This window comes from Leifsonia sp. NCR5, from assembly GCF_002105485.1.
In the GTDB taxonomy this organism is placed as follows: Bacteria; Actinomycetota; Actinomycetes; order Actinomycetales; family Microbacteriaceae; genus Leifsonia.
On sequence record NZ_NCSR01000024.1, the window covers coordinates 1 to 55,498 of the forward strand.

The following is a 55,498-nucleotide window of genomic DNA, read 5'->3' on the forward strand; positions in this document are numbered from 1 at the left end:
CGCCCGGAGCGCAGCCGCTCCCGGAACACCCACACCAGCGCCAGCCCCACGAGCACGAGCGGGAGCAGCTCGGGCGCGAGGATGAAGGCTCCGAAGACGATGTCGAGCGTCTCGAAGCCGATGAGGGATGCGGCGGCCACCCAGGTCCAGCCGCTGAAGAGGGTGGCGCGCGTGTGGAGGCGTCGCCAGAGGGAGTCGTCGTTCATGGGTCCGTCCGTCGTCGGTGGGTGATCGGTCGTCGTGCCGATCGCACCGCGCGGACGGGGATGTCAGAGCGCGCGCAGCGGTCGGCCGATGGCGCGACCGGGCGCGCGGGGCGCCGGGAGGCCGATGAGCGGAGCGCGTCGGACGGCGGGTGGCGGTGCTGCGCCGAGGGGTGAGACGCGGCGACGCTCGCCCGGAACGGCCGTGCCCGCCGAGGCCGTGCGCACCACTGCCCGCGCCGCACTCGCGATCACGACCGCGGCAAGAGCGAAGGCCACCAGCACCGTCGCCACCATCACCAGGGCGGACAGCCGGGCGGCGGGGTCGGTCGAGACGAGCAGTTCGAGCAGCGCCCATTCGATGACGGACATGCGCTCCCCTCCCCGGTGCAGCGTCCGGAGCCCCGTGCAGCATCCGGATGTGGTCGAGCCTAGCCTGCCGTCCGACGCGCCCGATACTCTGGTGCTGCGCATTCAGCGGCAGGCCGTCCGGCCCGTGGATGCGAGAACCCCCTTGCGAAACGGAGACGCTCGATGACCATCCGGAGCGGTCCGTTGGCGCGGCGGCTCGGCCTCGGCGACGCGGTCGTCATCGGGTTCGGGTCGATGATCGGGGCCGGGATCTTCGCCGCGTTCGCTCCCGCGGCCGCCGCAGCGGGGGCCGGTTTGCTGATCGGTCTGGCGATCGCTGCGGTGGTCGCATACTGCAACGCGTCGTCGTCGGCGCAGCTGGCCGCGCAGTACCCGACCTCGGGCGGCACGTACGTCTACGGGAGGGAACGGCTCGGCGAGTGGGCCGGGTTCCTCGCCGGGTGGGCGTTCGTGATCGGCAAGACGGCCAGCTGCGCGGCGATGGCCCTGACGTTCGCCGCATATGCGGCCCCTGCCGGATGGGAGAAACCCGTTGCGGTCGCCGCGATCCTCGCCCTGGCGGCCGTGAACTATTTCGGCGTCTCCCGCACCGCCGGGCTCACCAGGATCATCGTGGTGTTCGTGCTCGCCGTCCTCGCGCTGGTCGTCATCGCGGGGCTCACCGCCACCGGCACACCGCACACCGACCTGGGGCTCGGGATGTTCGACCACGGCTGGTACGGCATCCTGCAGGCGGCCGGGCTGCTGTTCTTCGCGTTCGCCGGGTACGCCCGCATCGCCACGATGGGCGAAGAGGTGAAGGATCCTGCACGCACCATCCCGCGCGCGATCCTCGGCGCGCTGGCGCTCGCGCTCGTCGTGTACATCCTGGTCGCGGTCACGCTGCTGCTCGTCCTCGGGCCGGAGCGGCTCGCCGCATCCTCTGCTCCCCTGGCCGATGTCGTCGCGGCCACCGACTGGACCTGGGCGGCGCCCGTCGTCAGGATCGGCGCGGCGGCCGCCGCGCTCGGGGCGCTGCTCGCGCTGATCGCCGGGATCGGGCGCACCAGCCTCGCGATGGCGAGGAACCGGGACCTCCCAGCCTGGCTGTCTGCCGTGCATCCGGTGCACAAGGTGCCGCATCACGCCGAGATCGCGCTGGCGCTCGTTGTCAGCGTGCTCGTGGTGACCGTCGACCTGCGCGCCGCCATCGGGTTCTCGTCGTTCGGCGTGCTGCTCTACTACTTCGTCGCCAACGTCGCCGCGTTCACCCAGGACAGGCAGCACCGCCGGTATCCGAAGCCGGTGCAGGTGCTGGGCGCGCTCGGCTGCATCGTGCTCGTCGCGACGCTCCCGCTGGTGTCCATCGGGGTGGGGATCGGCGTGCTCGTCGTCGGGGCGGTCGGGCGACTCGTGGTGCTGCGCCGCCGCAGAGCGCGCGCGTGACGCTCCCCCGAGTGCGCCGGCGGCGTCACTGGCCGGCGACTGCGCTGCCGGTGAGTTCGTGCCGGGAGAACGTGTAGACGATGCAGTAATACGTGCGGTCGCCGGTCGCCCACTTCTCGCTGGTGTCCGGGTAGCGGAGGTCGAGCTGGACGTCCTCGTTCCAGCGGGCGACCCAGTCCCAGTTCAGGGACGGTTCGCAGAGGCTGCTGACCTGGGTGTCCAGGGCATCCTTGCCCGGGAACGCCGCGTCGGCGGGCTGCGGGAGCGAGCCCGTGGTCAGCAACTGCGCGATGTGCCGCTCGGCACAGTCGACCACCGGGTACGCGTCCGCCCACTTCGAGTCGTAGGTCTGCAGGCAATCGCCGGGCTTCAGTGTGCCGACCGGCTGCGACGGCACGGTGGCGACGTGGGTCGCGGTCGGGCGCGGCGGGAGGCCGAGCGGAGTCGGAGCAGGCGGCGGCAACGGTGGATGCGGTGCGGCGGCCGGCGAGGAGGATGAGGCAGCGGCCCGCGCCCCTCCGGCGGGAAGCCCGACGGTGGCGATCCCGACCACCAGGACGGCGACGCCGATCGCGGCCGTGACGGCGACCAGGATCAGCCAGCCACGCCGCGACAGCCCGTCGCCGGTGGGCGTGACCCTCACAGGCCGTTCCATCGCAGCCTCCTCCGGTCGGCACAGCACGGGAGATCTCAGACTATGAGCCGAAACGTCGTCGGGCAATCGCGGCTACTCTGACCTCATGCCGCGCATCGGATTCTCCGCCGACCTCCTGCGGCCGGCGACCGGGGACGCCTCGCACCGCGTCACGTACATCGAGCTGTTCTTCGACCTCGTGTTCGTGTTCGCCATCACGCAGGTGTCGCACATCCTGATCCACGAGCAGAGCGGCCTCGAACTCGTGCACACCCTGGTCCTGGGATGCATGGTGTGGTGGATGTGGGTGTACACGACCTGGGCGTCGAGCTGGCTCAACCCCGAGACCGGCGCCGTGCGGGCGCTGTTCATCGTGATGATGTTCTTCGGGATGCTCGTGTCGATCGCGATCCCGGAGGCGTTCGGCGACCGTGCGCTCCTGTTCGCGGTGAGCATGGTGGCGTTGCAGCTGAGCCGCAGCCTGTTCACGATCTTCGCGTTCGCGCGCACCCAGCCCGACCACGCCGTGAACTTCGTCCGCATCAGCGTGTGGCACGCCGCGGCGGGAGCCGTCTGGATCGCGGGGGCCTTCGTGCCGGAGGACGCACGCCTCTGGGTCTGGCTCGCGGCCCTCGTGATCGACCTGATCGGGCCGAGAGCCCGGTTCTGGACACCCGGCCTCGGCACATCGGACCTGCAGACCTGGAACGTCTCCGGCGAGCACATGTCCGAGCGGGTCAGCCTGTTCGTGATCATCGCGCTCGGCGAATCCATCGTCGTCACCGGGTCCACCTTCGGCACCGGCAGGATCGACGCGGCGACGTTCGGCGCGTTCGTCGCCGCGTTCGCCGGGACCGTGCTGATGTGGCTGCTCTACTTCACCCACAACCAACGTCGCGGCAGCGAGTTCCTCGAACAGGCGGACGAGCGCGGGATGATCGCGCAGACGGCGTTCACGTACATCCCGATCCTGTTCGTGTTCGGCATCGTGCTGACGGCGGTCGCCGACGGTCTGGTGCTGCACGACCCCACCGGGGACACCGAGCTCTGGGCGGCCGGGCTGCTCACCGGCGCTGCGGCGCTCTACCTCGTCGCAAACGCGCTCTTCCGCCGCGCGGTCGGCGGATCGTGGCTGGTCGCGCAGCTGATCGGCGCGGCGGTGGTGCTCGCGCTGTTCGCCCTCACCCCGGTGCTCACCCCGCTCGGGCTCAGCTGGGCTGTGAACCTGGTGCTGCTCGTGGTCGTGCTGTCGGATGCGCTGAACCGGCGTCGGCGGCGTCCGGCACCGGATGCGTCATCCGCCCACGTCTGAACCGTCGGGAACCTTCACCAGGTCGTCCGGCCGCCAGATCTGGTCGTAGAACTCGGTGGTCGTGCCGTAGAGCCGGAAGGCGACGATGAAGTCGCGCCCCGGAACGGTCTGCACGAACGCGGCGTCCGTGACATCCTGCGGCTTGGCCGGCCCGAACCAGAGGTCGATGGAACCGTCGTCGTTCTGCGGGATGTCGTAGTAGCCGTTCGTCGACGGAAGCAGCTGCTTTGTCTCCGGCATCGTGCCGTCGATGACGTTGTACGCCGTCGCCGCCCAGAACAGCCCGGCCGGGATGTTCGCCGGCAGGTGCAGCCGGTAGGTGGACGAACCGGTGAGGAAGTCGCCGTCCGCATCCCGGTAGGTGAACGGGTACTTGGATCCCGCGCCGGTCGAGTGGATGTTCATGGCCGGCGCAGACGAGTACGCGTACTGGAAGAAGCGCGCACGGGTGTTGACGTCGAGGTAGCTCTCCTGCATCCACTCCGCGGTGCCGCCCGCCCACGCCTGCTCCCACTGCCGGTCGTGGTAGTAGCGATTGCGCTGGTCGTCCCTGCCGAGCTGGGCGAGGGCGAGGATCATCTTCGGCGCCGTCTCGACCGCGCGCTGCAACTGCTCGCTCTGCCAGCCGGTCGGCTCGAAGGGCTGACCTTTGACGATCCCGATCGAGGCGAGGACGCCCCGCAGTTCGGGGTCGATCGCCGAGACGGGCTCGACGTCGACGAATTCCTTGAGCTTCGTCCAGTACGTGGCATCGGTCGGGTACATCATGTCGAGCCGGATGCCGCTGGCGTTCGGGAACTCCATCGGCAGGGCGTCCTTCTCCTCCGTCCACAGCGGGAAGATCCTGGTGCGCTCGGCGACGGCCACGCCGGCCGCGGGATCGGGCTCGCCGTCCCCCTGGCCCATGATCGTGCGGAAGAACAGGAAGACGTTGAACGTCGACGAGTGGAAGGTGAAGTACCCGCCGGGGACGTGCCCGTCGTAGCCGGGCGGCAGCAGAAGGTAGAGCCCGCCGCGGGCCCGGTCGGGACCGATGGCGCCGACGTCGGTGATGGTGCGCTGGAAGAAGTCGGTGAACATCCCGATCACGTTCGCCGGTGCGTTCACCACCAACGGCCCGGTCTCCCGCAGGTCGAGGTAGCTCATCGCGTAGATCACGTCCGCGTTGGGGGTGGGCACCCAGGTGCGGCTGTCCATCCTGTCCTTCCAGATCGGCAGGACGTTGTATCCGCTGCCGAACTGCGCTTCCGAGCCGTCGCGCATCCCGATCACGTTCAGCGCCGGCTGCATCGTGAAGTACGTGTGGATCGCGCGCTGGTAGTACAACTCGGCCCGCAACGCCTCGGCCTCCACCTGGGGCAGCCAGTTGCCGTCGTTGATCTGCCGGACGAGCGGAGAGGCGTGCTGGTCGCTCATGTTTGTTCCTTTCACTGGGGTGGGTACTCGGTTGTGACGTAGAACGGGTAGACGGCGGCCACCTGGCCGTCCAGTTCGATCTGCCAGCGATAGCCGGCGCCTGCAGCGAAGTGCAGGCCGGAACTGAAGTTGGCGGCGATGACATGGGTGGCGGGCAGCACACCGGCCGGCACGTCGATCCCGGGCGACGCGCCAGCGGTGAACCGCACCGTCCTGGCGATCCGCACCTCGATGCTGCCGCCGTCCCCGTCAGCGATCCGGACGCTGTCGCCGTTCGCGGCAGCCAGTGTCAGCTCGACGATCACCGGATGCGCGGGGCGGGTGGGCAGCGCGACCGTCGCCCACACCGCGAACGGCACGGACGCGGTTCCGGCCGGCGTGACGGTCAGGATGCGCAGCCCGGCCCCGACCATGTTCGCCTTGCCGGTGTCGTCCACGTTGACGAAGTCGGCGAGCGTCATCGACACCGTCGCCGGGAGTTCCGGCGACAGCGGTTCAGGTCGCGCGTGCATGAGGGGAACGGCTCACAGGGCGAACAACGCCCACTCCGGTCGGCAGAGGCGACGCTCCTGACCGGACTGGTCGACCACCCACTCGTCGTGCGTGCTCGACACATAGGTGGCGAGCAGCGTCTCTGCCGCCCACCCGTCGGCGCTCCTGGTCCACCGCACCAGGTGGATGTTCTCGCCGCAGCGGGGCGCATTCCCCAGCGGGATCTCGTATTCCGTCATCGTTCCTCCCGAGCGTCACGGTCGTGTCTTCTGCGGATCAGTAGCCCGGCACCGAGCAGCGCGAGCGCCAGGATGGCGACCGGGAGCGTGTCGGAACCGGTGTCGGAGAGCGCCGGAGCGGCGGGGTCGAACGTGTTGGTGACAGTGATGTCCACGGGCACGGCGTCGCCGACGGTGACCACCCCGACCGAGCCGTCACCGTCGTTCGGGGTGATCGTGGTGCGGTCCGCTCCGCCGTCGGAGCTCTCGGTGACCCGGCAGGTCGCTCCCGCCGGAAGGTCCGTGTACTCGGCCGTCAGCGATGTGGAGCGCGAGAGCGTGCGGTCGGGGCCGCCGGGGATCGCGACCGGCGCCGGCATCCCGTCGATGGCGGCGGTGCAGCTCAGATGGACGACGAAGGAGCCACCGCCGCGTTCCCCCGCCCCGTCGCCGGCGATGACCTTGTGCACGGTCAGCGAGCCGACGTCGAACGTGTTGACGACGTTCAGCGTCACCGTCTCCCCCGCCACGACCAGGGTCGGGCCGGCGGGTTCGCCGTTCTCGTCGAGCACCTGGGAGGACGTCGCCCCCGCTGCTCCTGTCTCGCGCAGTAGACAGACGGCGTCGGCGGGAAGCAGCTCGTAGTCCGCGGAGTACGCGGTGTCCGCGCTGAGCGTCCTCGTCGCCCCGCCCGGCACGACCACGGGCGTCGGCACCCCGTCCACCGGATGCACGCAGGCCAGCGCCACGGTGAACGGTCCGGCGCCGTACAGGTCGGCCCCGTCTCCCGTGCGCACCTTGTCGACGTGGATCGCGCCGGTGAGGAACGTGTTGGTGGCGGTCACGGTGACCGTGTCGCCCGAGCCGACGGTGACCTCGCCCGGTGAGACGACGGACGCGTTCGCTCCCCCGGCGCCCGGCTCTGTCACGGCGCACACGGAGCCGGTCGCGATCCCGGCGACGACCTTCTGGAGCGGCTGCGTGCCGCCGAGGGTGACGTCTCCGTCCCAGGTGCTCCGCGATCCGGATGCGTCGTCGAGCGTGCACGACACGTGCAGCACGAAGGGGCCGGCGCCGAACGCCGCTCCTCCCGCGCCGTCGACCACCTTGACGAGGCGAATCGCGCCGGCGCCGAACGTGTTCGTGACGGTCACCGTCGAGGTCGGGTCCGTCCCGGCATCCGGAGTCAGCACGACCGTCGTGCTGTCGCCAGCGGTCGGGCCGGTGGTTCCTCCGGAGGTGACCGTGGTCGTCGTGGTCGAGGCAGCGCCCTTGGCGTCGGTCTCCGTCACCACGCAGGAGGCGCCTGCCGGGAGCCCGGTGAGCGTGAGGGCTTCCCCGTCGGTCAGGTCGGCCGTCATCGGCCGCAGCGGTCCGTAGCCGTCGGCGTACACGGCGGCGCCGAGGAAGGTGCAGTCGACCGTGACCGTGAACGGGCCGTATGCGATGGGGGTGCCGTCCTGATCGACCGCGCTCGAATCGACGCTCTTGACCACGACCAGACCGGCGAGGTCGTACACGTTCGTCACCGAGATCACCGGGACGGGGTCGGTGTCTGTGCCGACGACGACCTGGGTCGCGGTGCCGGAGGTCTGACCGGCGTCGTCCTCGACGACGGTGCACTCGGCCCCCCAAGGCAGATCGTCGACGGTCACAGGGGTGCCGGGCGTGAGGGTGACGGGGATCGGGTCGAGAGCGACGCCCGCCGACACGCAGCGGAGCTCGCCGGTGAAGGTGGCCGGCGCGTAGCCTGCGCCGGCGCCGGTCACCTGCTTGATCACGGAGACCGGGCCGGTCGCGAGGGCGACGCCCACCTTGTTGCCCTCCGTCTGCGCGGTCACGGTCGGGGTGGCGCCGACGAGCACCCGGCCTGCGACGCCGACGGTGTTCCAGGCGATCGGGTCGTCGAGCCCTGTCGGAGGCACGGCGGGGGTCCTGGTCGTGACGTCGATCGCGATGGCGCCGCCCGGCGCGATGGTCGGATCGAACGTGACGACGAACTTCAGCCCGGTCACGGTCGTCGGGTCGACCGCCGCATCCCAGGGCGTCCACGCTCCGGGCGGGCACGCGACGCCCGTCGTCGACAGGTCGTCGGTGCACGGAGCGGCGTCCGTCGTGTAGTACTGCGCGAGGGTCGCGCCGGGCGGTGCAGAGGCGAGCACCGCACTGCCGGTGTATGTCGGCCGGAACTCCGAGCCGCGGGGCAGCGGGGTCAGCACCCCGGTGTCTCCCGGCGTCGGCAGCTTGTCGATCGCCACCATCCTGTCCATCGGAAGCGTGCCGGTGTTGATCAGGTTGAGCCGCCACACCTCGGTGCCGCCCGGCTTGGTGATCGGGACGCACGGTCCGGCGTAGAAGCCGTCGGCGTCGGGAACGCAGGTGACGGCCGGGTTGGTGGACTCCACGCCCAGCTCGGTGTCCGTGGCGCGGACGCCCTTGATGCCGCGGAGCGCGCCGGCGGTCTCGACGGTGACGGTGGTGTCGGTCGAGCAGGCCCCGGTGGCGGGGTCCAGGGTGCCGCCGCAGCTGTCGAACGGACGGTCGCCGGTGACGCTCAGCGTGTTCGTCACGTTCGTACCGGCCGCGAGCCCTGTGCGGAACATCAGCGCGATCGTGATCGTGTACGTCTGACCGACTTCGAGCACCGTCCCCGGCGGGAAGGTGAACTGGATGCGCGCCCCGGCCTGGCTGACGGTCGCATCCACGTCGGCGGGATCGGTGGGCATCGGAGGTCCGCTCGGGGGTGCGGGTGCCGCCCCGGCCAGGGCGTAGCTGTACGGGCTCGTCCCCGGGTCGGCGAACGGGTCGAAGACGAGGAGCGGTCCAACGGCGTCGGTGGGCAGCTGGTCGGTGATCACCGGGTCGGTGACGGCGATGGCGCCGGTGTTTGTCACGGTGAGGGTGTACGGGATGACCGTGCCCGGTTGCTGCACCCCGGCGGGCGACTTGGACACCTGGACCGCGCTGGTGGCGTGCAGGTACTGCACGATCGCGGTGCTCGAGTCCGTGGCGGTGTACGGAGGGCCTCCCGTTTCGAAGGTGCCCTCCGCCAGGGCGTCGACCGTGTTCGTGAAGGTGCCCGCCGCGCTCTCCCCGGGCGCCGGGGCGTTCGTGGAGAGATCGCTCGGCACCTGTCCGCCCGAGCGGAGATCGGCGCGGCGTTGCGCGCTGATGGCGACGGTCTGCAGCGGAGACGGCTGCAGGAGGTCGCCGTTCAGCTGGGTGAAGACGAAGCGGATGCCCTCCACCTGGTCTGCGGTCACCCCGGCGGGGAGCGGTGACGCGTTGGCGTCTGCTTCCGTCTGGCGCACACCGAGGATCCAGGTGCCCCCGTCCGCCTCGCAGTCCGCCGTGGGGTCGCCGAAGCTGCGGCCGGTGCACACGTCGATCTGGACCCGGTCGATCGGGGCCGTGAGAGCGAGCGGGGTGGAGAAGCCCAGGAAGTCGAACGCGTTCCAGAACGTGCCGGAGGCGTCGGACAGGGTGATGCGCCTCGCCCGGACCGTGCCCCCTGGCTGACCGGACATCGTGACGGTGACCGGAGAGTCGTCCGGCTCCGTCTGCTGAGCGGGGACGATGGTCTTCGAGGTGGCGACGGTCAGGACGCCGTCGGCGAGTTCGATCGACCCGGAGGCGTTGGTGGTCGGGCTGCCGCCGGCGGCGCCGCCCTCGTCGCTCACGCCCGCCTGGGCGACGTTCTCGACCGGCGAGAACTCCGCGGCGGTCACCGGATCCCCCGACGTGCGCGCCGTCGCGCGCAACCGCGTGTCGAAGACGACCGTCGACGCCTCGCCGGCTTGGATGCGCCCGGTGTGGACGACCCGCAGCGACACCACGTCCGCGAGCTGGGCCGGTGTCAACGCGAGCGCGTCGGCGATCGAGTATCCGGTGGTCACTCCCCCGGCCGTCGTCAGCTCCACGGTCGAGGCGGTGGCCCCGGCGGGGACTCCGACGCTCTCGAACTTCACGAGGTCGAAGACCTCGAACGGGGTGGATGCGCTGCCGGGCGCCGGATCGCTGATGGTCAGGTTGTCGACGCTGGCCGCCGTGGTGTTGGTGGCGACCAGGGTGATCCGGCCGGACGGGTACAGGGCGGGGTCGACGCCGGCCTGCGGCACACCGAGCGGACCGCCCTCCCACGTCTTGCTCAGGGTGACGTTGAGGGGGACGTCCAGGAGCCGCACGATGTCGGCGGCGGTGTCCGTGACCGTCGAGCCGTCGACCGACGACGTGCCGGTGGCCCTGGCGGTGTTCTCGATCTCCCCCGCTGTGCCCGTGTTGTAGAGGCGCGTCGCGATGACGGGGTCCGGCGTGGTGACGGGCGCCCTGACCTCGTCGCGCAGCTGGAAGGTGAGCACGATGGCGCGGTCGTTGCCCGTGGAGCGGGCGACGCCGGAGCCGACCGGTGGCGCCGTCGGGTCGCCGGCCGATGCGCTGGCGCGATCGGGGCTCTCGGCGTACGTCATCCGCATCCCGACCGTCGACGCCTGTTCGGCGGCGGTGAGGGTCAGGCCGGGGAAGGTGCCGATGCAGGCGGCGGGGCAGGGGTCGTTCGCCGCGTCGACCCAGGCCGTGCCGTTGTAGAGCTGAACGGAGGTGACCTGGTCGTAGATCAGATGCGGGTCCTGCGCTGCGGTGATCGCGGGGATCCCGACGAGGTCGAAGGCATTGAACACCGAGTCGGACAGTGCGGTGGTCGCCGGGTCGGCTGGGTCGGAGATCACCATCGTGCCCAGGTTCGCCCTGCCGCCGGTCGACCAGTCGAGGGTGGCCGTCGTCTGCGCCTCGCTCCTCGCCGTGAGCACCTTCGGGGCCGCCCAGCTCTTGGTGAGGAAGTCGTCGCCTCCAGGAAGTCCGCCGGCGATCAGGTCGACCACGGGGCACGGCGACGGGATCACGGCCGATGCCGATTCGCCGCCGACCCCTGTCGCCGAGGACGCCGCGCAGTTCTCGATCGTCTCGTCCGTGCCGGTCGCGGGACCGCTGCCATCGCGGAGCTGGTCGCGCAACGACATCGTCACGTTGGGCTGAACCGTGGTGCCAGGGGGGAATCCATCCGGTGCGGTGTAGACGAAGCGCAGGCCCTGGATGTCGTCCTGCAGGTCGGCCGGGATGTCCATCGAGAACACGGTCGGCCCCGCGATGCCGACCGCACCGGGCAGGTCGACCCACTGTGTCCCGTCCCAGTACTGGATGGTCAGCGTCGAGCCGGCCGGAACGGCCGTCTGGGTGATCGCCGTCGCGTCGAAGTGGTTCCACCAGTCGGTGAGCGCCGGCGGGTCGCCGGGAGGGTCCTGCACGACGATGGTGGTCGCATCCACGGTCGATTGCGGGAACGGGCTGGTGGAGGCGGGCAGCTGCACCGTCACGAACTCTCCGGCGGAGGACGCGATCTCGTTCGGGCTGATCACCTTGCCGATCGTCGTGTCGAGCCGCGAGGTGTAGACCGTGAGATCGGCGGTGGCCGTCGCCGTCCCGGTCGTGCCGGACGCCGACGTGCCGTCGACCGTCTGGCTGTTGCTGATCGTGGTCGAATCCGTGGTGATCCCCGCGTCGGTGTCGAGGGTGAACGGGATGCTCGCACTCGCGCCGGGAGGGATGGTGCCCGTGAACGTGACGGAGAACCGCGCGACGGATTTCGCCGGGTCCGGGGCCGGGATGCTGTCCGGCGTCGTCGAGGTGAGCACCTCGTCCGTGCCGTCCGCGTAGTAATAGTGGACGCTCACACCGGTGGCGCCGTCCGGCCACTCCACGCCGCTCGTGAACCCGGCGAACGACGTCCCGGCGGGGAAACCGTCTGCGAAAGGATCGGCGCCGGTCAGTGTCGGCTCGGTGAAGCTCAGCTCCGTCAGCGGGACGGCGCTCTGGTTGGTGCCGCCGATCGTGACCGTCGTCGGGTCTCCGGCGACGATCGGGTTCGGATTGAACGACTTCGTCGCGGCGACCGTGACGACGCTGGACTGGATCGTGTAGTCGGCGGTGGCGGTGCCGGTCGCGGTGTCCGTGCCGTGCGTCACCTCGCTCTGCACGGTGTTGTCGACCACGAACGCAGCGGTGAGGTCGGCGACGTCCGGCCGCTGCACCAGGTTCACCTCCACGGACCCGCTGGCATCTGCGGGGATCGGCTCGCCCGCCGAGTTGCTGAACGTGATCCTCACCCCGGAGACGCCGTCGGCCGGGACGCCGCCCGCAAGCACGGCGGTCGGTCCCGGGGTGCCGAGCACCCACTGCGTGCCGTCCCAGACATCGACCTGCACCTGATCGGCGGGAGCAGGGAACGTCACGGTGCCGAGCGAGTCCAGCGCGAGGTGGTCGAACGGATTGGGAGTCGCCGTCGGGTCCGGCGGATCGGTCAGCACGATGCTGTCGACGCCGGCATTGGAGGTGTTCGTGCCGGTGAGCGTCAGCGTCGTCGGGGTGCCGGGGTCGGCGGGAGCGCCGGTCGGATCGAACGATTTACTCGCCGTCGTCGCGAGGTCGAGGGGCACGATCGGGGTGACGCTCGCGGTCGAATCAGCCGGTGCCAGCTGGTTGGTCGCCGTGAGCTCCGCGGAGTTCGGGACCGGGATGCCACTCGCCTCGAACGGCAGGTCGTCCCGCGCCCGGACGGTGATGGTCACGACGCCGGTGGCCGACGCCGGCAGCCCGATGGCGCCGGGCGGATCGTCCAGCGGCGAATTAAAGACCACCGTGACGTCCTGACCGGACACCTGCGGGGTCTCGGCGGACAGCCCGGTGCCGACGGACACGCTGACGACCTCGAACGCGCCGGGGACCGAATCCGTGAGGGTCGCGTTCGTGCATCCGGTGCCGATGTCCACGGCCGAGCAGCCGACTTCGAGGGTGTAGGTGAACGTCTCCCCCGGCGCGACGGTCGTCGCCGACGCCGTCTTGGTGAGCGTGACCTCACTCGGCCCTTCCGCGGCGGCGGGGGCCGCGGCGACGGGGATCATCGCGAGAACGAGGAGCGTAGCAAGCGCACCTCCAGCCAGCCGACCTGCCCCTGATCGTCTCGCCGAGCGCATCATGACACCGAATCCCCATTCGCTTCGTCACGCGCTCCGAACTATACGAGGATGTACAGAAACCCTCTAGACCCCTCTTTCCACCCCAGCGGATTCGGGACCGGTCAGATCCGGATCGGGAAGGTGGCGAGAAGCACGACGCCGAACAGGGCGAAGGCGATGGCCGTGCTGATCAGGACCAGGCGCCCCGTGCGCGGGATGGCGCGCTGCGACATGGCGGCGAGGAAGAGCACCAGCGCGAACATGACCGTGAGCAGCGAGTAGTTGTCTCCGCGCGCGTTGTCCGTCAGTGCGGCGTTGTAGCGCTCGTCGGCGCGGTCGTTGAGCTTCTTGGCCTCCGCCGTGCCGGGAGGAACGTAGTCGGACCGGACGAACGGCCCACGATCGACGCGTCCCTCAGCGGTCCAGGCGTCGAAGGCGACGGCGAACTCCGGCGAGAACCGCGCCTCGATGTACTCGACCAGCTGGGTGTCGCCGCGGGCGTCGGCGAGCACCCACTGTTCGAAGACGCCCTGGTCGAGCGCCCGCGCATCCCGTGCCTGGCTGGCATAGTCGCCGGCCTGCACCCTGGCGCTCGACGCCTGGCTGAACGCGATGGACATCTCCCCGCCCCACTTCGAGGACTCGAAACCGCACCACGCCGTGAGCACGGCGACCGTGGAGAGAACGATGACGGCGATGGTGTCGACGGTCGGCCGGCGCCTCCTCCCCACCCGCTGCGGCGGTGCCTCCCCGGTCACGGCGCCGCTCGGCTCCTCCATCGTGCTCCCCCTTCTCGAGTGTTCGAGATCGAACAGGTCCTGGATGCGCTCAGCGCGTGAAGGTCACGTGGATGACAGCGTACGGTCAAACGGTTTCCGCGGTCCAGGGTGCTGGTGTGAGCCATAACGGCGGAGTCGTAGGGCGACACGCCGCTGTACTCTCCGCACAAGCGGAGTCCGGACCGCCGCGCGACCGCGTGTCCGCTGGAACGGAGACGGCGGCGTCCGCTGCCGCGCCTTGGTGAGGACGGATGAACGGCCCGGTTGCTCGCGGTTCTCCGTTCGGGCGGAGAAACGGGGGGCGCGTCGCGCGCGTTCTCCGCGTGAACTACTCGCGGCCGGACGCGCCAGCGGCCGGTGTGAAAGGGTGGCGGTATGCCGTCGCCGCAGTCGCTGAGTGAAGAGGACCGCCGCATCGTCGCGGTGTGGGCCGCGGACTGCGCGGAGCGGGTGCTGCCGCTGTTCGAGGCGGAGGCGCCCGACGACGACCGGGCCCGGGATGCGATCGCACGAACCAGGGCGTTCGCGCGCGGCGAGCTCGGGGCCGCCGAGGAGATCCGTCGCCGGTTCGTGGCTGGTCGCGCGGCGAAGGCGGTCAGCTCGCCCGCCGCGGTCGCCGCCGCGCGGGCGGCAGCGCAGGCGGCCGGGGTCGCGCACATGGGCGCGCACGCTCTCGGCGCCGCGGCGTACGCGGCCACGGCGGCCGCGCTCGCCGCACCGGAACGACCGGATGCGCTCGACGCCGAGATCGCCTGGCAGCTCGCGCGGCTGAGCGCGGAGGCGAGGGCCGCCCTCGCGACCCTGCCCCCGCTCGGCCACGACTCCGCCGGGCCGCTCGGGCCCGGGCTGCTCGCCTCCGGCCTGCGCGGTGAGGTCATCCGGCGGCTGCAGGCTGCGGTGGCGGTGGGCGCCGGGGACTGATCTCCACTCACCGCCACCTCAGCCCGCGGCCACCTCCACCCGCCGCAGCTCCCCTGCCGCGCCCAGCTCCAGCACCTCCGTCAACCCGAGCCGCGCCAGGAACCGGTCGTCGTGACTCACCACCAGCACCGCGCCGCGGTAGGCGGTGAGCGCCGCCACCAGCTGGTCGACGCTCACCAGGTCGAGGTTGTTCGTCGGCTCGTCCAGCACCAGCAACTGAGCGGGAGGGTCGGCGAACAGCAGCCGGGCGAGCGACACCCGGAACCGCTCGCCGCCGGAGAGCGTGCCGACCGCACGGTTCACGTCGCTGCCGGAGACCAGCAGGCGGCCGAGCTGGTTGCGAAGCTGCGCATCCGGAACCTGGGGCGCCACCGCACGCAGGGTGTCGAGCACGCTGCGCGACTCGTCGAGTCCGGTGAGCCGCTGGCTGAGATAACCGACCCTGTCGGTGTGCAGCACCCCGCCGGCCCGGCCGGACTCAGACGCGCGTCCGGCGACCAGGTTCTCGAGCAGCGTCGTCTTTCCAACACCGTTCGCGCCGACGATCGCGATGCGCTCCGGACCCTGCACGATGATCGTGCGGTCTGTGCCGTGCAGTTCACCGATGCGTCGGCCGGAGGGCACATCCGGGTCGGGCAGCTGCAGGCTGATCTTCTGGTCGGGCCGGATACGCGCCGCCGCCGCCTCTCTGTTCGCCTTCGCGGCGTCCAGCTTGTCGTCGAGCCCGGCGCGCAGTTTGCCCGCGGAGTTCTCCGCCCGGGACGCCAGCCCGTTCATCAGGATCTTCGACCCCTTCTTGTTCTCGTTCGCGGTCTTCGCCGTTCGCGCCCGCTTGGCGAGCTTGCTCTCCGCCTCTGCGCGCTGGCGGCGTTCCGCCTTGACGGCGTGCTCGGCCGCCTGGGCCGCGGCAACGGCCGCCGCCTGCAGCCGGTCGAGGTTCTCCTTCCACTGGCTGTACGGGCCGCCGAACACGGTGAGCCTGCCGTCGTAGAGCTCGGCCGTCTGATCCATCCGGTCGAGCAGGTCGAGGTCGTGGCTGACGACCACGAGGGTGCCCGGCCAGGTGTCGAGCAGGTCGGCGAGCATCCGTTTGGCGTCGCGGTCGAGGTTGTTGCTCGGCTCGTCGAGCAGCGTGATCGGCAGGCGCCGCACGCGGAGGCCGGCGATGGCGATGAGCATGACCTCTCCGCCGGAGAGCGTGCCGACGCTGCGGTCGAGGTCGGCGGAGCTGAAGCCGAGGCGGCGCAGCTGCTCGTCGGCGCGGGACTCGATGTCCCAGTCGTCGCCGACGGTGTCGAAGTGCCGCTCGTCGACGTCACCGCTTTCGATGGCGCGCAGGGCGCTGACGATGGGCGCGATGCCGAGCAGGTCGGCCAGCGTCGTCGCGTCCCGCCAGGTGACGGACTGCGCGAGATAGCCGACGTCTCCGGTGGTGCTGATGCTGCCGCTCGTGGGTGTGAGCTCGCCGGCGATGAGCCGCAGGAGCGTGGACTTGCCCGCTCCGTTGTCGCCGACGAGGCCGGTGCGGCCGGAGCCGAAACTGCCGGTGACGCCGGCGATGGCCGGCTCGCCGTCCGGCCAGGAGAACGAGAGGGTGGACAGGACGATGGATGCGTTGGACATGGATCCCCTAGAAGTGCGCGCTCGACGGGATACGGGAGCGGAATGATCAGAAACCTGCCCGCGTCCCGGCGGATCGCCGGTGTGCGGGTTCGACGGCGTCGCACGTCGGCGCTGCCCTGCAGAGGACTCCCCTGCCGAGGGCTGCGCGCTGACGCTGCTGCGGGGCCGCCACCGAGAAGTCGGTGGCTAGGCTCTGTCGATTTCGGGGATCAGCACAGCGTCCACTGTAACGGTATCTCTGCCCATGGCAGGCACCTTGTATGGTGGGCCGATGAGCGTTCAGGAGACCTGGATCGAGCACCGCCGCTCCGACGGCGAACTGCTCGGCTGGATGGACCAGGACGGCGACGGCTTCGTCGCCGTCGACCTGCTCGGCCGCCGGGTGACCGGCGTTGTCGACTGGCTTGACGCCGAGGAGCACCTGGATGCGCTCGGCATCGGCTACCTGGCCGACCCGTTCGAATTGCGCCTCGACGACGGCCGCTGGCTGCGCGTGCGCATCACCGAGGTGTCGACCGACGCCATCCGGGTGAAGAAGGACGACTGGGGCGACATGAACGCCCCGCTGGTCGAGTACACGGTCGGGTTCCCGCTGCCGGACGGCCTCCGTCCGATGGGGCCGGACCGCACGGTGTCGTTCCCCGACGGCTTCACCTCCGCCACGCCGTGAAGCACGATCTCCGGAAGGAGCTCGCCAGCTACAGCGCCCCACGCGAACGGTTCGACGTCGTCACCGTTCCCCCGCTGCGCTATCTGATGGTCGACGGCCACGGGGACCCGAACACGGCCCCCGCATACCAGGCGGCACTCGCTGCGCTCTACCCGTTCGCGTACAAGCTCAAGTTCTTCAGCAAGAACGAGCTCGGCGAGGACTACACGGTGATGCCGCTCGAAGGTCTCTGGTGGGCCGACGATCCTGCAGCGTTCACCACCGGCAGGGACAAGTCCCTCTGGTCGTGGACGCTCCTGAACCTCATCCCGGCCTGGATCACCGACGAGCATCTCGACGTCGCGCGCTCCGCAGCGGCCCGCTCGGTGGGCGACGCGGCGATCGACGCGGTGCGGGCCGGGTGGCTGGACGAAGGGCTCTGCGTCCAGACGCTGCACGTCGGCTCGTACGACGACGAAGCGCCCGTGCTGGATGCGCTGCACACGGAGTTCGTGCCGGCGAACGGGATGCGCATGGTCGGCCTCCACCACGAGATCTACCTGAGCGACGCGCGGCGGACGGCGCCGGAGAAGCTGCGGACCATCCTGCGGCAGCCGGTGGCGCGCATCCCGAGCATCCCGAGCCCGAGCTGAGGCGGTCAGCGGCCGGGTGGCCTTGCGTCGCCTCCGGTTCCCGCATACCGTTCGAGCCGACTCCCCCACCCATCGACCAGAGGAGAGACCCATGCCTGCAGACCCGGCGGACGAGCTGTCGCCAGCGGAGAAGCGCGAGGACCAGCTGACCACGGCCCCGAAGTCCACCGAGGAGGACGCGAAGCCGCGCATCAGCACCGAGGAGCCGGAGCCCGGCGTCACCAGGATCGACATCAGGGACGACGCGAACGCGCGACCGGGGAAGCCCGACACAGAACGGGGCTGACGCGGGCGTAGGCTCGAAGTCCCGTCTGGAAGGCCCCACGCATGACCATCAGCACCATCGACACCCGCACCGCACTCATCGTGGTCGACCTGCAGAACGCGATCCGCGCATACCACGTCGCCCACCCGGTCGAGGAGGTCTTCGCCAACGCGGGGGCGCTCGCCGACGCGTTCCGCGCTTACGGACTTCCGGTGGTGCTGGTGAACGTGGCGGGGCGCGCTCCCGGCCGCATCGAGGCGCAGCCCGGCGCCCAGGCCCAGAGCCCGATGGGCGAGCGCCCGGCCGACGCGCTCGAATTCGTGTCGGAGCTGCACCGCACCGAGAGCGACCACGTGGTCACCAAGCGCACCTGGGGTGCGTTCACCGCCACCGATCTGGATGCGTACCTGCGCTCCGAGGGCGTGACGCAGGTGGTGATCGCCGGGATCGCGACCAGCGCGGGCGTCGAATCCACCGCGCGGCAGGCGCACGAGTTCGGCTACAACGTCACCCTCGCCACCGACGCGATGTCGGACAGGAGCGCGGAGGCGCACGACCACGTGGTGAGCAGCGTGTTCCCACGAATCGGCGAGACGGGCACGACGGCGGAGGTCATCGAGCTGCTCGCGAGCACGCGGGCGTAGCCGCCGGCAGGGGCGGATGCGCGGCGCCGCTACTCCCCCACCCTGTCCTCCACCGCCGCCAGTTCCCGCGGCAGCTGTTCCACGATCTCGCTTGCGAGGAACCCGAGCGCCGCCACCTCCCGCGCCAGCGACTCCCCTGCCGCCGCGTGCAGGTACGTGCCCCACGCCGCCGCCTGCAGCGGACCGCATCCCCGGGCCGCGAGCCCGGCGATCGCGCCGGCCAGCGCATCCCCGCTGCCCGACGTGCCGAGCCCCGGTCCGCCGTCGCGGACGTGCAGGAGCGTGCCGTCGGGGTCGGCGATCCAGCCGTGGCAGGTGACCACCGCGTGGTAGCGCCGAGCGATGCGGAGCAGGTCGGCCGGCTGGTCGTCCAGCGGACGTCCGAGCAGGAGCGCGGCCTCGTCGAGGTTGGGCGTCAGGATGCGCGCGCCGCGGCCGAACCCGCGAAGGACCTTGCGTCCGGCCACCGCCAGGGCGCCGAGCGCGTACGCGTCGAGCACCAGCGTCGCGTCGCGGGAGACGACACCGGCGAGTGTCGTCAGCATCCGCTTCGTTTCGCCGATGTCGTCGAGGCCGGGTCCCACGAGCACGGCGTCCGCACCGCCCAGGTCTGCTGCGGCCGCCGTGACCGACCTGCCGCGCACTGAGCCGTCCGCGTTCTCGGAGAGCGGCACGATCCCGCACTCCGGCAGGGCGACAGCCACCGCCGTGGCCGAGGACTTCCCGACCGCGAGCGTCAGGCGTCCGGCGCCGACCCGCAGGGATGCACGCCCGGCGAGCAGCGCAGCGCCAGGGGAGCGTTCGGCACCGCCGACCACCACCACGTCTCCGCGGGACTGCTTCGACGCGCCGGGGGCAGGGAGCTCCCAGCGGCGCAGGTACACCGCATCCACTTCGGCGGCCGTGCCCGCCATGCCGCCTTGCTCAGTCGTCGACACGGGCCGCTCCCGGGTGCGCCGTCGCCGGAAGCCCGGCGTCGTGGAGGTGCGCGTCGTCGGCGAACGCGTCCAGCCGCCAGCCGGCGCCGTCGCGTTCCAGCGTCGTCAGGGAGGCGTTGCCCACGATGCGGGAGACCAGGAAGTCGTCCAGCTGCTGCTCCGTCCACCCGCACAGCACGTACAGGAACACACTCACCACCGCGTCGTGCGTGAACAGCACCACCGGCCGTCCGTCCGCCGTGTCCAGGTCGCGGAGGAACGAGCGGAGCCGGAGGGCCACGTCCGTCCACGCCTCGCCGCCCGGCGGGCGGTAGTAGAGCTTCCCCAGCCAGCGCCGCCTGGCCGCCTCCATCGGGAGCCGCGCGTCGACGCCCCGGGTGGTCAGCGCGTCCAGGATGCCCAGCTCGCGGTCGCGCAGACGCTCGTCGATGGTGAACGGCAGGGCGCCGCCCAGCGCGAGCTCGGCCGTGCGAACGGCGCGACGGTACGGAGAGCTCCAGAACAGCGCGCGCTCCGGGTGCCCGTCCAGCGCGTCGACCAGCCGCGGCCCGACGGCGGTGGCCTGCTGCTCGCCGAGCGGGGTCAGCGGAACGTCGGGGTCGCGCGCCTCCACGGCGATAGTCTCCGCACCGGCCAGCTCGGCGGCGGTGGCCGCCACGTTCGCTGTGCTCTCGCCGTGACGGATGAAGATCAGCTTTCCGGCAGTCATGGCGCGGAGTGTACGCCTCACCCGGACCGGACGGCGGGGGCTTGCCGAACAGCGGATTCGGTGTTCGATGACGGTCATGACAGACCGACGAGACGACAGAGAAACCGGCTTCGACCAGACCAACGGACTGGCAGACGGCCTCGAGGGAGACGACGGAGGCGCCGTCGACCCCACCCCGGACAAGAACGTCATCGGAGACGTGATCGGCGCGCTCGCCGACCCGGACGACGACCTCGGCACCCGGCGCGACGGCGACGCCGAACGGGAGGCCGACGACCCGGGCGACGGCGCAGAGGGCGAGACGCCGTACAGTGAGGAAGGGAAGCCGTAACGAGCATGCCCGACCAGGACTTCACCCCACGCACAGCGATCGTCACCGGCTCGGATTCCGGCATCGGCAGGGCGACGGCCGTCGCGCTCGCCGAGGCCGGTCTCGACGTCGGCATCACCTGGCACTCCGACGAGGACGGCGCCGAGGAGACCGCCCGGCTCGTGCGCGACGCCGGCCGCCAGGCGTTCACGACCAGGCTGGACACCACGGACGCCCCCGCCTGCGGCGACGTGGTCGACGCGCTCGCCGACCGGCTCGGCGGCTGCGATGTGTTCGTCAACAACGCGGGCGTCAACGGCGGCCCCGCGTTCTTCGACACCGACTGGGACACCTGGCGCACCACCGTCGCCGCCGACCTCGACGGGCCGTTCGTGTGCATCCAGCGCGTCGCCAGGCGGATGGTGGATGCGGGACGCGGCGGACGCATCATCGCCGTCACGAGCGTGCACGAGCACCAGCCGCGGGTCGGGTCCGCCGCATACGATGCCGCCAAACACGGCCTCGGCGGGCTGATCAAGACGCTCGCCCTCGAACTCGGCGAGTACGGCATCACCTGCAACTCCGTCGCGCCCGGCGAGATCTCCACCCCGATGAACGACGCGGACGACGAGGATCCACGCCGGGTGCACCGGCCGGGCATCCCCCTCGGCCGCCCCGGCGACGCCCGCGAGGTCGCCGCCGTGATCGCGTTCCTCGCCTCCCCGCAGGCGTCGTACGTCACCGGCGCATCCTGGACCGTCGACGGCGGGATGCTGCAGATGGGTCCGCAGGCCGGCTCGCACCTCACCAGTGACGAGTGGCGGAGGGCGTGACCGATCACCCGCCCGGACGGTCGGACAGGAACCCGGCCAGCGCCGCGCTCAGCTCGACCGGACGCTCCTCGGCGACATGGTGACCGGAGTCGATCGCCCAGCCGCGCACGTCGGTCGCCCAGTCGCGCCAGATCGCGAGCGGGTCTCCGAACAGTTGCTCCAGGTCGTCGCGCCCCGACCACAGCACGAGCAGCGGCTGCTCGATCTTCCTTCCCGCCGCTCGGTCGGCCGTCTCGTCGGCGCGGTCGACGGTGAGGCCGGCGCGGTAGTCCTCCAGCATCGCGCGCACCACGCTCGGCTTGCGCACCGCCTCCCGCCACTCGGCGTGGTTCTCCGCCCCCATCGCCTCTGGATCGCCGTGGTACCAGCGGTCGGGATCGGCCAGGATGACCCGCTCCGGCGTGCCGGGCTGAGCGAAGAAGAACCAGTGCCACCAGGCGGTCGCGAACTCCGGGGTGATCCGCTCCAGATGCTCGACGATCGGGATGCAGTCCAGCAGCGCCACCCTGGTGACCCGCTCCGGGTGGTCCATCGCCATCCGGAACGCCACGTAGCTGCCCCGGTCGTGACCGACCACCGCGAAGCGTTCGTGCCCGAGCGCATCCATCGCCGCCAGCAGGCGCTCGGCCGTCGCCCGCTTCGCGTGCGGGGCGTGGTCGGGCTGAGGGTCGGGGGCCGTGGATGCGCCGTAGCCCGGCAGATCGGGGACCACCACGGTTAAGCCGGCCTCCACCAGGCGGGGCGCCACCCGATACCAGGTCGAGCCGGTGCGCGGGTGGCCGTGCAGGAGCAGGACCGGCGGGCCCGTGCCCGCGTGGCGTACGTGCACGACGGTGGGGCCGTCATCGACGCCGTCGGGGTCGACCAGGATGTCGTCGACCTCGAAACCCGGGAACATCCGGCTCAGAGCTGGTCGTCGTCGAGCGGCTCGGCGGCGATGTCGTCGGTGCCTGCGTCGAGGTCGTCGGCCCCCGCGCCGTCCCTGCGCGGTTCGAACACGCCGTGCGCGTCGTACGGCTCCCGCGGGTCGAGCAGTTCGTCGGCGTCCTCGGTCTCTCCGGTCTCGGTGGGTGCCGTGTCGAGGGGCTCCCCCGACGGGCTCTCCGGTGCTGTCTCGCGTGCGTCGCTCATGATCGTGCTCCTTCGCCTGTCGATCCTGCTCACTACTTGTCTGCGGACTCTTTGCGGTCGATGCCGCCGAGCAATTCCTTCAACGCCTTCTCGATGCTGGCGTGGTCGTACTGCCCTGCCCTGCTCTCGCCGGAGATCACGGCGCAGCGGTGCAGTTTCCTGAAGTCGCCGTACGGGAACGAGTACCTGCCCTTCGTGCCCTCGTTCTTGGAAGTGTCCTCGCCCAGATGCCACTGGGCGTACTCGGCGATCCCGTGCTTCTCGATGAACGCGTTCTCCTCGTCGGCGGACGGGGCGTGCTCGCTCCAGTCGTCCCGCTCGTCGGCCACCAGTTCGCCGCGGCGCAGCAGGCCGCGCGCGTGCGTGAGCGCCTTCTCGTTGAGCTGAATCGTCACTGCGTTCTCCCTCGTCTCTCGCCCGGCCGCCGACGTGCGGTGCAACGGCGACCGTGCGGTCGGGGCACGGTCGCCGCCGGAGCCGGGGGTGCGGTATCGTCGGCCGCCCCTGTCGTCGGATCGACCCGCCATCCGGCTCGCCGATCACCGTGCCCCCAGGACGACGCGCCGTCAATCCCCTGGCGAGGCCGATCCACGGGTGCCTTGTGCGGCCCCGTCCCACCAGTCCAGCACGCGCGTCGCGTGGAACGTCAGCCATTTCGACGGTTCGCCCGGAGCCGCGTCGATCTCGAACCACACCCTGCCAGGGTGCCGGTACCCCTGCAGCCAGGTCCCGTCCGGGGTGCGGGATGCGCGGATCAGCTCCACGGCCTCGGCCAGCCGCGGGTCGGGCGGGGTGTCGTCGTGCAGGGCGGCGGCGCGGAAGTAGTCCGCGGCGTGCAGGGCGCTGTACTTCCAGCGGAACGGGTACGCGAACCTGGCCACCCACGGAGCGACCAGCTCGCCCGTCGACTGCTTCCGCAGAAGACGGCGTTCGAGCAGGTACTCCTCTCCGGCGTGCCTGGCCTCGCGGAGGGCGTCGCTGCCTCCGGTCGCGCCTTCGTAATAGAGGAGCCCGTCGAGCGTGTTGAGGGTCGAGTGGAACGAGGACCGCGTCGAGCCTTCCACCCAGTCGCAGTTCCACCCGCCGTCGGCCATCCGGTGCTCGAGGATCCACTGCGCGATCCCCGAGACATCGGCGCCCAGCCAGGCCCCGTTTGCGAGGGTGAACGCGTTGATGCAGCAGTCGACCTCGCCTCCCCAGTAGGGCAGGTCCTCGTACTCCCACCGGCTGTTCGCGGCCAGCAGCTCGGCGGTACCCGCCAGGGCGCCGGCGTCGACACCCCACTCCCGCAGCGCGTTCAGACTCCAGGTGGTGGCGGTGTACGGCTGGCCGCCCTCGTCACGCTCATCGGGATGGTCGAACTCGGCGTCCCCGGGGAAGTACGCGCCACCTGCCCACTGCCCGTCGGCGTCCTGTTCGGCCAGCAGCCGCGCGCCGAACCCCGCGGTGGCGACCCTGGCCCGCGTGGCGGCCCACACCTCCGGCGGGGCGCCGAGAAGATCGCGTTCGACCCGCCAGCGCAACGCAGGATCGGAGTCGAGCATCCAGTCGAGAACAGCGGTGTCCGTGCTCATGCCCAGCAAGGTACACCTGCGGCGGTCACTCTTCTTCGTCGAGCTCGGCGCCGTCGTCCTCGTTCGCCGTCTCCTCGATCCAGTCCACGTCGTCGTCGGCGAGGTAACTGCCCGGAGGAACGTCCTCGGCCACATCCTCGGCCCCGACCACCTGCACCACGCCGCCCGCCTCCACGATCGACGCGACCAGCGCATCCGGGAGCGCGTCGCCGTTGTTGTCGATGAGCCACTGCCGCTCGGCGGGGCCCAGTCTCCCCCACCACTCCTCGATACCCATGCCCGCAGTCTGCCACCGTCGCCCGAGCGGCGGGAGGGGCGGGAGGGTCAGAGCGCGTCCCCGCCGAGCATCCGTTCGAGCAGCGAACGCACCTGCTGCTGCTCGTCGGCCGCGAGCGTCGAGGTGTACGGCGTCAGCTCGGTCCTCAGCTCGGCCGTCAGGCGGGAGGACAGCTCGTGCCCGCTGGCCGTGAGGAGCACGTCCACGGCGCGCCGGTCGGTGGCGGACGGGGCGCGCTTGACCAGCCCGCGCTTCTCCGCGCGGTCGACCAGTCCGGACAGCGTGGACTTCTCCAGGCCCAGATAGTCGGCGATGGCGGTGATGCGCAGCCGGCGGTCGCGCAGGATGCCGAGCACCCGCAGCTGCGTCAGCGACAGGTCGTTCTCGGCGGCCAGTCTGCTGAGCACCCCCATCGTCCGATAGGAGAACTGCACGAGGGCGTCGACCAGCGCATCCTGGTCGCCAACGCCGCCACCATCGCCGCCGCTCTCCCGTTCCGTCGCCGTCATCGCGCCTCCTTGACATAGGTGGTAATACGAACTAATAATACTTCGTGTTACCAACTATACGACGGAGGTCCCCATGAAAGCAGCACTCGTCTCATCGTTCGACGCACGACCCAGCTACGCCGACGTCCCCGATCCCTCGGCATCCGAGCCCGACGAACTGCTGGTCGACGTCATCGCCGCCGGACTGCACCCCCGCGTGCGGTCGCAGGCGGACGGCAGCCACTACACCAGCACCGACGAACTCCCGCTGATCCCCGGCATCGACGGAGTGGGCCGCGACGCGTCCGGAGCGCTCCACTACTTCGTCCTGGCAGACACTACCGCCGGCTCGATGGCCGAACGCACGGTGATCGATCGCCGCCGCAGCATCGTCCTCGCCCCGGACGCCGACCCGATCGCCGTCGCCGCCGCCATGAACCCCGCGATGTCGTCGTGGCTCGCCCTCCGCAGCCGGATGCGGTTCGAGCCAGGCCAGAGCGTCCTGGTGCTCGGCGCCACCGGAAGCGCGGGCGGACTGGCCGTGCAGCTCGCGAAGCGTCTGGGCGCATCCCGGATCGTCGCGGCCGGACGCGACGCCGGGAAACTGGCGGCGCTCCCCGCCCTCGGCGCCACCGAGGTCGTCTCCCTCGATGGCGACCCCGCCGCTATCGCCGACGCCATCGGACGGTCGGCCGCCGAGGTCGACGTGGTCCTCGACTATCTCTGGGGAGAGCCCGCCGCCGCTGCGCTCACGGGCCTGATCACCGCCCGGCCGGACAGAGGCCGCGCCATCACCTGGATCCAGATCGGCTCGGTCGCCGGCGGCACCGCCCCGATCCCGTCCGCCGCCCTGCGTGCGGCGGACCTGCGGATCATCGGCAGCGGCCAAGGCTCCGTCCCGCCCCGCGACATCCTCGCGTCGCTCCCGGAGCTTGCATCCCTCATCACTGCCGGTGCGTTCGACCTGGATGCGGTCGCCGTGCCGCTCTCCGAGGTCACGTCCGCCTGGTCGGACGCCGCGACCACGACGAGGCGCATCGTGCTCACCCCGAGAACCGCACGTCCGCCGCATCCACGACCGCAGCCTCGCGCCCCGGAGCCCTGTGGTTGCCCCAGTACAGGTTCGTGTGCGCCACCACCAGATCGGGCGTCGGCGCGCCCCACTCGCTGAGGTCTTCGGTGGTGTGCGCGTCGCCGACCAGCGTCACGTCGTAGCCGCGGGTGAGGCCGCCGTGGATGGTCGATCGGATGCACTCGTCCGTCTGCGAGCCCGTCACGACGATGCGGTCGATGCCCGCATCCGCGAGCACCTGTTCGAGCGCGGTCTCCTCGAACGCGTCGGCGTAGTGCTTCGGCACGAGCGGCTCGCTCTCGGCACGCACCAGCTCCGGGACGTACTGCCAGGCGTCGGTGCCCTCCTCGATGTTCTCGTCGGAGTGTTGAATCCACACCACCGGCACCCCTTCGGCACGCGCCCTGTCGACGAGCGCCCGGATCGTGCCGATCACCTCGTCCCTCCGGTATGCCCCGCCGATGACGCCGTTCTGCACGTCGATCACCAGCAGTGCGGACGCATCCCGTCCCTCGAGTGTCGACATTGCCGCCCCTTCCCCGAATCCGCCGTCGGCCTTCGTGCCAGACGCTACGCCCGCCCACCGACAGCGGTACCCCGACAGCGCTACCCCAGCGTCCGCGTCCGCCTGCTCGCGTGCCCGATCGGCACGACCACCACCGACCGATGCTGCGCCCGCGTCAGCTGCACCGCCACCGACCCGGACAGCCACTCCTCCACCGCGTGCCCGAATCCCGCCTGGTGCGTTCCGACCACGATCAGCGGAGCATCCACCTCCTCGGCCACCCGCGCGAGCGCCCGCGACGGGTCCCCGGCCAGGATGCGCAGCACCCACCCGTTGCTGAGGCCGCGCCCCATCCCGCCACCCCACGGTCCTGCGCCCGCCGCCCAGCCACCCGGCTCCCCCGTTGCGGACGCCTCCGCCTCCGCATCACCGTCCGCCTCCGCGGCATCCACCCGGGTGTCCGCCAGCGCATCCGTGATCGCCGCCGCCAGGTCGATGGCCAGCCGCTCGTCGTCCGGTCCGACACCCTCCGGATGCAACGACGCCTCCCTGCGCAGGTCGGCGCGCTCCCACTCGGTCAGGTAGCTGTCCGGCGTCACGTAGCCGCAGAGCAGAGCCCGGTCGAGGCGCGCGGCCAGCGCGGCGGCCTCCTGCACGACCGCGACCGGCTGTCCCGGGTACACCCCGGCAACAATCGGGCCGGTCATCGTCGACACGCTCATGCCTCATTGTCGCCTCGCCGCCGCGACGGGGCAACCGTGCGGCGGCGGGGCGACCCCGGATGCGCCGGTCAGCCCTGCTGAGCGGGCGCTGACCCTGCGATGTTCACCAGCCAGGACACGCCGAACTTGTCGACCGCCATCCCGAAGCTGTCTCCCCACGGCGCCTTCGAGAGGGGCTCGATGACCGTGCCGCCCTCGATCAGCTTGGCGAAGTATCCGGAGAGTTCGGCTTCGTCGTCGCCGCTCAGCGAGACCGAGATGTTGGAGCCTTCCGCGAGGTCCATGTGCTTCGGCACGTCGGCCACCATCAGCGTGAAACCCGACGGGGTGGTCAGCTGGGAGTGCATGATGAGGTCTTTCTCGTCCGGGTCTGTGCTGACCTGGAACTCGGCGAACGTGCTCCGCTGCACTTCGCCCCCGAACACCGACTGGTAGAAGTCCATCGCCTCGCGCGCCTGGGTGCGGAAGTTGATGTATGGGTTGAGAGTGGAAGCCATGAGCCTTGTCTTTCTGTCGAGTGCGTCCGGCCGCCGAAGGGCCGGTACGGGTTCAGCGTAGCCACGGCCACCGACGTTGCACGAGTGCAGATTTCCCGCTGAATTACTGGCATTTGGCGCGGTGTGCGGCGGTCAGCGCAGATACGCCCCGACGATCAGCTCGCCCCTGATCTCCCCCAGCCGATCCAGGATGCGCTCGACCAGTGCGGCGTTCACCGACCCCGCCAGCAGGTCGTACGGCCCGATCGGCTGCAGCTTGCCGCACCGGATGCGCACCACCTCCCAGCCGGACGCCCGCAGCAGCCTGTCCTTCTTCCTGTCCGTCGCCTCGCGCGGACCGACGTGCTCCAGGCCGTGCCGCCCGGTGGTGTCGTATTCGATCGCGACGCGCAGCTCGGCGATGACGATGTCGGGCCAGACCTCCAGGTGCGAGAAGAACGGCCGCGCCACGCGCACGGCGTTCCTGTCGAGGTCCACGTCGAGCCGGTCGGCGATGCGCTGCTTGAGCGCCGGCTCGGCGGCGGAGGCTGGGCGCGGCGCCCACCTGCTCACGAACGCCTCGCCGACGGCCACGGCATCCGCGCCCGCCGCGGCGTGCAGGCACACCGGGCAGCGCCGGCCGACCAGAATGCGCTCGATGCGCGCCTGGTACACCGGGTGCCCTTTGTCGCACTGCCAGGAGTGCTTCGCCGCCGTGCCGTTCTCCTCCGACACGGCCACCCGCGACCCCGGAGCCGCCAGAGTGACCAGTTCTTCGCGGGTGAGCCGCTCGGTGTCGAGCCTGCGGCAGAGGAAGCAGCGGTCGTCGCCCGGCTCGTGCTCGATCCTGCGCGGGTCGCGCGCGTGACCGCAGGCGTGCATCCCGTCGTCGGGCTGCGGCTGCCGGATGCGGCGCGGGGCCGCTCCCTCGGCGCAGGCCGGGCACCACGCCGAGCGCCGTCTGGTGCCGCCCGGCCGGGACCGCTGCTCCTCCGGAGTCGCGACGAAGCGGTGCCCGGAGTCGCACTCCCAGAGCAGGTAGACCTCGGCAGCGGGCGGCACCTGGCTGAGCACGATGCCGTGGTTGAGGTCGGGGTGGTACTGCCGGATCAGCATCGGGTACCGCTCCCAGTCGGTGCGGTAGCGACCGACCGGGTACGGCGTCGCCTCGCCCTTCGACCACTGGCGGCGCGCCCACCACTGCTCGACGCTCTCCGGCACGCCAACTCCCTCCGACGACTGCCGTCAGCGTACGCGGCACCACCGTCAGAGCAGGTACGGGACGATCGCCTTCCGCTCCGGCGGATAGTCGGCGAACGTCTCGCGGTACCAGCGGTGGTTCGCCATCGCCCGCGGTGCGAGGTTCGCGATCGTGTACAGCGCGAACGCCAGCCCGGCCAGCGACCAGGTCGCGATCGCCCAGCCCGTCCACTCCACCATCTCGCCCAGGTAGTTCGGGCTGGACACCCAGCGATAGCCGCCGCCGTGCGGGATGCGGTAGCCGCCGCCCGCGGCCCCGCCGTCCCGCGCATCCCGGCCGCGCGCATCCCGCAGCCGGCGCAGGATGCGGTCGGAGCCGATGTTCAGCGCGAACCCGGCGAGGAACACGGCCACTCCGATCCAGAACCGCGGGTCGGCCAGCCAGCTGTTCGCGTACTCCCCGTACTGCGAGATCCAGCGCGCGTTCACCCACGCGTTGAGCAGGTTGAACAGGATGGCCATCGCCACCACGGACACCGGCATCCGCGAGCCCGTCCGCATCAGGAACGGGTAGACGAACGCGCGCTGCACGTAGTGCAGCTGCCAGAGCGCGAGGAACAGCAGCGGCACCAGCTCGGTGCGGTGGTCGCCGAGCAGGAAGAACAGCAGGAAGACGATCGACGCCGGGCTCTCCATCACCACCCAGCCGACCCTCGCCGGCACGGTCGGACCCCATCCGGAGCGGCCGTGCCGTCCGTACGGGGCGACGATGAAGCACAGGGCGACGAACGTGACGACGGCGAGGGCGATCTCGGCGTACACGAACCAGCGGTATGGGCCGTCGGGCATGCCGGGAGTTTAGCGGCGGCGCGAGCGGCAGGAGGGGTGGTGGTGGCGAGTCTACCCGATCAGCACGCCACCACCGAACGAAGCCGCTCGGAAGGAGCCAGAAAGCCTCGATCCTGCAACGGTATGCAGTCGGAATGCGCGCAAAAAGCCGTTTCGCGCCGCAGGATCAGCCGGTTTGCGCCAGGCGCGTGCGATCGGCGCGCGAGAACAGTGGAGGGTGGGCCCTGCCGGGATCGAACCGACGACATCCACGGTGTAAACGTGGCGCTCTACCAGCTGAGCTAAAGGCCCTTCAACGCGTCAGCCTAGCCGACGTGGGCCGGCAGCAATTCCAGTGCGGCGCGGTACGCCTCGATCGAGCGGGCCTCTCCCGGCGCGGTGATGAACGAGGCGCGGATGATGCCGGATTCGTCGATCACGAAGGTCGCCCGGTTGGCGAATCCCTTCTCCTGCAGGAAGACGCCGTACTCCTTGGCGATCTCGCCGTGCGGCCAGAAGTCGGCCAGCAGCGCGAAGTCGTAGTCCTCCTGCTCCGCCCACGCGCGCAGCGTGTACTTCGAGTCGACGGAGATACCGATGAGCTCGACGGCGTGGTCCTTGAACAGGTTGAGGTTGTCGCGGAGCGCGCACAGCTCTCCGGTGCACGTTCCGGAGAACGCGAGGGGGAAGAAGACGAGCGCTACCGCCTTCTTTCCGCGGAAGTCGCTGAGTCTGACCGTCTCGCCGTACTGGTTGACGAGTTCGAAGTCGGGTGCCTGGGTGTCGTTCTCCAGAGCCATGGTGTGTCCTTTCACGCTCGCGGCCCGGAATGCCGCGCACGCACGAGGACACAGCTTAGACCTCGTGCCCGTGGAGTCAAATGGCACGGTCACCGGGAGGCTCGGAGTGAGGCTAGGCTGGCAGATGGTGCCATCGCCCTTGTTGTGACCCGACAGCGATCAGCTCCGTCTACCATCTATCCGACACAAGAAAGAGGTCGAGGGTGACTGTAAACGACCAGGACCCGTACTCGGTGAATCACATCGATTCGGACCCGGAGGAGACCGCCGAATGGCAGGAATCCCTCGACGCACTGGTTGCGGCCCATGGCCACGAGCGCGCTCGTGAGATCATGCTGAGCCTGCTCAAGCGCTCCAAAGAACTGCAGCTCGGTGTTCCGATGGTCCCGACAACGGACTACATCAACACCATCTCCCCCGAGAACGAGCCGGAATTCCCCGGCGACGAGGAGATCGAGCGCAAGTACCGTGCCTGGATCCGCTGGAACGCGGCCGTCATGGTGCACCGCGCACAGCGCCCCGGCATCGCCGTCGGCGGCCACCTCTCGAGCTACGCGTCCAGCGCGACGCTCTACGAGATCGGCTTCAACCACTTCTTCCGCGGCCAGGACCACCCAGGCGGAGGAGACCAGGTCTTCTTCCAGGGTCACGCCTCCCCCGGCCCGTACGCCCGTGCCTTCCTCGAAGGCCGCCTCAGCGCCGACCAGCTCGACGGCTTCCGCCAGGAGAAGTCGCACGCGGGCGGCGGACTGTCCTCGTACCCGCACCCGCGCCTCATGCCGGAGTTCTGGCAGTTCCCGACCGTGTCGATGGGTCTCGGACCGATCAACGCGATCTACCAGGCGCAGCTCAACAAGTACCTCACCAACCGCGGCATCAAGGACGCGAGCGACCAGCACGTCTGGGCGTTCCTCGGCGACGGCGAGATGGACGAGGTCGAGAGCCGCGGCCAGCTGCAGGTCGCAGCGAACGAGAAGCTCGACAACCTGACCTTCGTCGTCAACGCCAACCTGCAGCGCCTCGACGGCCCTGTGCGCGGCAACGGGAAGATCATCCAGGAGCTCGAGAGCTACTTCCGCGGAGCAGGCTGGAACGTCATCAAGGTGATCTGGGGCCGCGAGTGGGACGACCTGCTCGCCCGCGACACCGACGGCGCGCTGGTCAACCTGATGAACCAGACCCCGGATGGCGACTACCAGACGTACAAGACGGAGAACGGCGCATACGTGCGCGAGAACTTCTTCGGTCGCGACCCACGCACGCTGGAGCTCGTCAAGGACTACACCGACGACCAGGTGTGGGGCCTCAAGCGCGGCGGCCACGACTACCGCAAGGTCTACGCGGCGTTCAAGGCGGCCACCGAGCACAAGGGCCAGCCCACCGTCATCATCGCCAAGACCATCAAGGGCTACGGCCTCGGTCCGAGCTTCGAGGGCCGCAACGCGACCCACCAGATGAAGAAGATGACGCTCGACAACCTGAAGACGTTCCGTGACGCCATGCGCATCCCGGTGACGGATGCGCAGCTCGAGGAGAACCCGTACCTCCCGCCGTACTACAACCCCGGCGCGGACGACGAGGCCATCCAGTACCTGCACGACCGTCGCCGCGCGCTCGGCGGCTACGTCCCTGAGCGTCGCAGCAAGTACACGCAGCTCAACCTCCCGGACGACTCGGCGTACGCCATCTCCAAGAAGGGATCCGGCACGCAGGAGATCGCCACCACCATGGCGTTCGTCCGTCTGCTGAAGGACCTGCTGCGGTCGAAGGACTTCGGTCACCGCATCGTCCCGATCATCCCGGACGAGGCGCGCACCTTCGGCATGGACGCGTTCTTCCCGAACGCGAAGATCTACAACCCGAACGGCCAGCACTACACCTCGGTCGACCGTGAGCTGCTCCTGGCGTACAAGGAGAGCCCGCAGGGCCAGATCATCCACGTCGGCATCAACGAGGCCGGCGCCCTCGCGGCGTTCACCAACGTCGGAACGTCGTACGCCACGCAGGGTGAGCCGCTCATCCCGGTGTACGTCTTCTACTCGATGTTCGGCTTCCAGCGCACCGGCGACGCCATGTGGGCAGCAGGCGACCAGATGGCGCGCGGGTTCATGATCGGCGCGACCGCCGGCCGCACCACGCTGACCGGCGAGGGCCTGCAGCACGCGGACGGCCACTCGCTCGTCCTCTCGAACACGAACCCGGCCGTCGTCTCGTACGACCCGGCGTACGGCTACGAGATCGGCCACATCGTCCGCAGCGGTCTGGAGCGGATGTACGGAGGGAACCACCCGGATCCCAACGTCATGTACTACCTCACGGTGTACAACGAGCCGATCGTGCAGCCGGCGGAGCCGGAGGGCGTCGACGCCGACGGGATCGTGCGGGGCATCCACCGCCTGCGCGCGTCCGACGTGGCCGGCCCCAAGGCGCAGCTGCTGGCATCCGGTGTCGCCGTGCCGTGGGCGCTCGAAGCCCAGCACCTGCTCGCGCAGGACTGGGGCGTGTCCGCCGACGTCTGGTCCGTCACCTCGTGGTCGGAGCTGCGCCGCGACGGCCTGGCAGCGGAGGAGCACAACTTCCTCTACCCGCAGCAGGAGAAGCAGGTGCCGTATGTCACCCGCAAGCTGCAGGATGCCGACGGCCCGTTCGTCGCCGTGACCGACTTCATGCACGCGGTCCCCGACCAGATCAGGCAGTTCGTCCCCGGCGAGTACGCGACGCTCGGTGCAGACGGTTTCGGCTTCTCCGATACCCGTCCCGCCGCGCGCCGGTTCTTCAAGATCGACGGCCCGTCGATGGTCGTCCGGACCCTGGAGCTGCTTGCGGCCCGCGGTCAGGTCGACCCGAACGCTCCGGCGTGGGCGATCGAGAAGTACCTGCTGCACGACGTCAACGCGGGCACCACCGGCAGCGCCGGCGGCGAGAGCTGACGCCGGGCACCGTGCCGAAGACGCCGGATCGGGTGCCGGGCAAGCCCGCGGAGAGGTCGAAGGCCGACACGCTGGCATGGCTGCGCAAGATCTCCGGCGAACTCGCCACCGCAACGCTGAAGCGCCTCGAGGACACCCTGCCGTGGTACCGCGACATGCCTCCGGGCAGGCGGTCCGCGGTGGGCCTCGTGGCGCAGGCAGGCATCTCGTCGTTCATCTCCTGGTTCGACGATCCGCGGTCGACGCCGTGGATCGCCGCTGACGTCTTCGGGGCGGCTCCTCGTGAGCTGCTCCGGAGCGTCAGCCTGCAGCAGACGCTGCAGCTGATCAAGGTGACGGTCGAGGTCGTCGAAGACCGCGTGAAGAACGGCGGGGAGGCTCTCCGCGAGGCGATCCTGCTCTACTCGCGCGAGATCGCGTTCGGAGCGGCGGACGTCTACGCCCGCGCCGCCGAGGCACGCGGCCTGTGGGATGCGCGCCTGGAGGCCCTGGTGGTCGACAGCATCCTGACCGGCGAGTACGACGACGAGCTGCCCAGCAGGATCGCCGCGCTCGGCTGGCACGGCCACGGCGAGGTCAGCGTGCTCGTCGGCACAGCGCCGAAGCTCCTCGACGTCGACCAGCTGCGCCGCACGGCGCGGCACATGTCGGCGGACGTGCTGATCGGTGTGCAGGGCAGCAGGCTGGTGCTCGTGATCGGGCGCGCCTGGCCGAGCGCCTCCACGCCGGACGACGCCATCGGGGCCACCCCGGTCGTCGGCTTCCTCGAGATCGCGCAGCAGCTGGAGCCCGGCTTCGGTGCAGGGCACCTGGTGCTCGGCCACGAGGTCCCGAGCCTGGTGGATGCGTCGAAGAGTGCGAAGGCGGCCCTCGCCGGTTTCGCGGTAGCTCGCGCCTGGCGCAACTGCCCGCGTCCCGTGCACGCGGACGACCTGCTGCCGGAGCGTGCCCTCGCGGGCGACGGGCTCGCGCGAGCGACACTGATCAACCGCATCTACCGGCCGTTGCAGGCGCACTCGACCGAGCTGCTGACCACCCTCTGGTGCTACCTCGACAACGGACGGTCCCTGGAGGCGACGGCGCGCGAGCTGTTCGTGCATCCCAACACGGTCCGCTACCGGTTGAAGCGCGTCTCCGAGGTCATCGGCTGGGACGCCACGGGGGCGCGCGAGGCGCTCATCCTGCAGGCGGCGCTCATCGTGGGTTCCATCAACGAACCGGATGCGCCCCGCCGCGCCTGACCGGCTTGTCTCGTTCAAACAAACGTTTCCAAGATACTTAGTACCTCCTCGACACATCCGCCGCGCGGAAGATTGGCAGACTGGAACCCGTGATCGTCATCGTGTGCCCTGGGCAGGGCTCCCAAACCCCTGGATTCCTCGACCCCTGGCTCACCGAGCCGCGGTTCCGCGACCAGCTCACCGGCATCTCTGACGCCGTCGGCATCGACCTGGTCGCACATGGAACGGTCAGCGACGCAGACACGATCCGCGACACGGCCGTCGCTCAGCCGCTCATCGTGTCGGCCGGCCTCCTCACTCTGTCCGCGCTCTTCGCCGACGGCCGCCGTGAGCGCATCGGCGGCATCGCCGGTCACTCGGTCGGCGAGCTGACGGCTGCGGCCGGCGCCGGCGTGCTCAGCGAGACCGACGCCGTCGCGTTCGTCCGCGAGCGGGGTGCCGCGATGGCCGCGGCCGCCGCGCAGACGCCCACCGGCATGAGCGCCGTCATCGGCGCCGACGAGACCGAGCTGCTCGCGAAGCTCGACGAGCTCGGCCTCTCCCCCGCCAACTACAACGGCGGCGGCCAGATCGTCGTCGCCGGTGCACTGGATGCGCTCGCGGCGCTCTCCGAGAACCCGCCCGCCCGCGCACGCGTCATCCCGCTGCAGGTCGCCGGCGCGTTCCACACCCGCTACATGGCCCCGGCCGTCCCCGCTCTCGAAGCGTTCGCGGCCACCCTTGCGACGAGCGACCCCACCCTCCCGCTCTGGACCAACAAGGACGGCTCGCTCGTCTCCTCCGGCGCCGAGTTCCTGCGCCTGCTGGTCGGCCAGGTCTCCTCCCCCGTGCGCTGGGATCTCTGCATGGAGGCGTTCCAGGCCGCCGGTGTGACGGGTATCGTCGAGGTGGCCCCGGCCGGCGCTCTCGTCGGCCTCGCCAAGCGCGGGCTGAAGGGCATCCCGAGCGTCGCCGTCAAGACGCCGGACGACCTGCCCGCCGCGTTCGAGCTCATCGACCAGGCCGCCTAGGAGACGCAGATGACCAAGCCAACCCTGCAGCAGGCCCACGGCCCGCAGTACACCCGCATCCTGTCGATCGGCGCAGCACGCGGCGACCTCGTCGTGCCGAACGACGACCTGGTCGGCCCGATCAACTCCTCAGACGAGTGGATCAGGCAGCGCACCGGCATCGTGACCCGCACCAGGGCGAGCCACGACGTGCTCGCCGTCGATCTCGCGACCGAGGCGTCGAAGGAGGCGATCACCGCATCCGGTGTCGACCCCGCGCTGATCGACCTCGTGATCGTCGCCACCATCAGCAACGCCCGCCAGACGCCGTCGCTCGCCGCTGTGCTCGCCGACCGGGTCGGTGCGAACCCTGCAGCCGCATACGACATGAATGCCGCATGCGCTGGATACGCGTACGCCGTCGCGCAGGCCGACGCCCTCATCCGCACGGGCGTCGCCCACTACGCCCTCGTCGTCGGCGCCGAGAAGCTCTCCGACGTCGTCGACCCGACCGACCGCACCATCTCGTTCCTCCTCGGGGACGGGGCGGGCGCCGTGGTCATCGGCCCGAGCGAGTACCCGGGCATCTCGAAGACCATCTGGGGCTCCGACGGCTCGAAGGCCGACGCGGTCGGGATGGACGGCACCCTGGTCGAGTTCCGCGACGGCGAGAAGCCGTGGCCGACCCTCCGCCAGGAAGGTCAGACCGTCTTCCGCTGGGCGGTCTGGGAGATGGCCAAGGTCGCCAAGCAGGCACTGGATGCCGCCGGGGTCACCCCGGACCAGCTCGCCGCCTTCATCCCCCACCAGGCCAACATGCGCATCGTCGACGAGTTCGCCAAGCAGCTCAAGCTGCCGGAGACCGTCGCCATCGCGCGTGACATCGAGACGACCGGGAACACCTCGGCCGCCTCCATCCCGCTGGCGACCCACCGGTTGCTGCAGGAGAATCCCGAGCTGTCCGGTGGACTGGCATTGCAGATCGGCTTCGGCGCGGGCCTCGTGTTCGGCGCACAGGTCGTCGTGCTGCCCTAAACTGTTCAACGGTCAAACGACACCCCTCAAGGAGAAAACACCATGGCATTGTCCACCGAAGAAGTTCTCGCCGGCCTGGCCGAGCTCATCAACGACGAGACCGGCATCGCGACCGACACTGTCGAGCTGGGCAAGTCGTTCACCGACGACCTCGACATCGACTCCATCTCGATGATGACCATCGTGGTCAACGCCGAGGACAAGTTCGACGTCAAGATCCCGGACGAAGAGGTCAAGAACCTCAAGACTGTCGGCGACGCCGTCGAGTTCATCGTCAAGGCTCAGGCCTAAACCCCGCACGAGAAACGTCCTTCGCGGTCGGGACCGGCCCGGCATCCCCGGTGTCCGGTCCCCCGCGGTTGGCCGCGCCACGAGCGCGTGCCGTGTTCCATCTACGGAGAGTTGCCGTTATGACCAAGAAGATCGTCGTCACCGGCGTGGGCGCAGCGTCGCCTCTCGGTGGCACAGCCGCTGAGAGCTGGAAGGCGCTGCTCGCCGGCGAATCCGGCGCCAGCACCATCGAGAAGGAGTGGGTCTCCGAGCTGGAGCTCCCCGTCACGTTCGCCGCGCAGGCGAGGGTCGACGCAGCCTCCGTGCTCGAACGCCACGAGGTGAAGCGCCTCGACCCGTCCAGCCAGTTCGCGCTCATCGCCGGACGTGAGGCATACGCGGACGCCGGCTCCCCTGAGGTCGAGCCCGAGCGTCTCGCCGTGGACTGGGCCACCGGCATCGGCGGCGTCTGGACCCTCATCGACGCGTGGGACACCCTGCGCGAGCGCGGCCCGCGCCGCGTCATGCCGATGACCGTGCCGATGCTCATGCCGAACGGCCCGGGCGCGGCGATCGGAATGGACCTGCACGCCCGTGCCGGCATCCGCACCGTCGTGTCCGCCTGCGCGTCGTCCACCGAGTCCATCGCCAACGCGTACGACCACCTGCAGCAGGGCCTCGCCGACGTCGTCATCGCCGGTGGCTCCGAGGCGGCCATCCACCCGCTGCCGATCGCGTCGTTCGCCGCTATGCAGGCGCTGTCGAAGCGCAACGACGACCCGGCCACCGCATCCCGGCCCTACGACGTCACCCGTGACGGCTTCGTCCTGGGCGAGGGTGCAGCAGCCCTGGTGCTCGAGACCGAGGAGCACGCCAAGGCCCGCGGCGCCAAGATCTACGCCGAACTGGTCGGCGGCTCCGTCACCAGCGACGCCTACCACATCACCGCTCCCGACCCCGAGGGCTCTGCCGCAGCGCGCGCGATGATCGCCGCCGTCGAGGGTGCTGGGGCGTCGCTGTCGGATGTCGCGCACATCAACGCGCACGCCACGAGCACGCCGGTCGGCGACATCGCGGAGTACAACGCGCTGCGCCGCGTGTTCGGCGGCCTGCTCGACGGCATCCCGGTGTCCGCGACCAAGGCATCCACCGGTCACCTGCTCGGTGGCGCCGGGGCGATCGAGGCCCTGTTCACGGTCATGGCGCTGCACGAGCGCGTCGCACCGCCGACGATCAACCTCACCGAGAAAGACCCGGAGATCCCGCTGGATGTGGTCACCGCGCCGCGCGCGCTGGGCGGTGGCGACCTGCTCGCCATCAGCAACTCGTTCGGTTTCGGCGGCCACAACGCCGTCGTGGCGTTCCGCTCGGTCTGATCCGGACCCTGCGCAGCACGCACGAAGGCCCCGACCGGTCAACACCGGTCGGGGCCTTTCGCGTTTCACCGCGTGCGGGCGGCAGCGCATGATGCCTGGGCCGGCCCGCCGCGGGAGTCTCGTGGCTCGGTGAGCCGGCGCCTCAGCCGACCTTGTGCAGCCAGACCACGCTGGTCTCGTCACTGGCGTGCCGGAAGGGCTCCAGTTCGTCGTCCCACGCCTGGCCGAGCGCAAGCCGAAGCTCGCGGTGCAGTTCGCGGGCGTTCGCCCCGGCGATCTCCATCGCGTAGCGCACCCGGTCCTCGGGGATAACCATGTTGCCGGCCGTGTCGGTCTGGGCGAAGAAGATCCCGAGGTCGGGGGTGTGCATCCACCGGCCGCCGTCGCTGCCGAGGCCGGCGTCCTCCGTCACCTCGTAGCGGAGGTGCTCCCAGCCGCGCAGGGCGGACGCGATGGCTGCGCCCGTCCCCTGGGGTCCCTCCCAGAAGAACTCGGTGCGCTGGGCGCCCTTCAACACCGGCTGCGCCTCCCAGGTGAAGTTCACGGCGCGACCGATAGCGCGTCCCGCCGCCCACTCGATGTGGGGGCAGAGCGCGCCAGGGGAAGAGTGCACGTAGAGCACTCCTCGACTTGCGTGTGCCGCCATGATGTCCTCCGTTCGATTGGATGCGTCTTCCCCAACGACCAATCGGCGGTCTCACCGGCACGATATGAAGTTTGCCGCAGCCCGAGGGCTGCTCTTGTGAATTATGCCGTAGAACTATCGGATGTCACAAGGTTGCAACGGTTTTGCAGCGGCGTGGCGGCGAAACGGAATAGCATACTGAGTATGTCGGTCCAGAACGGTTTTCTCGCGCTGCTCACCCAGGGCGCCGCATACGGCTCGCAGTTGCAGGGCGAGTTCCTCGCGCGGGCGGCCCACCGCCGCCAGCTCAACGCCGGGCAGGTCTACTCGACGCTCGACCGCATGGTCGACCAGGGGCTCGTGCAGCCGGCGGGCGCCACGGATGACGGCCTGCCGCTCTACGCGCTGACCGCCGACGGTGCGGCCGCCGCCGAGGACTGGCTCACCTCCGGGCCGGTGGATGCGCGCCCGGACTGGGACGAGATGCAGGACCAGGTGCTGATCGCGGCCTCCCTCACCGGTGCAGACGCGCCCGCCGTGGTGGCCGACTACCGCCGGGCGTTCGTCGAGAAGATCCGCGAGCTCACCCACGACGCGGACTCGCGCGCCGTGCTCGCCGCCAACCGCGCGGCCGAGCTGGGCGCCCTCGCCGCCATCGAGTGGCTGGACGAGGTCGCCTCCACCCTCACCGCGCATCCGGATGCGCTGCTGCAGCACCGCTCCCCCGACCGTCCGCGGCGGGGCCGCCGCCCGGCCGACGCCTCCTGACCCGCTCGGGGTCAGTGCAGGAGGTCGCCGGACTTGGCGAGGACGTTCTTCTCGCCGGCCTCGATGGGGACGGCGAAGCGGTTCTGCGCGGGCGGCAGCGGGCAGTTGAAGTTGTAGCTGAACGCGCACGGCGGCAGGACGGCGAGGTTGAAGTCGAGCGTCACCGTGCCGTCCGGGTTCGGGGCCACGAAGAGGAAGCGGCCGACCGAGTACGTGGAGTCGCCGTTGGTGCTGTCGGCGAAGACCAGCTGCAGCGCCCTGCCCGCCTTGAACGCGGCGAGGTTGTAGTCGACGCCGTCCTTGCTGAACGTGATCTCGCCCGGGATCACCTTCTCGCGGGTGCTCCCGTCGTCTTTGAGGTGCTCGAAGCCGAGCGTCTTGCCGCCCTCGATCGGGGTGAACTGCGCCTGGATGATCCACTCCGGGTTGAAGTCGAAGGCGTCGATGGAGCCGAACTCCTGGATGGCCTCCGAGTTCGCGTCCCAGACCCGCAGCGCATAGTCGCCGTCCTCGCTGGCGATGACGAACCCGGTGACCGTGTCGCTGAAGACGATCTCGCTCGGGTTCGCGTCGTCCTTGCCGCGCACGATGGCCTCGCCGTCGACCGGCGTGCCGTCGACCACGATGCCGTCGGCCGCCGTCGCGACCACCTTGAGGCCGGACTGCCCCTTCGGCAGTGGAGCCCACAGGCCGGGGACGCCCCACACCGGCTGCGCCGCCGCCTCCGGGTCGCCAGTGATCCACTGCGTGTTCACGAGCGCCAGGTTGCCCTTCGGCGCCGTCACGGCCTGTTCGCGGCGCTGCCGGTACCTCGCCAGGATGTCGCGGGGGTCTGCTGGCGCTGTGGCGGTGTCTGTCATGGTCTCCATCCTCGGTCAGATCACCCTCCACAACCAACTCCGACACAGCTTCATTCCGTGCCGACGGCCGTGAGGCTCACTTGGCCTCCGCGTATGTGTCGACCACGGCCGCCGTCACCGGGAACTCGACGGGGAACGTGCCGAACAGCAGCCGTCCCGCTGCCTCCGCGGAGGCGACCACCGCAGCAGCGGCTTGCTCGGCGAGCTCGGCGGGAGCGTGCACGATCACCTCGTCGTGCAGGAAGTAGACCAGGTGCGGGCTCTGCAGCAGGGGTGCGTCCCCGCCGAGCGCCGTGAGCCGCTGACGGAGGTCGGCCATCCAGCACAGCGCCCACTCGGCCGCACTCCCCTGCACCACGAAGTTGCGGGTGAACCGCCCCCAGTCGCGCGCCTGGCTGCGCGCCCTGCGCTCGTCGGCCTCCGTCGAGTCCGGTGCGGACGCCGCAGCCTGCGTCTGCGCCCAGCTGCCTCCCGGCCGCGGGGAACTGCGTCCCAGCCGCGACGTGACCACCTCACCGCGCTCACCGGCCCGCGCCGCCTCCTCGACGAGCCGGATCGCGCGCGGGAATGCCCGGGTGAGCCGCGGCATCAGCCTGCCGCTCTCCCCCGTGGTCGCTCCGTACATCGCTCCGAGCATCGCCACCTTCGCCTGAGAGCGCTCCTCGACGGCCCCGGACGCGACGATGCCCTCGTACAGGTCTTTCCCCCGTCCGGCCGCCGCCATCGCCTGATCGCCCGCCAGCCCGGTCAGGATGCGGGGCTCCAGCTGGGCGGCGTCGGCCACGACGAGCTTCCAGCCGGGGTCGGCGACCACCGCTCCGCGCACCTGCCGCGGAAGCTGCAGCGCGCCGCCGCCGCGGGTCGCCCAGCGCCCGGTGACCACGCCGCCTGGCACGTAGTCCGGGTGGAAGCGCCCATCCTGCACCCAGGTGTCGAGCCAGGTCCAGCCGTTCGCGGAGAGCAGGCGGGAGAGCTTCTTGTACCGCAGCAGCGGGGCGATGGCCGGGTGGTCGATCTCCCGCAGCTCCCAGGAGCGGGTGGAGGTGACCATGAGCCCTGCGCGCTTGAGCGCCTTGAGCACCTCCGGCGGGCTGTCCGGGTTGAGGTCCGGGCTCTCCAGCGCGGCGCGGAGTTCGGCGGCCAGGTCTTCGAGCACGCCGGGCCGTCCGTTCGCCGGCGGGCGAGGACCGAACAGGCCGGTCAGCAGGGCGTCGTGCCGTTCCGCGCTGTACGGCAGCCCGGCGGCGCGCATCTCGACCGCGATCAGCGCCCCGGCCGACTCGGCGGCGAGCAGCAACCGCAGGCGGCCCGGCGCTGTGCTGCCTGCGACGGCGGCCCGCTGCGCCTGGAACTCCTCCAGCGCGGACGGCGCCTGCTCGCCGTGGGCCTGCTCGTCCAGGTCGAACAGGGCTGTGTGCGAGGCCGGCTGCTCCTCGGCGAAGGCGGGCTGCGCATCCCAGGCTCCGAGCGGCGCGGTCGCGAGCGCGGAACCGGCGGACAGTGTGGAGAGCCGGAGGATCGTGTGGCTGAGCTGCAGGTCGTCGCAGCGCTCCACCCGGACGCCGGCGGCGAGCAGTGGCGGATACCAGCTGCGGGTGTCGCTCCACACCCAGCGCGGGCGGTCGGCCTTGTCCGCCTCTTCCGCCGCGACGAACGCGGCGAGCTCCCCCGCCGGGATGGTCTGCTCGCCGATCACCGTGCCGTCGCCGTCGACCCTGGTCGCCAGGACGCTGCCGGGCGACGGCCGGTCGAGAACGAGGTGCACCCATCCATTCTGCGGCCCTCGTGCGACATTCCCCGCCGTGTCTTGCCCCCGGTCGTCAAGGTGAGGATAATTCAGTCAGCGACGATGCCAACCCGAAAGGCGATCGACGATGACCGCATACCTGCACGACAGCCAGGGCACCTGGATCGCGTTCCGCGCCGGCGACGGCGGACGCTTCCTGTTCAACCCGGACGGCGACTGGATCGGCTGGTTCCCCTGGGGCGACGACGAGGCGACCACCCCGGACGGCCGCTACCTCGGCACCGTCGTTGGCGACCGGCTGCTCGCCCAGGACGACCGCCGCTTCCGCGGGACGCCGGACTATCCGGGCGCGCCGCGTTACCCCGGCCAGGTCAGCTATCCGGGAGCCGCCGCCTTCGTGAGCATGCCCGTGGGGTACCAGGATGTGGCGGGCGCGCTGCTGTGGCCGCGCATCGCATCCTGAGCGTCGTCGGTGGTGACTGAGCCGGGCTGCGCCACAGTCCGCGAGCTTCAGTCCGCGAGCCCCGCCAGCCGCGCCCGCAGCTCCGGCCACGACGCCGCGAAGCCCGGATGTAGCGGCAACTCGGTCACGCCGCCCACGTCCACCCACCGCAGCTCGATGCTCTCCGGGTCGGCCACCAGCGCGTCGAACGGCCGCACGGCCTCCGCGACCACCGTGGTGTACGACCAGAACCCCAGGTCGAGCACGCTCGTGAACAGCACGCTCACCGCATCCCGCGGCACAGACGCTTCCTCCGCCGCCTCGCGTAGCGCGCCGTCCACCGCGGACTCCCCGTCGTGCCTCGCACCGCCCGGCAGCCCCCAGGTGCCGCCGAAGTGACTCCAGTCGGCCCTGTGCTGCAACAGGATGCCCCTGCGGCTGTCGTGGACCAGCAGCCCCGCCGCCCCGAACCGGCCCCAGAACCGCTGACCGTCCGGACCCTCGACCCACGCATCGCCACTGTTCACGGTTCAACGTTAGTCGCCGTTCGGCCGGGCCTTGTCACACGCTGTCACCGTTCTACAGTGGTGCCATGACGAGTCCCCGGATGCCGGCCTGATGCCCGCCGTGCGCAGCGCGGGCATCCTCCTCTACCGCCGACGGGACGCGGTCGAGGTGTGGATCGCGCACATGGGCGGCCCGTTCTGGGCACGGAAGGACGAGGGGGCGTGGTCGATCCCGAAAGGCATCGTGGAGGCCACGGACGTCTCCGGCGAGCTCGCCGCCGCCATGCGCGAGTTCGAGGAGGAGATCGGCTCGCCGCCGCCCGAGACGGACTACGTATCGCTCGGCGACTTCCCGCTCTCCTCCGGCAAAAAGGTCGTGGTCTTCGCCGCGGAGGCGGACGGCTTCGATCCGGAGACGGTCACCAGCAACGCCTTCGAGCTCGAGTGGCCGCCGCGCTCCGGGCGCATCCAGTCGTTTCCCGAAATCGACGACGCCCGCTGGCTGCCGCTCGCCCTCGCGCGCGCCAAGCTCACGAAGGGCCAGCGCCCGATCCTGGATGCGCTGGTCGCGCACCTCGGGTCGTGACGCGCGGGTGCCGCCGCCCACGAACCTGCGCGCCCGCTCCCGTCACCGGGTGGGCGTAGCATGCCGCACATGGCCATCAGATTCGAGAACGTGGGGATCGCCGTGCGCGACCTCGAAGCGACCATCTCCTTCTTCACCGACCTCGGCCTCACGGTTGTCGGCCGCGACACGATCAGCGGCGAGTGGGCGGACACCGCCGTCGGCCTCGACGGCAACCACGCCAAGATCGCCATGCTGCAGACGCCGGACGGCAGCGGCCAGCTCGAACTGTTCGAATACCTCCACCCCGACGCGATCGAGACGGAACCCACGCTGCCCAACGAGATCGGGATGCACCGCGTCGCCTTCTCCGTCGACGACATCGACGCCGCCATCGCCACGGCCGCGAAGCACGGCTTCCACCCGCTGCGCGGCATCGCCACGTACGAAGACGTCTACAAGCTCAGCTACGTGCGCGGCCCGAGCGGCATCATCGTGATGTTCGCCCAAGACCTGCGGAAGGGCTGAGCGGGCAGCGCAGCACTCAGTCGCCGCCCTCGATGGATGCGTGACCCCCGCCATCGACGGCGTCGCCACCCGGATGCGGCCGCCAGCGCTCACGCCGGTCCAGCTCATCCTGGATCGCCACGAAGAACCGGTCGATCTCGCCTCGGCGCCGCACGAACAGCAGTGTCTCCACCCCGCGCATCCTGCCGGTCACATCCAGCTCGATGCGCGTGTGCGTGGCGTCCACGGCGGTGAACCGCACGTGCGGCTCGAAGAACACCCATCCGGAGGCCAGCTGCGCGAACGGATCGACCAGGCTCGTGCCCTTTAGCGCGTCGCGCAGGAAGTCGGCGGCGTGCTCCGGTGCGATGGGCACCACCACCTGCGGGATGTGCCTCTGCGCCGCATCCCGCCCCGGCCCGCGGTGCGGCTCGATCTTGCTCACAGGGGCAGCGTAGCCCCATCGGCGACGACAAGAGGTCGCTCGCTCACGACTCAGCCACACAGCCGGACGGACACCTAGCGTCGCTCCTGCGCAGTCGTCCGTGAGCGTGGCCGAACGGCACTCATCCTCGCTCGAGTCGGTCGCAGTGGTCTGATCAGTAAGATTCGCAGATGGACTTCTGGGCGCAGTTCTGGGCAACGATGTGTGGCGCACTTCTCGGTGCCGTCGTGGCGGGTGTCTTGTCGTGGTGGGTGGCGGTTCGCACTATGAAGTCACAGCGATTGCTGCGCTACGAGGAAACCTTCGACTCGGCTCTGGCGAAGTTCGCAGGGACCGCAGCGGTGTTTCTGGAAAATGAGGAGCGCTGGAGTCGGGGAAAGAAGAAGGCTTTTCGGCCGGGCGTTTCGCAACTGCGGATGGATGTCGATGCCGCATGGATGGTGGCCCGGGCGGAAGAGGACCAACACGTCATGATGTTCGTCTCCCAGGCACTTGAAGCTCTCCTCAACGCTGGACGGTGGGAACTCACAAAGGCACTGCCCGCTCTGATCAAGGCGATTCGCCTGTGGAGGACTCGCGAAGTCGGCGTGGCACAAACGATCGCGTACCTGGGCGACCTGGAACGTCGGGCCGCTGAACGGAACTGGCGATACTCATGAAGTCGGCTGGCGCCGATTTGCGCCTGCCGGGCAGCTGGAAGCCATCGGTCTCAACAAACGGCATCGCAGTAGGGCGGACGGGACTTGAACCCGTGACCGGCGGATTATGAGTCCGATGCTCTAACCAGCTGAGCTACCGCCCCGTGTGCCCGTCAGTCGCTGCTGGGCACCGGTGGGGCCGCGTCCGTCACAGGGTCGGCCACCGGTTCCCCACGATACAGGCTTTCGAAGGTGCTGATCGTGCGCTGGATGTCGTGCGCGGCGACGATGCGGAGCGACGCGTTCTTGAGCACATCCAGCTCTTCCTGCGGCATCGTGAGCACGTGCTGCAGGCGGTCGGCGAGGTTCTGGGCGTTGCCGGGCTCGAACAGGTAGCCGTTCTCTCCGTCGTGCACGAGGTGTGGCAGCGCCATCGCGTCGGCGGCGACGACGGGGAGGGCCGAGGCCATCGCCTCCATCGTCGCGATCGACTGCAGTTCGGCGATCGACGGCATCCCGAACACCGTGGCGCGGGTGTACGCCTGGCGCAGTTCCTCGTCGGTGACGTAGCCGGTGAAGGTGACGCGGTCGGCGATCCCGAGCTGTTCGGCGAGGGACTGCAGGTTCTTCAGCTGGTCGCCGCCACCGACGATCTCGAGTTTCGCATCCAGGTCGGACGGGAGCAGGGAGACCGCCTTGAGCAGCACGTCGATCTGCTTCTCGCCGGTGACGCGGCCGACGAACAGGATGCGGTTCTCGGTGCGCGGGGTGAAGTCCGGCGTGTAGTTGTGGGCCTCGATGCCGCAGGAGATCGCGTGCACGTTGCGGAGGCCGGTGTACTTCTCGAGGAACTGCGCGGCCTTCGCGGTCGGCGTCGTCACGGCCTCTGCGCGACCGAAGGTGCGGCGGGCCGCCTTCCAGGCGAGTCCGATCGCGTAGTCCTGGATGAACCGCGGCAGGAGGGTGAACTCCAGCATGTTCTCCGGCATGAAGTGGTTGGTGCCGATGATCCGGATGCCGCGCTTCTGGGCCTCCTGGGACAGGCCGCGGCCCACGACGATGTGCGACTGGAAATGCACGACGTCCGGCTTCACCTCGTCCAGGATGCGCGCGCTGTTCTGCTTGATCCGCCACGGGATGGCGAACCGCAGCCAGTCGTGCGGGTACCAGCGCCAGCTGTAGAGCCGGTGGGCCGTCATCTTCTGGCCCTCGTGCTCCTCCGTCCACGTCCCGTGCTTGCGGCTCGCCGCGGGAGCGACGATGTGCACGTTGTGGCCGCGCTCGACGAGACCGGCTGCGAGGCGCTCCGCGAAGCGGGCTGCGCCGTTCACATCGGGGGCGAAAGTGTCAGCCCCGATGACGACGGTCAGCGGTTTCTTCGTCGTGTCGGAAGGCTGGGCGGGCGTACTGCTCGGCTGTCCGCTCGTATCGGGCACGTGGTGAATCCCTACGTTAGTGGGCCGGGATGGTGAATCCGGCGACGGTCTTCGCTCGCCGATCGGGGCCCGACCGGCTGATTCAACGGCCTAGTCTAAGCCGGATTCCGCTGCTTTGTCGGTAACAGCGGCGGCCACCGGCGCGGCGGACGCCGCCTGCGGGTGGTGTTTGGCGAGCTGGAACACGCCGTAGATGGCCACGGCGCCGGAGAGCACGAAGCCGACCATCGCCCACCACGGGGCGCCCGCCGCCTCGTCCAGGATGACGATGCCGATGGTCACGGCGACCAGTGGATCCACCACGGTGAGCCCGGCGATCACCAGGTCCGGAGGGCCGGACGAGTACGCGTTCTGCACGAAGTAGGCGCCCAGGATCGCTGCAGCGAGCAGCGCGACGATACACAGCACCAGCAGCCAGTCCCACTCCTGCCGGGAGATGCGGTCGATGACCACCTTCGCGAGCGTCGCCACGAAACCGTAGAGCACGCCGGCGCCGATGATGTACATGATCGCCTTGAACCGGCTGCGGAAGAAGTAGAACATCACCGCGAAGGCCAGCAGTACGACGGCGAGGATGATCAGGATCTCGATCAGCGCCCGCGAGGTGACCGGCCGGTCGCGCGCGAACACCGCCGCGATCAGCACGAACGCTCCGACACCGCCCACGCACAGGCTCACCGCGATCACCGACCGGTGGTTGAGCTTCACCCCGCTGACCCTGGCGTTCAGGATGCTCGTGATGACGAGCCCGACGACGCCGAGCGGCTGCACCAGGATGATCGGGGACAGTTTCAGGCTGACCAACTGGAAGACGATGGCGAGACCGAGCAGCACCGTGCCGATGACCCAGGACGGCCGCGCGAGCAGCAGGCCGAGCTGGCGCAGGTTCAGGCCGGACTGCTGCGACCCCTGCGTGTTGGCCTCGACCTTGGCGACGCCGTGGTGCTGCAACTGCGCGCCGATGGACAGGAAGCACGCGCCGATGAGCGCGATCGGGATGCCGAGGAGCTGACTCGGCTCATAGGCCAGGTCGAGCGCATCCATCAGTTCCGTACCCACCCCACGACCCTATCCAGTTTCACCCCGATATTCTTGCTGAATGGCCGTCCTTCCCATCCGGATCACCGGAGACCCTGTCCTGCACACGCCCGCCGCTCCCGTCACGGAGTTCGACGACGCCCTGCACACCCTCGTCGACGACATGTTCGAGACGATGGATGCTGCGCCCGGCGTCGGTCTGGCCGGCCCGCAGGTGGGTGTCCCGCTCCGCCTGTTCGTCTACGGCTGGACGGACGACGACGACGTCGTGCACCGCGGTGTCGCGATCAACCCGGTGCTCTGGATCAGCCCGGCGACCATCGACGAGCTCGACGAGGACGCGGAGGCGGAAGGCTGCCTGTCGTTCCCCGGCGAGCGGTTCCCGCTGCGGCGCGCCGAGAGCGCCATCCTGCGGGCCGTCGACCTGGCCGGTGAGCCGTTCGAGGTGCACGCGGACGGCTGGCTTGCCCGCATCTTCCAGCACGAGTTCGACCACCTGGACGGCATCCTCTACGTCGACAGGCTCGACCACCCGTACGGCAAGGCCGCCAGGAAGGTGCAGAAGAAGAACAGCTGGGGCGTGCCCGGGCTGAGCTGGCTGCCCGGCCGCGACCACCTGGACGACTGACCGCGCGGTTGACGCGGGCTACTTGCCCAGGTCGACCCCGTGCACCCCGTTGTGGAACTTGAGCGCGGGGAACACCACAGACAGCGAGAACCCGACGCCAGGAACGGTGGCTGCGTTCAGCACGCCCCCGAACAGCGCCGCGCGTTCCCGCATCCCGGTGAGGCCGGCGCCGTCGTACGTCTCGGTGAGGGCGCGCAGGTCCTCCTCGATCGTGTACTGCGTCGCCTGGTCGACGGCGGCGCTGTCGAGGCCCATCCTGCGGGCGGCGGAGCGGATGCCGTCGTCGTCGACGCTGACCTGCAGGCCGTCGCCCGTCCAGGTGAAAGCGATGGCGACGGCGGTGCCGGGCCCGCCGTGCTTCAGCGCGTTCTCGAGGCTGGACTGCAGGATGCGGAACACGGCGAGCTCGGCGCCCTGACGCAGCTCGAACCGGTCGCCGTTCTCGGTGAAGGTCACGTCGAGTCCCGCATCCCGCATCACCCGGAACAGGTCGCGGGCGGAGTGCAGACTCGGCTGCGGCATCGCGGCGCTCTCCCCGTCGCGCACGACGGTCTGGATGCGCCGCAGGTCGCCGAGCGCATCCCGGGCAGACGTCTCCAGAGCGGCGACGGAGCGGTCGGCCGCCTCCCGATCGGTGGCGGCCGCGTACCGGATGCCCTCGGCCTGCGATGCGAGCCTCGACACCGACTGGATGGCCACATCGCCGAGTTCACGAACGATGCGGAACCGGCCGGCCTGCTCGGCCAGCTCCAGTTCGCGGTCGATCCTGTCCCACTCGCTCTCCTCGCGCTGGTTGCTGAGCCTGGCGCGGGAACCGCGGGCGAGCAGCCACAGCACGAGGAAGACGACGGCGGCGACGAGCAGCACGGATCCGGCGATGGCGAGCACGAGCACGAGGCTCCTGGCCTCTGTCGCTGACAGAGCGTTCATGGCCTATCCTTCCGGCCGTGACGGGGGTCTCCGGCCCGGACGATCATATCCGTCCGCCCGCCCCCGTGCTGTCGTGCCGCCGTCGCCGGTCCGCGCTGCTGGCGCCCTCCGCTACTGCCCGGACGGGCGGTTGGCGCGCAGGACTTCGAGCCTGGCGCGGTACTCCACCTCGTCGATATCGCCCTGGGCGAAGCGCTCGGCGAGGGTGGCCTCCGCGGAGCGTGTGCCGCCGTCGTGACCCCAGCCGCGGCCGTAGCCAGGGCCGTAGCCCGCTGCGGCCGCTCGACGCCAGCGGCGCCCGAGGAAGACGAAGAGGAGCACGAAGAAGGCGATCCAGAACAGCGGGATGAGCAGGAACAGGAAGCCGAACCCTCCCGCCCACGGGCCGACCCAGTGGGCGGCGACGGTGGTCGCGGCGATGGTGCTGAGCATGATGATTCCAATCGTGACTGCGGCCCGCGTCGGATGCGAACCGTCACCATCAGCCTCGCCGTCTCCGCTGTTCCGCGAATCCGCCCCGCGGAGTGAATCGCCGTACTCCGGCGGGAGCAGCAGTGGCCGAGCGGGCTACGCTCACTGCCACCCCGGCTGCACGAGACCGCTCTCGTACGCCAGAACCACCAGGTGCACCCTGTCGCGCGCATCCAGTTTCTGCATGATGCGGGACACGTGCGTCTTCGCGGTCAGCGGGCTGAGGAAGAGCCGCTCGCCGATCTCGCCGTTGCTGAGTCCCTGGCCGACCAGGGCGAGCACCTCGCGCTCGCGCTCGGTGAGCGCGTCGAGCGCCGTGGTCGGCGGTGCAGGGCGCAGCCCGCCGGCGACGCGCTCCAGCAGCCGCCGGGTGACGCCGGGCGACAGCAGCGCATCCCCCGCCGCCGCGACCCGCACGGCCCGGATCAGGTCGACCGGCTCCGTGTCCTTCACCAGGAAGCCGCTCGCGCCCGCCGTGATGGCCTGCGCCACGTACTCGTCCAGCTCGAAGGTGGTCACGATCACGATGTGCGTGCCTCCCAGCTCGGGGTCGCGCACGATCTCCTCCGTCGCCCACAGCCCGTCGCCGTCCGGCATCCGGATGTCCATGAGCACCACATCCGGATGCTGCTGCTTCACCAGGGCCACGGCGTCTCTGCCCGTCGCCGCCTCGCCGACGACGTCGATGCCGTCCTCCGCTTCGAGCAGCGCCCGGAAGCCCGCGCGGACGAGGTGCTGGTCGTCGGCCAGGAGCACCCGGATCACGGGGTCGCCGCCGTGCGGATCGGGATGCGGGCGGTCACGGTGACGCCTCTGGCCGCGCCGGCCGGACCGCCGGGCACCGCCTCGAACCGGCCGCCGAGCAGTTCCGCGCGTTCGCGCATCCCGAGCACGCCCTTGCCGCCCGGCTCCTCGATGCCCTCCGGCAGTCCCCGGCCGTCGTCGGCGACCGAGACGATGTAGTCGCGGTCGTCCTGGCGCAGCGAGACGTGGACGGTGCTCGCCTGGGCGTGACGCCCGACGTTGGTCAGCGACTCCTGCACGATGCGGTAGATCGCGAGCTGGATGGCGGGAGCGGGGACGCTGGTGAGCGCGTTGTCGTAGCGGACGTCGAGCCCTGCGCGCTGGTAGGTCTCCACAAGCGACGGGATGCGGTCGATGTCCGGCTCGGGGGCGCGTGCGGCGCCGTCGCCCTCCGACCGCAGGAAGCCGAGCACGCCGCGCACCTCCTCGAGGGCCTGGCTACTGGTGGCCTTGATCGCCTCCAGGCTCTCCCTGGCCTTCTCCGGCCGGGAGTCGAACAGGTGCAGCCCGACCCCGGCCTGCACGCTGATCTGCGACAGCGAGTGCGCGAGCACATCGTGCAGCTCCCTGGCGATGCGCAGACGCTCGGCCTCCGCGGCGCTCTCCCGCCGCGCGGCGATCGTCCGCGACAGTTCCCGGTAGCGGTCGCGCCTGTTCCGGATGGCCTCCCCGACGCCGACGAGCAGCAGCAGGATGAGCGCGACGATCAACGGCCGGATGCTCGCGGTCGGCTGGGCGCTCAGCAGGTACGCCGCGAGCGGGCCGAGCACCGCCAGCCCGGCGAGCGTCCCCCACGCCCAGACCCTCGCGCCGCGCACGACGGCGCTCACCACCGCGAGGGCGAGCGGGACGGCCGCGAACGGCGGTCCGGCGCTGACCGCGATGGCCGGGGCGCAGAGCAGGCCGATCACGGCCACCACGACACCGGGATGCTCGCGGGCGGCCAGCAGGACGAACGACGCAGCGAAGGCGACGAGCACGAAGACCAGGGAGAGCGCATCCTGGCGCGCGTCGTGTAGGGCGATGATGACTCCGGGCACCTGGATGATCGCGGACAGGATCACCGGGAACCAGCGGGCCGCCGGCGGCCGGGGCCGGTTGGCCCAGCCGCGTTCGGCGCGCGAGAGCCGCGCTTGCTCGTCCGCGGTCCAGGCCATCCGTCCATGCTAACGAGCGCACCTGGGCGCCACGACCGCCGGTGGGAGGTTCACGGGTACTCCCCCGGGAGTACACACCCGCCGGCGCGTATGCCGTCGCGGACATACACGCGTGCGGAAACGAGGAAACCCCCGGACTTCCGTGGAAGTCCGGGGGTTTCACTGCTCTGGATACTGCTCCCCGAGATGGACTCGAACCATCAACCTGCCGGTTAACAGCCGGCTGCTCTGCCAATTGAGCTATCGAGGAATGCTTGAATCAGCGTAGCTACTCTAGCAAGGAATCATCGCCCCACAAAAATCGAGCGTGACGCCCGCGCGCGTCGCGGCCGATCGGCGTCGACGGTCAGTAGCCTTCGGCGGGATCGACCACCCCGACGAACCGTCCGTCGTCGAGGAAGGCGCGCACGTTCAGCCGGATGCGCTCCGCCAGCAGCGGCGCCGTCATCTCCGGCGTGTCCGCCTGGTGCGGGGTGATCAGGCAGTTCGGCTCGTCCCAGAGCGGGTGGCCGTCCGGGAGCGGCTCCGGGTCCGTGACGTCGATCCCCGCCCCGGCGATCGTGCCGTCGGCGAGGGCCGTCACGAGTGCGTCGCTGTCGACCAGCCCGCCGCGCGCGATGTTCACCAGATACGCGGTGTCCTTCATCGCGGCGAACTCCGGAGCGCCGAACAGGTGCCTGGTGCCGCCGGTGAGGGCTGCGGCGACCACCACGACGTCCGCGTCCGGCAGCACATCGCCGAGCCGGTCGGCGGTCACCGTGCTGGACGCCCCGGCGACGGGCTCCGGCGACCGGCGGACGATGGTGATGTCCGCGCCGAACGGTTCGAGCAGCCGGATGAGCTCCAGCGCGATTCCGCCGGCCCCGACGATCACCACGCGCAGCCCGTAGAGCGACCTGCCCTCCTGCTCGGTGGCCCAGGAGCGGGCGACGACGCGCTTCGGCAGCACCCGCAGCAGGGCGAGAGTGAGCGCGAGGGCGTGCTCGGCGACCGGCTGGGCGTACGCGCCCTTGGCGCTCGTCCAGAGCAGGCCCGGCCTGTCCTCGGCGGCAAGCACATCGGCGAACGCGTCGACCCCGGCGTACGGCAGCTGCACCCAGCCGATCTGTGGATGCGTCTTCAGCACGTCGGCGAGACCGTGCGCATCCCGGTAGGTGAGCCACACCAGGCCGCGCGTGTCGTCGGAGAGCTCTGCGACCGTGCCTCCCCCGGCGTGCACGGCGTCGACGAACGTCTGCTCCGGCTCCGGCAGGACGGCGATGGGGCCGGGCTCCGGCCGCCGGTCCGCAGGCACCGGATCCGCCTCGACGGCGAGGACGGCGCGGTGCTGCTGGGCGGCCTGCGACGCCTGACCTGACTGGGCGGACGCTGATCCTGTCATCGGTTCTTCTCCGTACGTCTCGTGCGACGCTGGGTGCGCCGCTGCGGTGGTTTGAGTGCCTTCGCGAGCCCGTCGACGAAGGGATGCTGCGGGTCGGCGAGCACGTCCTCGATCGGACCGTAGCCGACGACGCGGCCGCCCTGCAGCACGATCGTGTTGTCGCTCGCCCTGCGCAGCACGGATAGGTCGTGGCTGACGATCACGGCGGAGAACCCCTCGTGGTCGCGCAGCTGCGCGAGCAGGTCGATCACCGCATCCCGTACGGTCGCGTCGATGCCCGCGGTCGGCTCGTCGGCGACGAGCACGGACGGCCCGAGCACCAGGGCGCGGGCCAGGGCGACACGCTGCCGCTGACCGGCGCTCAGCTCGTACGGGTACTTGCTCAGCACGCTCAGCGGCAGGTGGACGGTGTCGAGCATCGTCGCCGCCCTGGCGCCGGCCGCCCTCCTGCTGTAGTGCTCGTCGCGCTCGAAGATCGGCAGAGCGACGTTGTCGGAGATGGTGAGCGACGGCTCGAGCGTGTTCGCCGCATCCTGTGCCAGGTAGCCGACGTGGAAGGTGACCTCGGCCAGGTCGCGCTTCTTCGCCTTGCGGAGCGACTTGCCGAGCACGGTGGCGTCTCCCCCGCTGATCCTCGGACCGGGCTCAGAGGCGCGCAGCGGCAGGCCGCGTCCAGCCAGGATCGCCGCCAGCGTCGACTTGCCGGAGCCCGTCTCCCCGAGCACCCCGAGCACCTCCCCCGTCTCCACGCGGACGTTGATTCCGCGGAGGGCGACGCAGGAGGCGCTCGGGCCCCGCGCTGGGTATTCGACGGACAGGTCGCTGACGACGATGGCGGGGTTGGAACTCACACAACGACCCTAGGCGCTCTCCGCCCGCAAAACGCGCAGCGCCTCCCGCCGGTCGGCCTGTTCGACCGGGTCCGGCACCGGAAGGGATGCGAGGAGCCGCTGCGTGTACGCCTGCTGCGGGTTGCCGAGCACCTGGGCTCCCGTCCCCTCCTCCACCAACTTGCCGCGGTGCAGCACCGCGATGCGGTCGGCCAGCAGGTCGACCACGGCGAGGTCGTGGCTGATGAACAGGGCGGCGAAGCCGAACTCCTTCTGCAGTTCGGCGAACAGCTCGAGCACGCGCGCCTGCACGGACACGTCGAGCGCCGAGGTCGGCTCGTCCGCGATCAGGAGGGTCGGTTCGAGCGCGAGGGCGCGCGCGAGGCTGGCGCGCTGACGCTGGCCACCGCTCAGCTCGTGCGGGAACCGGTCGCCGTAGCTCTTCGGCAGCTGCACGGCCTCCAGCAGGTCGTCCACCCTGCCCCGCGCATCCGACGGGCTGGATGCGCGCCCGTGCACCACGAGGGGCTCTGCGACGCAGTCCGCGATGGTCAGCAGCGGGTTGAAGCTCGACGCCGGGTCCTGGAAGACGAATCCGATGTCGCTGCGGACCGGCTTGAACTGCCGTTCCTTCACGCCGTTCATCTCGATCCCGAGCACGGAGAGCGATCCGCCGGTGACCTTGTTCAGGCCGCCGATGGCACGCCCGATGGTCGTCTTGCCCGACCCGCTCTCCCCCACGAGGCCGAGCACCTCGCCGGCGCGGATCTCGAAGTCGACGCCGTCGACCGCCACGAACCCGGGCCGCCCGAGCCTGCCGGGGTACTGGATGCGCAGGCCGTCCGCCTTGACCACCGGAACCGCCTTCGCCCAGTCGTCGCCGCGCGACGCCGCCCTGTCCTGCGTGGACGACAGGCCCTGTCCCACCTTCGGAACGGACGCAAGCAGCTTCTTGGTGTAGTCGGCCTGCGGCGACGCGAACAGCGTGCGCGCATCCGCCTCCTCGACCAGCTTGCCCTGGTACATCACGGCCACCCTGTCCGCCAGGTCGGCCACGACGCCCATGTTGTGCGTGATGAGCACGATGGCGGCGCCGAACTCGTCGCGGCAGCGGCGCAGCAGGTCGAGGATCTCGGCCTGCACCGTCACATCCAGTGCCGTGGTCGGCTCGTCCGCGACGATCAGGCCCGGGTTCAGCACCAGCGCCATCGCGATCACGATGCGCTGCTTCTGGCCGCCGGAGAACTGGTGCGGGTAGTACTTGACCCGCTTCTCCGGCTCCGGGATGCCGACGCGTTCGAGGATCTCGATCGCCTGCTGCTGGGCGGCCTTCTTGGAGATGTTGCTGTGGGCGCGCAGGCCCTCCGCGATCTGCCAGCCCACCGGATACACCGGGTTGAGCG

Annotated in this window: 58 protein-coding genes, 3 tRNA genes and 1 pseudogene (1 of these 62 cut by a window edge); 22 read left to right on the forward strand and 40 right to left on the reverse strand. The window is 70.4% G+C overall.

The features are described 5' to 3' along the window. Both B7438_RS16620 and B7438_RS16625 read right to left on the reverse strand, forming a co-directional pair. Positions 1–206, reverse strand: a 206-nt coding sequence (locus tag B7438_RS16620; protein ID WP_218775182.1) for a hypothetical protein, incomplete at its 3' end; no start/stop codon positions are given. Between the two features lie 63 nt (positions 207–269). Then, positions 270–575 carry a hypothetical protein gene (locus tag B7438_RS16625; protein ID WP_085370803.1) on the reverse strand — a complete coding sequence of 102 codons (306 nt, stop codon included), beginning with the start codon at positions 573–575 and terminating at the stop codon, positions 270–272. Positions 576–737: 162 nt separating this feature from the next. Here B7438_RS16625 and B7438_RS16630 point away from each other — a divergent pair, with 162 nt between their 5' ends. Beyond that, entirely contained in the window at positions 738–2,000 is a 1,263-nt protein-coding gene (locus tag B7438_RS16630) for an APC family permease (protein WP_085370804.1), read from the forward strand. Between the two features lie 25 nt (positions 2,001–2,025). Here B7438_RS16630 and B7438_RS16635 read toward each other — a convergent pair whose 3' ends face one another. Continuing rightward, positions 2,026–2,655 carry a septum formation family protein gene (locus B7438_RS16635; RefSeq protein ID WP_085370805.1) on the reverse strand — a complete coding sequence of 210 codons (630 nt, stop codon included), beginning with the start codon at positions 2,653–2,655 and terminating at the stop codon, positions 2,026–2,028. An 85-nt stretch (positions 2,656–2,740) separates the two neighbouring features. On the opposite strand from B7438_RS16635, the gene B7438_RS16640 reads away from it, so the two are divergent. Next, positions 2,741–3,946, forward strand: coding sequence for a low temperature requirement protein A (locus B7438_RS16640; protein ID WP_085370806.1), 1,206 nt, complete (start codon positions 2,741–2,743; stop codon positions 3,944–3,946). On the opposite strand, the gene B7438_RS16645 is transcribed toward B7438_RS16640, so the two are convergent. The 5 genes from B7438_RS16645 to B7438_RS16665 form a co-directional block, all read right to left on the reverse strand. Beyond that, positions 3,929–5,362 carry a DUF1254 domain-containing protein gene (locus B7438_RS16645; RefSeq protein ID WP_085370807.1) on the reverse strand — a complete coding sequence of 478 codons (1,434 nt, stop codon included), beginning with the start codon at positions 5,360–5,362 and terminating at the stop codon, positions 3,929–3,931. The two genes, B7438_RS16640 and B7438_RS16645, sit on opposite strands and share 18 nt — an antisense overlap. 11 nt (positions 5,363–5,373) lie before the next feature. Beyond that, complete coding sequence (locus B7438_RS16650) at positions 5,374–5,874, reverse strand: hypothetical protein (RefSeq protein ID WP_085370808.1); 501 nt, start codon at positions 5,872–5,874, stop codon at positions 5,374–5,376. 12 nt (positions 5,875–5,886) lie between these two features. After that, positions 5,887–6,093 carry a hypothetical protein gene (locus tag B7438_RS16655; protein ID WP_085370809.1) on the reverse strand — a complete coding sequence of 69 codons (207 nt, stop codon included), beginning with the start codon at positions 6,091–6,093 and terminating at the stop codon, positions 5,887–5,889. Continuing rightward, a complete protein-coding gene (locus tag B7438_RS16660; protein WP_085370810.1) occupies positions 6,090–13,025 on the reverse strand; it encodes a DUF5979 domain-containing protein in 6,936 nt (2,311 codons plus the stop codon). The genes B7438_RS16655 and B7438_RS16660 overlap by 4 nt, the downstream gene beginning before the upstream one ends. Positions 13,026–13,201: 176 nt before the next feature. Next, entirely contained in the window at positions 13,202–13,858 is a 657-nt protein-coding gene (locus B7438_RS16665) for a hypothetical protein (protein ID WP_256922090.1), read from the reverse strand. A gap of 375 nt (positions 13,859–14,233) precedes the next feature. Here B7438_RS16665 and B7438_RS16670 point away from each other — a divergent pair, with 375 nt between their 5' ends. Then, the gene (locus tag B7438_RS16670) at positions 14,234–14,779 is read left to right on the forward strand and encodes a putative immunity protein (protein WP_085370811.1); all 546 of its coding nucleotides are present in this window, start codon (positions 14,234–14,236) and stop codon (positions 14,777–14,779) included. A gap of 18 nt (positions 14,780–14,797) precedes the next feature. On the opposite strand, the gene B7438_RS16675 is transcribed toward B7438_RS16670, so the two are convergent. After that, complete coding sequence (locus B7438_RS16675; protein ID WP_085370812.1) at positions 14,798–16,402, reverse strand: ABC-F family ATP-binding cassette domain-containing protein; 1,605 nt, start codon at positions 16,400–16,402, stop codon at positions 14,798–14,800. Positions 16,403–16,673: 271 nt separating this feature from the next. Here B7438_RS16675 and B7438_RS16680 point away from each other — a divergent pair, with 271 nt between their 5' ends. The 4 genes from B7438_RS16680 to B7438_RS16695 all read left to right on the forward strand — a co-directional run bounded on the left by B7438_RS16680 (position 16,674) and on the right by B7438_RS16695 (position 18,613). After that, complete coding sequence (locus tag B7438_RS16680) at positions 16,674–17,072, forward strand: hypothetical protein (protein ID WP_085370813.1); 399 nt, start codon at positions 16,674–16,676, stop codon at positions 17,070–17,072. After that, a complete protein-coding gene (locus B7438_RS16685; protein WP_085370814.1) occupies positions 17,069–17,704 on the forward strand; it encodes a GyrI-like domain-containing protein in 636 nt (211 codons plus the stop codon). The genes B7438_RS16680 and B7438_RS16685 overlap by 4 nt, the downstream gene beginning before the upstream one ends. Positions 17,705–17,795: 91 nt before the next feature. Further along, positions 17,796–17,990: a hypothetical protein gene (locus B7438_RS16690; RefSeq protein ID WP_085370815.1), complete on the forward strand. Its 195-nt coding sequence runs from the start codon at positions 17,796–17,798 to the stop codon at positions 17,988–17,990. A 41-nt stretch (positions 17,991–18,031) separates the two neighbouring features. Further along, complete coding sequence (locus B7438_RS16695) at positions 18,032–18,613, forward strand: isochorismatase family protein (protein ID WP_085370816.1); 582 nt, start codon at positions 18,032–18,034, stop codon at positions 18,611–18,613. A gap of 29 nt (positions 18,614–18,642) precedes the next feature. Here the strand turns inward: B7438_RS16695 and B7438_RS16700 are convergent, their stop codons facing one another. Both B7438_RS16700 and B7438_RS16705 read right to left on the reverse strand, forming a co-directional pair. Continuing rightward, the gene (locus B7438_RS16700; RefSeq protein WP_085370817.1) at positions 18,643–19,527 is read right to left on the reverse strand and encodes an ADP/ATP-dependent (S)-NAD(P)H-hydrate dehydratase; all 885 of its coding nucleotides are present in this window, start codon (positions 19,525–19,527) and stop codon (positions 18,643–18,645) included. A gap of 10 nt (positions 19,528–19,537) precedes the next feature. Next, the gene (locus B7438_RS16705; RefSeq protein WP_085370818.1) at positions 19,538–20,260 is read right to left on the reverse strand and encodes a histidine phosphatase family protein; all 723 of its coding nucleotides are present in this window, start codon (positions 20,258–20,260) and stop codon (positions 19,538–19,540) included. A gap of 76 nt (positions 20,261–20,336) precedes the next feature. Between B7438_RS16705 and B7438_RS16710 the strand changes: the two genes are divergently transcribed. After that, positions 20,337–20,591 (forward strand): hypothetical protein, encoded by a 255-nt coding sequence (locus B7438_RS16710; RefSeq protein WP_085370861.1) that lies wholly within the window; start codon positions 20,337–20,339, stop codon positions 20,589–20,591. Between the two features lie 5 nt (positions 20,592–20,596). Beyond that, entirely contained in the window at positions 20,597–21,403 is an 807-nt protein-coding gene (locus B7438_RS16715; RefSeq protein ID WP_085370819.1) for an SDR family oxidoreductase, read from the forward strand. A 4-nt stretch (positions 21,404–21,407) separates the two neighbouring features. Here the strand turns inward: B7438_RS16715 and B7438_RS16720 are convergent, their stop codons facing one another. From B7438_RS16720 to B7438_RS16745, 6 genes are all read right to left on the reverse strand, one after another. After that, on the reverse strand, positions 21,408–22,301 hold the full coding sequence (locus B7438_RS16720) for an alpha/beta fold hydrolase (RefSeq protein WP_085370820.1): 894 nt from the start codon (positions 22,299–22,301) through the stop codon (positions 21,408–21,410). Positions 22,302–22,306: 5 nt separating this feature from the next. Then, complete coding sequence (locus tag B7438_RS16725) at positions 22,307–22,534, reverse strand: hypothetical protein (RefSeq protein ID WP_085370821.1); 228 nt, start codon at positions 22,532–22,534, stop codon at positions 22,307–22,309. Positions 22,535–22,566: 32 nt separating this feature from the next. Then, positions 22,567–22,929, reverse strand: coding sequence for a hypothetical protein (locus tag B7438_RS16730; RefSeq protein ID WP_085370822.1), 363 nt, complete (start codon positions 22,927–22,929; stop codon positions 22,567–22,569). Between the two features lie 171 nt (positions 22,930–23,100). After that, on the reverse strand, positions 23,101–24,108 hold the full coding sequence (locus B7438_RS16735; protein WP_085370823.1) for a squalene cyclase: 1,008 nt from the start codon (positions 24,106–24,108) through the stop codon (positions 23,101–23,103). A 25-nt stretch (positions 24,109–24,133) separates the two neighbouring features. Then, positions 24,134–24,385: a hypothetical protein gene (locus B7438_RS16740; RefSeq protein WP_085370824.1), complete on the reverse strand. Its 252-nt coding sequence runs from the start codon at positions 24,383–24,385 to the stop codon at positions 24,134–24,136. 47 nt (positions 24,386–24,432) lie between these two features. Further along, on the reverse strand, positions 24,433–24,894 hold the full coding sequence (locus B7438_RS16745; RefSeq protein ID WP_085370825.1) for a MarR family winged helix-turn-helix transcriptional regulator: 462 nt from the start codon (positions 24,892–24,894) through the stop codon (positions 24,433–24,435). 454 nt (positions 24,895–25,348) lie between these two features. Between B7438_RS16745 and B7438_RS20915 the strand changes: the two are divergent. Further along, positions 25,349–25,756, forward strand: a pseudogene (locus B7438_RS20915) (zinc-binding dehydrogenase); the annotation flags it as partial. Between the two features lie 160 nt (positions 25,757–25,916). Here B7438_RS20915 and B7438_RS16755 read toward each other — a convergent pair. From B7438_RS16755 to B7438_RS16785, 7 genes are all read right to left on the reverse strand, one after another. Beyond that, complete coding sequence (locus tag B7438_RS16755; protein ID WP_085370826.1) at positions 25,917–26,471, reverse strand: isochorismatase family protein; 555 nt, start codon at positions 26,469–26,471, stop codon at positions 25,917–25,919. 80 nt (positions 26,472–26,551) lie between these two features. Then, on the reverse strand, positions 26,552–27,172 hold the full coding sequence (locus B7438_RS16760; protein WP_085370827.1) for a universal stress protein: 621 nt from the start codon (positions 27,170–27,172) through the stop codon (positions 26,552–26,554). Positions 27,173–27,240: 68 nt separating this feature from the next. Then, positions 27,241–27,669, reverse strand: coding sequence for a VOC family protein (locus B7438_RS16765; protein ID WP_085370828.1), 429 nt, complete (start codon positions 27,667–27,669; stop codon positions 27,241–27,243). Between the two features lie 132 nt (positions 27,670–27,801). After that, complete coding sequence (locus B7438_RS16770) at positions 27,802–28,869, reverse strand: zinc-ribbon domain-containing protein (RefSeq protein WP_085370829.1); 1,068 nt, start codon at positions 28,867–28,869, stop codon at positions 27,802–27,804. A gap of 45 nt (positions 28,870–28,914) precedes the next feature. Next, positions 28,915–29,697 carry a DUF1295 domain-containing protein gene (locus B7438_RS16775; protein ID WP_085370830.1) on the reverse strand — a complete coding sequence of 261 codons (783 nt, stop codon included), beginning with the start codon at positions 29,695–29,697 and terminating at the stop codon, positions 28,915–28,917. 218 nt (positions 29,698–29,915) lie between these two features. Then, positions 29,916–29,988 (reverse strand) — tRNA-Val (locus B7438_RS16780). Between the two features lie 14 nt (positions 29,989–30,002). Further along, positions 30,003–30,476: a peroxiredoxin gene (locus B7438_RS16785; RefSeq protein ID WP_085370831.1), complete on the reverse strand. Its 474-nt coding sequence runs from the start codon at positions 30,474–30,476 to the stop codon at positions 30,003–30,005. Between the two features lie 203 nt (positions 30,477–30,679). Between B7438_RS16785 and aceE the strand changes: the two genes are divergently transcribed. From aceE to B7438_RS16815, 6 genes are all read left to right on the forward strand, one after another. Continuing rightward, entirely contained in the window at positions 30,680–33,406 is a 2,727-nt protein-coding gene (aceE, locus tag B7438_RS16790; RefSeq protein WP_085370832.1) for a pyruvate dehydrogenase (acetyl-transferring), homodimeric type, read from the forward strand. Positions 33,407–33,438: 32 nt separating this feature from the next. Next, positions 33,439–34,647, forward strand: a complete 1,209-nt coding sequence (locus B7438_RS16795; RefSeq protein WP_085370833.1) for a CdaR family transcriptional regulator — start codon at positions 33,439–33,441, stop codon at positions 34,645–34,647. An 89-nt stretch (positions 34,648–34,736) separates the two neighbouring features. Next, complete coding sequence (locus B7438_RS16800) at positions 34,737–35,657, forward strand: ACP S-malonyltransferase (RefSeq protein WP_085370834.1); 921 nt, start codon at positions 34,737–34,739, stop codon at positions 35,655–35,657. Positions 35,658–35,666: 9 nt separating this feature from the next. Beyond that, complete coding sequence (locus B7438_RS16805; RefSeq protein WP_085370835.1) at positions 35,667–36,671, forward strand: beta-ketoacyl-ACP synthase III; 1,005 nt, start codon at positions 35,667–35,669, stop codon at positions 36,669–36,671. 42 nt (positions 36,672–36,713) lie between these two features. After that, on the forward strand, positions 36,714–36,962 hold the full coding sequence (locus B7438_RS16810) for an acyl carrier protein (RefSeq protein ID WP_055893767.1): 249 nt from the start codon (positions 36,714–36,716) through the stop codon (positions 36,960–36,962). Between the two features lie 119 nt (positions 36,963–37,081). After that, positions 37,082–38,317 (forward strand): beta-ketoacyl synthase, encoded by a 1,236-nt coding sequence (locus B7438_RS16815; RefSeq protein ID WP_085370836.1) that lies wholly within the window; start codon positions 37,082–37,084, stop codon positions 38,315–38,317. Between the two features lie 142 nt (positions 38,318–38,459). Here B7438_RS16815 and B7438_RS16820 read toward each other — a convergent pair whose 3' ends face one another. Further along, entirely contained in the window at positions 38,460–38,963 is a 504-nt protein-coding gene (locus B7438_RS16820) for a DUF3145 domain-containing protein (RefSeq protein ID WP_085370837.1), read from the reverse strand. Between the two features lie 183 nt (positions 38,964–39,146). Here B7438_RS16820 and B7438_RS16825 point away from each other — a divergent pair, with 183 nt between their 5' ends. Continuing rightward, positions 39,147–39,710, forward strand: coding sequence for a PadR family transcriptional regulator (locus B7438_RS16825; RefSeq protein WP_085370838.1), 564 nt, complete (start codon positions 39,147–39,149; stop codon positions 39,708–39,710). 11 nt (positions 39,711–39,721) lie between these two features. On the opposite strand, the gene B7438_RS16830 is transcribed toward B7438_RS16825, so the two are convergent. Next, on the reverse strand, positions 39,722–40,570 hold the full coding sequence (locus tag B7438_RS16830; RefSeq protein WP_085370862.1) for a DUF1684 domain-containing protein: 849 nt from the start codon (positions 40,568–40,570) through the stop codon (positions 39,722–39,724). A 76-nt stretch (positions 40,571–40,646) separates the two neighbouring features. Beyond that, positions 40,647–42,335 (reverse strand): bifunctional 3'-5' exonuclease/DNA polymerase, encoded by a 1,689-nt coding sequence (locus B7438_RS16835; RefSeq protein WP_085370839.1) that lies wholly within the window; start codon positions 42,333–42,335, stop codon positions 40,647–40,649. A gap of 109 nt (positions 42,336–42,444) precedes the next feature. Between B7438_RS16835 and B7438_RS16840 the strand changes: the two genes are divergently transcribed. Beyond that, positions 42,445–42,780: a hypothetical protein gene (locus tag B7438_RS16840; RefSeq protein WP_085370840.1), complete on the forward strand. Its 336-nt coding sequence runs from the start codon at positions 42,445–42,447 to the stop codon at positions 42,778–42,780. A gap of 47 nt (positions 42,781–42,827) precedes the next feature. Here B7438_RS16840 and B7438_RS16845 read toward each other — a convergent pair whose 3' ends face one another. After that, positions 42,828–43,286 (reverse strand): NUDIX hydrolase, encoded by a 459-nt coding sequence (locus tag B7438_RS16845; RefSeq protein ID WP_085370841.1) that lies wholly within the window; start codon positions 43,284–43,286, stop codon positions 42,828–42,830. Between the two features lie 91 nt (positions 43,287–43,377). Here B7438_RS16845 and B7438_RS16850 point away from each other — a divergent pair, with 91 nt between their 5' ends. After that, positions 43,378–43,851, forward strand: coding sequence for an NUDIX domain-containing protein (locus B7438_RS16850; RefSeq protein ID WP_085370842.1), 474 nt, complete (start codon positions 43,378–43,380; stop codon positions 43,849–43,851). Positions 43,852–43,920: 69 nt separating this feature from the next. After that, positions 43,921–44,358, forward strand: coding sequence for a VOC family protein (locus B7438_RS16855; protein WP_085370843.1), 438 nt, complete (start codon positions 43,921–43,923; stop codon positions 44,356–44,358). Between the two features lie 16 nt (positions 44,359–44,374). Here B7438_RS16855 and B7438_RS16860 read toward each other — a convergent pair whose 3' ends face one another. Next, positions 44,375–44,782, reverse strand: a complete 408-nt coding sequence (locus B7438_RS16860) for a hypothetical protein (protein ID WP_085370844.1) — start codon at positions 44,780–44,782, stop codon at positions 44,375–44,377. 170 nt (positions 44,783–44,952) lie between these two features. Between B7438_RS16860 and B7438_RS16865 the strand changes: the two genes are divergently transcribed. Beyond that, the gene (locus B7438_RS16865; RefSeq protein WP_085370845.1) at positions 44,953–45,441 is read left to right on the forward strand and encodes a hypothetical protein; all 489 of its coding nucleotides are present in this window, start codon (positions 44,953–44,955) and stop codon (positions 45,439–45,441) included. Positions 45,442–45,510: 69 nt separating this feature from the next. On the opposite strand, the gene B7438_RS16870 is transcribed toward B7438_RS16865, so the two are convergent. The 3 genes from B7438_RS16870 to B7438_RS16880 form a co-directional block, all read right to left on the reverse strand. Beyond that, positions 45,511–45,584, reverse strand: a tRNA-Ile gene (locus B7438_RS16870). Positions 45,585–45,593: 9 nt separating this feature from the next. Then, complete coding sequence (locus tag B7438_RS16875) at positions 45,594–46,856, reverse strand: glycosyltransferase (protein ID WP_085370846.1); 1,263 nt, start codon at positions 46,854–46,856, stop codon at positions 45,594–45,596. A gap of 90 nt (positions 46,857–46,946) precedes the next feature. Continuing rightward, positions 46,947–47,915: a DMT family transporter gene (locus tag B7438_RS16880; RefSeq protein WP_085370847.1), complete on the reverse strand. Its 969-nt coding sequence runs from the start codon at positions 47,913–47,915 to the stop codon at positions 46,947–46,949. A gap of 40 nt (positions 47,916–47,955) precedes the next feature. Here B7438_RS16880 and def point away from each other — a divergent pair, with 40 nt between their 5' ends. Continuing rightward, entirely contained in the window at positions 47,956–48,522 is a 567-nt protein-coding gene (def, locus tag B7438_RS16885) for a peptide deformylase (protein ID WP_085370848.1), read from the forward strand. An 18-nt stretch (positions 48,523–48,540) separates the two neighbouring features. On the opposite strand, the gene B7438_RS16890 is transcribed toward def, so the two are convergent. From B7438_RS16890 to B7438_RS16925, 8 genes are all read right to left on the reverse strand, one after another. Beyond that, entirely contained in the window at positions 48,541–49,452 is a 912-nt protein-coding gene (locus B7438_RS16890; protein WP_256922092.1) for a sensor histidine kinase, read from the reverse strand. 111 nt (positions 49,453–49,563) lie between these two features. Continuing rightward, positions 49,564–49,884: an SHOCT domain-containing protein gene (locus B7438_RS16895; protein WP_085370849.1), complete on the reverse strand. Its 321-nt coding sequence runs from the start codon at positions 49,882–49,884 to the stop codon at positions 49,564–49,566. A gap of 141 nt (positions 49,885–50,025) precedes the next feature. After that, positions 50,026–50,688, reverse strand: a complete 663-nt coding sequence (locus tag B7438_RS16900) for a response regulator transcription factor (RefSeq protein ID WP_085370850.1) — start codon at positions 50,686–50,688, stop codon at positions 50,026–50,028. After that, complete coding sequence (locus tag B7438_RS16905; protein WP_085370851.1) at positions 50,685–51,884, reverse strand: sensor histidine kinase; 1,200 nt, start codon at positions 51,882–51,884, stop codon at positions 50,685–50,687. Before B7438_RS16905 ends, B7438_RS16900 begins: the two co-directional genes overlap by 4 nt. 177 nt (positions 51,885–52,061) lie before the next feature. Further along, positions 52,062–52,134 (reverse strand) — tRNA-Asn (locus B7438_RS16910). Positions 52,135–52,230: 96 nt separating this feature from the next. Next, entirely contained in the window at positions 52,231–53,265 is a 1,035-nt protein-coding gene (locus tag B7438_RS16915) for a D-isomer specific 2-hydroxyacid dehydrogenase family protein (RefSeq protein WP_085370852.1), read from the reverse strand. Next, on the reverse strand, positions 53,262–54,116 hold the full coding sequence (locus tag B7438_RS16920) for an ATP-binding cassette domain-containing protein (RefSeq protein WP_085370853.1): 855 nt from the start codon (positions 54,114–54,116) through the stop codon (positions 53,262–53,264). The genes B7438_RS16915 and B7438_RS16920 overlap by 4 nt, the downstream gene beginning before the upstream one ends. Before the next feature lie 9 nt (positions 54,117–54,125). Further along, a protein-coding gene (locus tag B7438_RS16925; protein WP_085370854.1) for an ABC transporter ATP-binding protein crosses the window boundary here: on the reverse strand, positions 54,126–55,498 show its 3' portion. 319 nt of this gene lie beyond the right edge of the window; the window shows 1,373 of its 1,692 coding nt (coding positions 320–1,692); its start codon lies off the right edge, out of view; the stop codon is at positions 54,126–54,128.

Bases quoted from the DNA above. Each gene is read 5' to 3' on its own strand.
- B7438_RS16625 (WP_085370803.1), bottom strand. From the start codon at position 575: ATGTCCGTCATCGAATGGGCGCTGCTCGAACTGCTCGTCTCGACCGAC.
- B7438_RS16630 (WP_085370804.1), top strand. From the start codon at position 738: ATGACCATCCGGAGCGGTCCGTTGGCGCGGCGGCTCGGCCTCGGCGAC.
- B7438_RS16635 (WP_085370805.1), bottom strand. From the start codon at position 2,655: ATGGAACGGCCTGTGAGGGTCACGCCCACCGGCGACGGGCTGTCGCGG.
- B7438_RS16640 (WP_085370806.1), top strand. From the start codon at position 2,741: ATGCCGCGCATCGGATTCTCCGCCGACCTCCTGCGGCCGGCGACCGGG.
- B7438_RS16645 (WP_085370807.1), bottom strand. From the start codon at position 5,362: ATGAGCGACCAGCACGCCTCTCCGCTCGTCCGGCAGATCAACGACGGC.
- B7438_RS16650 (WP_085370808.1), bottom strand. From the start codon at position 5,874: ATGCACGCGCGACCTGAACCGCTGTCGCCGGAACTCCCGGCGACGGTG.
- B7438_RS16655 (WP_085370809.1), bottom strand. From the start codon at position 6,093: ATGACGGAATACGAGATCCCGCTGGGGAATGCGCCCCGCTGCGGCGAG.
- B7438_RS16660 (WP_085370810.1), bottom strand. From the start codon at position 13,025: ATGATCCCCGTCGCCGCGGCCCCCGCCGCCGCGGAAGGGCCGAGTGAG.
- B7438_RS16665 (WP_256922090.1), bottom strand. From the start codon at position 13,858: ATGGAGGAGCCGAGCGGCGCCGTGACCGGGGAGGCACCGCCGCAGCGG.
- B7438_RS16670 (WP_085370811.1), top strand. From the start codon at position 14,234: ATGCCGTCGCCGCAGTCGCTGAGTGAAGAGGACCGCCGCATCGTCGCG.
- B7438_RS16675 (WP_085370812.1), bottom strand. From the start codon at position 16,402: ATGTCCAACGCATCCATCGTCCTGTCCACCCTCTCGTTCTCCTGGCCG.
- B7438_RS16680 (WP_085370813.1), top strand. From the start codon at position 16,674: ATGAGCGTTCAGGAGACCTGGATCGAGCACCGCCGCTCCGACGGCGAA.
- B7438_RS16690 (WP_085370815.1), top strand. From the start codon at position 17,796: ATGCCTGCAGACCCGGCGGACGAGCTGTCGCCAGCGGAGAAGCGCGAG.
- B7438_RS16695 (WP_085370816.1), top strand. From the start codon at position 18,032: ATGACCATCAGCACCATCGACACCCGCACCGCACTCATCGTGGTCGAC.
- B7438_RS16700 (WP_085370817.1), bottom strand. From the start codon at position 19,527: ATGGCGGGCACGGCCGCCGAAGTGGATGCGGTGTACCTGCGCCGCTGG.
- B7438_RS16705 (WP_085370818.1), bottom strand. From the start codon at position 20,260: ATGACTGCCGGAAAGCTGATCTTCATCCGTCACGGCGAGAGCACAGCG.
- B7438_RS16710 (WP_085370861.1), top strand. From the start codon at position 20,337: ATGACAGACCGACGAGACGACAGAGAAACCGGCTTCGACCAGACCAAC.
- B7438_RS16715 (WP_085370819.1), top strand. From the start codon at position 20,597: ATGCCCGACCAGGACTTCACCCCACGCACAGCGATCGTCACCGGCTCG.
- B7438_RS16720 (WP_085370820.1), bottom strand. From the start codon at position 22,301: ATGTTCCCGGGTTTCGAGGTCGACGACATCCTGGTCGACCCCGACGGC.
- B7438_RS16725 (WP_085370821.1), bottom strand. From the start codon at position 22,534: ATGAGCGACGCACGCGAGACAGCACCGGAGAGCCCGTCGGGGGAGCCC.
- B7438_RS16735 (WP_085370823.1), bottom strand. From the start codon at position 24,108: ATGAGCACGGACACCGCTGTTCTCGACTGGATGCTCGACTCCGATCCT.
- B7438_RS16740 (WP_085370824.1), bottom strand. From the start codon at position 24,385: ATGGGTATCGAGGAGTGGTGGGGGAGACTGGGCCCCGCCGAGCGGCAG.
- B7438_RS16745 (WP_085370825.1), bottom strand. From the start codon at position 24,894: ATGACGGCGACGGAACGGGAGAGCGGCGGCGATGGTGGCGGCGTTGGC.
- B7438_RS16755 (WP_085370826.1), bottom strand. From the start codon at position 26,471: ATGTCGACACTCGAGGGACGGGATGCGTCCGCACTGCTGGTGATCGAC.
- B7438_RS16760 (WP_085370827.1), bottom strand. From the start codon at position 27,172: ATGAGCGTGTCGACGATGACCGGCCCGATTGTTGCCGGGGTGTACCCG.
- B7438_RS16765 (WP_085370828.1), bottom strand. From the start codon at position 27,669: ATGGCTTCCACTCTCAACCCATACATCAACTTCCGCACCCAGGCGCGC.
- B7438_RS16775 (WP_085370830.1), bottom strand. From the start codon at position 29,697: ATGCCCGACGGCCCATACCGCTGGTTCGTGTACGCCGAGATCGCCCTC.
- B7438_RS16785 (WP_085370831.1), bottom strand. From the start codon at position 30,476: ATGGCTCTGGAGAACGACACCCAGGCACCCGACTTCGAACTCGTCAAC.
- B7438_RS16805 (WP_085370835.1), top strand. From the start codon at position 35,667: ATGACCAAGCCAACCCTGCAGCAGGCCCACGGCCCGCAGTACACCCGC.
- B7438_RS16810 (WP_055893767.1), top strand. From the start codon at position 36,714: ATGGCATTGTCCACCGAAGAAGTTCTCGCCGGCCTGGCCGAGCTCATC.
- B7438_RS16815 (WP_085370836.1), top strand. From the start codon at position 37,082: ATGACCAAGAAGATCGTCGTCACCGGCGTGGGCGCAGCGTCGCCTCTC.
- B7438_RS16820 (WP_085370837.1), bottom strand. From the start codon at position 38,963: ATGGCGGCACACGCAAGTCGAGGAGTGCTCTACGTGCACTCTTCCCCT.
- B7438_RS16825 (WP_085370838.1), top strand. From the start codon at position 39,147: ATGTCGGTCCAGAACGGTTTTCTCGCGCTGCTCACCCAGGGCGCCGCA.
- B7438_RS16830 (WP_085370862.1), bottom strand. From the start codon at position 40,570: ATGACAGACACCGCCACAGCGCCAGCAGACCCCCGCGACATCCTGGCG.
- B7438_RS16840 (WP_085370840.1), top strand. From the start codon at position 42,445: ATGACCGCATACCTGCACGACAGCCAGGGCACCTGGATCGCGTTCCGC.
- B7438_RS16850 (WP_085370842.1), top strand. From the start codon at position 43,378: ATGCCCGCCGTGCGCAGCGCGGGCATCCTCCTCTACCGCCGACGGGAC.
- B7438_RS16855 (WP_085370843.1), top strand. From the start codon at position 43,921: ATGGCCATCAGATTCGAGAACGTGGGGATCGCCGTGCGCGACCTCGAA.
- B7438_RS16865 (WP_085370845.1), top strand. From the start codon at position 44,953: ATGGACTTCTGGGCGCAGTTCTGGGCAACGATGTGTGGCGCACTTCTC.
- def (WP_085370848.1), top strand. From the start codon at position 47,956: ATGGCCGTCCTTCCCATCCGGATCACCGGAGACCCTGTCCTGCACACG.
- B7438_RS16890 (WP_256922092.1), bottom strand. From the start codon at position 49,452: ATGAACGCTCTGTCAGCGACAGAGGCCAGGAGCCTCGTGCTCGTGCTC.
- B7438_RS16895 (WP_085370849.1), bottom strand. From the start codon at position 49,884: ATGCTCAGCACCATCGCCGCGACCACCGTCGCCGCCCACTGGGTCGGC.
- B7438_RS16905 (WP_085370851.1), bottom strand. From the start codon at position 51,884: ATGGCCTGGACCGCGGACGAGCAAGCGCGGCTCTCGCGCGCCGAACGC.
- B7438_RS16915 (WP_085370852.1), bottom strand. From the start codon at position 53,265: ATGACAGGATCAGCGTCCGCCCAGTCAGGTCAGGCGTCGCAGGCCGCC.